The sequence below is a fragment of the Caballeronia eucalypticola genome, assembly GCF_047608185.1.
GTDB lineage: Bacteria > Pseudomonadota > Gammaproteobacteria > Burkholderiales > Burkholderiaceae > Caballeronia.
The window spans coordinates 1-57,671 of the sequence record NZ_JBLKRU010000039.1 but is presented as its reverse complement, the minus strand read 5'-3'; the positions used below and the strand labels follow the sequence as shown (position 1 = coordinate 57,671).

The 57,671-nt window shown below is 59.4% G+C and carries 51 protein-coding genes and 1 pseudogene; 44 read left to right on the top strand and 8 right to left on the bottom strand.

Annotation, left to right across the window (positions count from 1 at the left end; translation table 11 throughout):
• Positions 1-144 precede the first annotated feature (144 nt).
• A complete protein-coding gene (locus ACMX25_RS31435; RefSeq protein WP_414953814.1) occupies positions 145-882 on the top strand; it encodes a TSUP family transporter in 738 nt (245 codons plus the stop codon).
• Between the two features lie 56 nt (positions 883-938).
• Here the strand turns inward: ACMX25_RS31435 and ACMX25_RS31430 are convergent, their stop codons facing one another.
• Positions 939-1,385, bottom strand: coding sequence for an SRPBCC family protein (locus ACMX25_RS31430; protein WP_414953813.1), 447 nt, complete (start codon positions 1,383-1,385; stop codon positions 939-941).
• 365 nt (positions 1,386-1,750) lie between these two features.
• Between ACMX25_RS31430 and ACMX25_RS31425 the strand changes: the two genes are divergently transcribed.
• On the top strand, positions 1,751-2,224 hold the full coding sequence (locus ACMX25_RS31425) for a VOC family protein (RefSeq protein ID WP_414953812.1): 474 nt from the start codon (positions 1,751-1,753) through the stop codon (positions 2,222-2,224).
• A gap of 89 nt (positions 2,225-2,313) precedes the next feature.
• On the opposite strand, the gene ACMX25_RS31420 is transcribed toward ACMX25_RS31425, so the two are convergent.
• Positions 2,314-3,018: an SDR family NAD(P)-dependent oxidoreductase gene (locus ACMX25_RS31420; protein ID WP_414953811.1), complete on the bottom strand. Its 705-nt coding sequence runs from the start codon at positions 3,016-3,018 to the stop codon at positions 2,314-2,316.
• 130 nt (positions 3,019-3,148) lie between these two features.
• Here ACMX25_RS31420 and ACMX25_RS31415 point away from each other — a divergent pair, with 130 nt between their 5' ends.
• The 4 genes from ACMX25_RS31415 to ACMX25_RS31400 all read left to right on the top strand — a co-directional run bounded on the left by ACMX25_RS31415 (position 3,149) and on the right by ACMX25_RS31400 (position 8,162).
• Complete coding sequence (locus tag ACMX25_RS31415; RefSeq protein WP_414953810.1) at positions 3,149-4,066, top strand: LysR family transcriptional regulator; 918 nt, start codon at positions 3,149-3,151, stop codon at positions 4,064-4,066.
• 171 nt (positions 4,067-4,237) lie between these two features.
• A complete protein-coding gene (locus tag ACMX25_RS31410) occupies positions 4,238-5,641 on the top strand; it encodes an MFS transporter (protein ID WP_414953809.1) in 1,404 nt (467 codons plus the stop codon).
• Positions 5,642-5,725: 84 nt separating this feature from the next.
• Positions 5,726-6,721 (top strand): LysR family transcriptional regulator, encoded by a 996-nt coding sequence (locus ACMX25_RS31405; protein WP_414953808.1) that lies wholly within the window; start codon positions 5,726-5,728, stop codon positions 6,719-6,721.
• The gene (locus tag ACMX25_RS31400) at positions 6,714-8,162 is read left to right on the top strand and encodes an aspartate ammonia-lyase (protein ID WP_414953807.1); all 1,449 of its coding nucleotides are present in this window, start codon (positions 6,714-6,716) and stop codon (positions 8,160-8,162) included. Before ACMX25_RS31405 ends, ACMX25_RS31400 begins: the two co-directional genes overlap by 8 nt.
• 129 nt (positions 8,163-8,291) lie before the next feature.
• Here the strand turns inward: ACMX25_RS31400 and ACMX25_RS31395 are convergent, their stop codons facing one another.
• Positions 8,292-8,720, bottom strand: a complete 429-nt coding sequence (locus ACMX25_RS31395; protein WP_414953806.1) for a PRC-barrel domain-containing protein — start codon at positions 8,718-8,720, stop codon at positions 8,292-8,294.
• 404 nt (positions 8,721-9,124) lie between these two features.
• Between ACMX25_RS31395 and ACMX25_RS31390 the strand changes: the two genes are divergently transcribed.
• The 34 genes from ACMX25_RS31390 (at position 9,125) to ACMX25_RS31225 (ending at position 47,144) form a co-directional block, all read left to right on the top strand.
• A complete protein-coding gene (locus ACMX25_RS31390; protein ID WP_414953805.1) occupies positions 9,125-10,129 on the top strand; it encodes an AraC family transcriptional regulator in 1,005 nt (334 codons plus the stop codon).
• A gap of 157 nt (positions 10,130-10,286) precedes the next feature.
• A complete protein-coding gene (locus ACMX25_RS31385; protein ID WP_414953804.1) occupies positions 10,287-11,348 on the top strand; it encodes an ABC transporter substrate-binding protein in 1,062 nt (353 codons plus the stop codon).
• A 97-nt stretch (positions 11,349-11,445) separates the two neighbouring features.
• On the top strand, positions 11,446-12,249 hold the full coding sequence (locus ACMX25_RS31380; protein WP_414953803.1) for an ATP-binding cassette domain-containing protein: 804 nt from the start codon (positions 11,446-11,448) through the stop codon (positions 12,247-12,249).
• A gap of 15 nt (positions 12,250-12,264) precedes the next feature.
• Positions 12,265-13,548, top strand: a complete 1,284-nt coding sequence (locus ACMX25_RS31375; RefSeq protein ID WP_414953802.1) for a sugar ABC transporter permease — start codon at positions 12,265-12,267, stop codon at positions 13,546-13,548.
• Between the two features lie 25 nt (positions 13,549-13,573).
• The gene (locus ACMX25_RS31370) at positions 13,574-14,302 is read left to right on the top strand and encodes an SDR family oxidoreductase (protein ID WP_414953801.1); all 729 of its coding nucleotides are present in this window, start codon (positions 13,574-13,576) and stop codon (positions 14,300-14,302) included.
• Between the two features lie 105 nt (positions 14,303-14,407).
• Positions 14,408-16,051 (top strand): FGGY-family carbohydrate kinase, encoded by a 1,644-nt coding sequence (locus ACMX25_RS31365; RefSeq protein ID WP_414953800.1) that lies wholly within the window; start codon positions 14,408-14,410, stop codon positions 16,049-16,051.
• A 417-nt stretch (positions 16,052-16,468) separates the two neighbouring features.
• Complete coding sequence (locus ACMX25_RS31360) at positions 16,469-17,512, top strand: NAD(P)-dependent alcohol dehydrogenase (RefSeq protein ID WP_414953799.1); 1,044 nt, start codon at positions 16,469-16,471, stop codon at positions 17,510-17,512.
• A 36-nt stretch (positions 17,513-17,548) separates the two neighbouring features.
• Positions 17,549-17,866 carry a hypothetical protein gene (locus ACMX25_RS31355; protein WP_414953798.1) on the top strand — a complete coding sequence of 106 codons (318 nt, stop codon included), beginning with the start codon at positions 17,549-17,551 and terminating at the stop codon, positions 17,864-17,866.
• Positions 17,863-18,852 (top strand): CobW family GTP-binding protein, encoded by a 990-nt coding sequence (locus tag ACMX25_RS31350; protein WP_414953797.1) that lies wholly within the window; start codon positions 17,863-17,865, stop codon positions 18,850-18,852. The genes ACMX25_RS31355 and ACMX25_RS31350 overlap by 4 nt, the downstream gene beginning before the upstream one ends.
• Before the next feature lie 41 nt (positions 18,853-18,893).
• Positions 18,894-19,940, top strand: coding sequence for a WD40 repeat domain-containing protein (locus ACMX25_RS31345; RefSeq protein WP_414953796.1), 1,047 nt, complete (start codon positions 18,894-18,896; stop codon positions 19,938-19,940).
• A gap of 40 nt (positions 19,941-19,980) precedes the next feature.
• A complete protein-coding gene (locus tag ACMX25_RS31340; protein WP_414953795.1) occupies positions 19,981-20,193 on the top strand; it encodes a hypothetical protein in 213 nt (70 codons plus the stop codon).
• A gap of 571 nt (positions 20,194-20,764) precedes the next feature.
• Positions 20,765-22,435 (top strand): aromatic/alkene/methane monooxygenase hydroxylase/oxygenase subunit alpha, encoded by a 1,671-nt coding sequence (locus ACMX25_RS31335; protein WP_414953794.1) that lies wholly within the window; start codon positions 20,765-20,767, stop codon positions 22,433-22,435.
• A 71-nt stretch (positions 22,436-22,506) separates the two neighbouring features.
• A complete protein-coding gene (locus ACMX25_RS31330; protein WP_414953826.1) occupies positions 22,507-23,598 on the top strand; it encodes an NADH:ubiquinone reductase (Na(+)-transporting) subunit F in 1,092 nt (363 codons plus the stop codon).
• A gap of 62 nt (positions 23,599-23,660) precedes the next feature.
• Positions 23,661-24,746: a ferritin family protein gene (locus tag ACMX25_RS31325; RefSeq protein ID WP_414953793.1), complete on the top strand. Its 1,086-nt coding sequence runs from the start codon at positions 23,661-23,663 to the stop codon at positions 24,744-24,746.
• Between the two features lie 54 nt (positions 24,747-24,800).
• Complete coding sequence (locus ACMX25_RS31320) at positions 24,801-25,154, top strand: MmoB/DmpM family protein (RefSeq protein WP_414953792.1); 354 nt, start codon at positions 24,801-24,803, stop codon at positions 25,152-25,154.
• A 99-nt stretch (positions 25,155-25,253) separates the two neighbouring features.
• The gene (locus ACMX25_RS31315; RefSeq protein ID WP_414953791.1) at positions 25,254-26,273 is read left to right on the top strand and encodes an amidohydrolase family protein; all 1,020 of its coding nucleotides are present in this window, start codon (positions 25,254-25,256) and stop codon (positions 26,271-26,273) included.
• Positions 26,270-27,055, top strand: coding sequence for a metal-sulfur cluster assembly factor (locus tag ACMX25_RS31310; protein WP_414953790.1), 786 nt, complete (start codon positions 26,270-26,272; stop codon positions 27,053-27,055). Before ACMX25_RS31315 ends, ACMX25_RS31310 begins: the two co-directional genes overlap by 4 nt.
• Positions 27,056-27,100: 45 nt before the next feature.
• The gene (groEL, locus tag ACMX25_RS31305; RefSeq protein WP_414953789.1) at positions 27,101-28,738 is read left to right on the top strand and encodes a molecular chaperone GroEL; all 1,638 of its coding nucleotides are present in this window, start codon (positions 27,101-27,103) and stop codon (positions 28,736-28,738) included.
• Positions 28,739-29,222: 484 nt separating this feature from the next.
• A complete protein-coding gene (locus tag ACMX25_RS31300; RefSeq protein ID WP_414953788.1) occupies positions 29,223-31,298 on the top strand; it encodes a sigma-54-dependent Fis family transcriptional regulator in 2,076 nt (691 codons plus the stop codon).
• A 1,311-nt stretch (positions 31,299-32,609) separates the two neighbouring features.
• A complete protein-coding gene (locus ACMX25_RS31295) occupies positions 32,610-34,022 on the top strand; it encodes an MFS transporter (RefSeq protein ID WP_414953825.1) in 1,413 nt (470 codons plus the stop codon).
• A gap of 52 nt (positions 34,023-34,074) precedes the next feature.
• The gene (locus ACMX25_RS31290) at positions 34,075-34,884 is read left to right on the top strand and encodes an N-acyl homoserine lactonase family protein (RefSeq protein WP_414953787.1); all 810 of its coding nucleotides are present in this window, start codon (positions 34,075-34,077) and stop codon (positions 34,882-34,884) included.
• Between the two features lie 41 nt (positions 34,885-34,925).
• Positions 34,926-35,252 carry an NIPSNAP family protein gene (locus tag ACMX25_RS31285; protein WP_414953786.1) on the top strand — a complete coding sequence of 109 codons (327 nt, stop codon included), beginning with the start codon at positions 34,926-34,928 and terminating at the stop codon, positions 35,250-35,252.
• A gap of 124 nt (positions 35,253-35,376) precedes the next feature.
• Positions 35,377-36,261 (top strand): NAD(P)-dependent oxidoreductase, encoded by an 885-nt coding sequence (locus ACMX25_RS31280; RefSeq protein WP_414953785.1) that lies wholly within the window; start codon positions 35,377-35,379, stop codon positions 36,259-36,261.
• Between the two features lie 23 nt (positions 36,262-36,284).
• The gene (locus tag ACMX25_RS31275) at positions 36,285-37,715 is read left to right on the top strand and encodes an aldehyde dehydrogenase family protein (protein ID WP_414953784.1); all 1,431 of its coding nucleotides are present in this window, start codon (positions 36,285-36,287) and stop codon (positions 37,713-37,715) included.
• A 39-nt stretch (positions 37,716-37,754) separates the two neighbouring features.
• Positions 37,755-38,150 (top strand): carboxymuconolactone decarboxylase family protein, encoded by a 396-nt coding sequence (locus ACMX25_RS31270; RefSeq protein ID WP_414953783.1) that lies wholly within the window; start codon positions 37,755-37,757, stop codon positions 38,148-38,150.
• A 61-nt stretch (positions 38,151-38,211) separates the two neighbouring features.
• Positions 38,212-39,555, top strand: coding sequence for an MFS transporter (locus ACMX25_RS31265; RefSeq protein WP_414953782.1), 1,344 nt, complete (start codon positions 38,212-38,214; stop codon positions 39,553-39,555).
• Between the two features lie 17 nt (positions 39,556-39,572).
• Positions 39,573-40,490 (top strand): NAD(P)-dependent oxidoreductase, encoded by a 918-nt coding sequence (locus ACMX25_RS31260; RefSeq protein WP_414953781.1) that lies wholly within the window; start codon positions 39,573-39,575, stop codon positions 40,488-40,490.
• A complete protein-coding gene (locus tag ACMX25_RS31255; protein ID WP_414953780.1) occupies positions 40,490-40,879 on the top strand; it encodes a cupin domain-containing protein in 390 nt (129 codons plus the stop codon). The genes ACMX25_RS31260 and ACMX25_RS31255 overlap by 1 nt, the downstream gene beginning before the upstream one ends.
• 4 nt (positions 40,880-40,883) lie before the next feature.
• On the top strand, positions 40,884-41,657 hold the full coding sequence (locus tag ACMX25_RS31250) for a carboxymuconolactone decarboxylase family protein (RefSeq protein ID WP_414953779.1): 774 nt from the start codon (positions 40,884-40,886) through the stop codon (positions 41,655-41,657).
• 97 nt (positions 41,658-41,754) lie between these two features.
• On the top strand, positions 41,755-42,429 hold the full coding sequence (locus ACMX25_RS31245) for a GntR family transcriptional regulator (RefSeq protein ID WP_414953778.1): 675 nt from the start codon (positions 41,755-41,757) through the stop codon (positions 42,427-42,429).
• An 82-nt stretch (positions 42,430-42,511) separates the two neighbouring features.
• Positions 42,512-43,291 carry a 3-hydroxybutyrate dehydrogenase gene (locus ACMX25_RS31240; protein WP_414953777.1) on the top strand — a complete coding sequence of 260 codons (780 nt, stop codon included), beginning with the start codon at positions 42,512-42,514 and terminating at the stop codon, positions 43,289-43,291.
• Between the two features lie 57 nt (positions 43,292-43,348).
• Positions 43,349-44,692, top strand: coding sequence for an MmgE/PrpD family protein (locus ACMX25_RS31235; protein ID WP_414953776.1), 1,344 nt, complete (start codon positions 43,349-43,351; stop codon positions 44,690-44,692).
• 52 nt (positions 44,693-44,744) lie between these two features.
• Positions 44,745-45,644, top strand: a complete 900-nt coding sequence (locus ACMX25_RS31230) for an NAD(P)-dependent oxidoreductase (protein ID WP_414953775.1) — start codon at positions 44,745-44,747, stop codon at positions 45,642-45,644.
• A 111-nt stretch (positions 45,645-45,755) separates the two neighbouring features.
• The gene (locus ACMX25_RS31225; protein WP_414953774.1) at positions 45,756-47,144 is read left to right on the top strand and encodes an FAD-binding oxidoreductase; all 1,389 of its coding nucleotides are present in this window, start codon (positions 45,756-45,758) and stop codon (positions 47,142-47,144) included.
• Positions 47,145-47,177: 33 nt separating this feature from the next.
• Here the strand turns inward: ACMX25_RS31225 and ACMX25_RS31220 are convergent, their stop codons facing one another.
• On the bottom strand, positions 47,178-48,428 hold the full coding sequence (locus ACMX25_RS31220; protein ID WP_414953773.1) for a D-amino acid dehydrogenase: 1,251 nt from the start codon (positions 48,426-48,428) through the stop codon (positions 47,178-47,180).
• 118 nt (positions 48,429-48,546) lie between these two features.
• Entirely contained in the window at positions 48,547-49,464 is a 918-nt protein-coding gene (locus ACMX25_RS31215; protein ID WP_414953772.1) for a LysR family transcriptional regulator, read from the bottom strand.
• Between the two features lie 307 nt (positions 49,465-49,771).
• Between ACMX25_RS31215 and ACMX25_RS31210 the strand changes: the two genes are divergently transcribed.
• From ACMX25_RS31210 to ACMX25_RS31200, 3 genes are all read left to right on the top strand, one after another.
• Positions 49,772-51,001 (top strand): MFS transporter, encoded by a 1,230-nt coding sequence (locus ACMX25_RS31210; RefSeq protein ID WP_414953771.1) that lies wholly within the window; start codon positions 49,772-49,774, stop codon positions 50,999-51,001.
• An 876-nt stretch (positions 51,002-51,877) separates the two neighbouring features.
• The gene (locus tag ACMX25_RS31205; protein WP_414953770.1) at positions 51,878-53,353 is read left to right on the top strand and encodes a M81 family metallopeptidase; all 1,476 of its coding nucleotides are present in this window, start codon (positions 51,878-51,880) and stop codon (positions 53,351-53,353) included.
• A gap of 21 nt (positions 53,354-53,374) precedes the next feature.
• On the top strand, positions 53,375-54,850 hold the full coding sequence (locus tag ACMX25_RS31200; protein ID WP_414953769.1) for an N-acyl-D-amino-acid deacylase family protein: 1,476 nt from the start codon (positions 53,375-53,377) through the stop codon (positions 54,848-54,850).
• Positions 54,851-54,925: 75 nt separating this feature from the next.
• Here the strand turns inward: ACMX25_RS31200 and ACMX25_RS31195 are convergent, their stop codons facing one another.
• Positions 54,926-55,162, bottom strand: coding sequence for a tautomerase family protein (locus ACMX25_RS31195; RefSeq protein ID WP_414953768.1), 237 nt, complete (start codon positions 55,160-55,162; stop codon positions 54,926-54,928).
• Between the two features lie 74 nt (positions 55,163-55,236).
• Complete coding sequence (locus ACMX25_RS31190) at positions 55,237-55,947, bottom strand: SDR family NAD(P)-dependent oxidoreductase (RefSeq protein ID WP_414953767.1); 711 nt, start codon at positions 55,945-55,947, stop codon at positions 55,237-55,239.
• Between the two features lie 168 nt (positions 55,948-56,115).
• On the opposite strand from ACMX25_RS31190, the pseudogene ACMX25_RS31185 reads away from it, so the two are divergent.
• Positions 56,116-57,101, top strand: a pseudogene (locus tag ACMX25_RS31185) (LysR family transcriptional regulator).
• 124 nt (positions 57,102-57,225) lie between these two features.
• Here the strand turns inward: ACMX25_RS31185 and ACMX25_RS31180 are convergent.
• A partial coding sequence (locus ACMX25_RS31180) for a transposase (protein WP_414953766.1) occupies positions 57,226-57,671 on the bottom strand: 446 nt, incomplete at its 5' end.

Below are 57,671 nucleotides of genomic sequence, written 5' to 3'. Positions count from 1 at the left end.
GCTTCAAAACGCTAAGCCATAAAATGGGGTCGCTGCATATTGCAGGGCGGCTGCGGCACTTCTCACGCGACATCTTTCATTCACACGGCGGCTCAAATCAATTTCACTGACGGCGTTCTCGGCGCTAGCCTTCATGCGCTCACTATGCCCGAAGTGCTCGGGGTCGTTGTCGCACTCGTGCTTGGCGGCATGGTCAAAGGGATTGTCAGTATCGGCGTGCCGCTTGTCGCCATGCCCATATTGAGTCAGTTCTTGCCGATCAAGCAGGCAGTACTGCTTCTTTCAATGCCCATCATTCTCGGCAATATCCCGCAAGCACTGGAAGGCGGTGAAATGCTGCCGACGGTTCGCCGTATTGCGACTCCGCTGATTGGTACCGTCCTGGGAAATATCGTCGGCGTAACGGTCTTGATTTCACTCGCACCGCATCGCGCGCAAGCCGCGGCCGGTTGTTTGCTGATGCTTGCCGCGCTGTTGTTGCTCGCGGCGCCTAAGCTCACGCTATCGCCTCGCTCGGCCAAGCCCGCGGGCCTTGTGTTCGGATTTGGCGCGGCCGTGATGGAAAGCATTGCGTCGGTTCCCGGCCCTTTGCTTGCGATGTACCTGATCGCGACAGGCGCAACAGGCAGGGCATTTACGAAACAGATCGCAATCATCCTTGTTGTATCCATCCTCACCCTGATCCTTACGTTCAGCGGAGGCGCTCATACGAGTCTTAGCGATATTGCTATTTCGACGGCGGCAAGTGTTCCTGTGATTATCGGCATCCTGCTTGTGCGGCCGCTTCGCGACAAACTGCCGCCGGGCGCATTCCGCATGTTGGTGCTGCTTTTTGTACTTGCCGCGGCGTGTCAGATGATCTGGAAGTCGGGCATTTTGTAAGGTTGCAGAGGCTCATGGCGATGCAGGCGCCCAAGCGTCCTCAATCCGTCACTTTATCAATCCGGGATATCGGGCTCGACCAGCTTTGCCAGTTGGAGAAGCGACTCCTGCCAGCCGAGGTAGCACATCTCCACGGGAATGACTTCGGGTATGCCCTCCTGGACGATGTTGAGCTCGGTGCCGCAGGACACTTGCCGCAATGAAACAGTGACGTCGATCTGGCCGGGCAGGCTTGAGTTGTCGAATCGGTCCGAATAGCGGATCTTCTCGAACGGCACCAACTCAGCGTACTCGCCGCCGAACGAGTGGCTGTTGCCGGTGGTGAAGTTGCGGAAGGACATCTTGTGTGTGCCGCCTACGCGGGCATCCAGGTGGTGGACCTGACAGGTGAACCCGTAAGGAGGAAGCCACTTCTCTATTGCATCGACTTCGAGAAAGGCCCGATAGATGCGTTCGGGAGTCGCGCGCAAGACGCGGTGCAGACGGACGGTTCCAGTAGTCATGGTGTGAATGCCTTTCGGTGGAGAAGTGGAGTGAAGAAGTGGGGCATAACCCTACGACGATTCGGCGGCGTCCGTATCGACATGAATCAAGGTCGGTAAAAACCCCTGGGCATCGATAAATTCCATTCGCACCCGATGTGTCCTTCTAGTACGGTGAGCGCCACTTCGGCGTTCACGGATACGATCCGCGATATCCGGGGTGACACCGCATCGCTTCGCATCGCAACGCATCGGCCTGGTAAAAAAATGAATCTTTTTTCCCTGCCGTGTCGAATTGGACGGTCTTCGTTCGTCGCCTCGATAGCAGCATGCGATTTGCCTGCCCATTCATGCCCGTTCAATCAGACACTGACAGGAGCTTTGCCATGACGATTCAAAAGATCACGCCGTTTCTCTGGTATGCCGAGGAAGCTGAGGAGGCCTCTGCTTTCTATGCAGATATTTTCCCGGACTCGCGTGTCGTCCGGGTCACTGCGGTGACGAGTGCCGGTTCAACGAAGCTTGTCGAATTCGTGCTCTTCGGGCAGCCTTTTTTCGCCATGAGTTCTGGGGGAGGCGACGCGTTTAACCACTCGATGTCTCTAGTGGTCAACTGTGACGATCAGGAAGAACTCGACCGCTATTGGAACGCCCTTCTCAAGGGCGGCGGCTCGCCTGAGGCATGCGGCTGGCTGAAAGATCGCTTCGGGGTGTCGTGGCAGATCATTCCCTCCGATCTCATCCCGATGATGTCGGATCCTGATCCGGTAAGGGCCACGCGCGTTGCAGAAGCCATGATGAAAATGGTGAAGTTCGATGCCGCCACGCTGAGAGCCGCTTATGCCGGAACCGGCGATTAACGAGGGGATCTGAAATAGGGTGAGCGGAGCCGCTAGCATCCGAGCCTCAGCAACCAGAGGATGCCGTAACGTGTAATTTTCGGCCGCGCTCACCAGGGAACGACGCGTCCCAGGTAGTCCAGGTAATGCAGCCCGGAGCGCCCTTCGTAAGCCTCCATCGTGTTCAGCAAGTTCGGGATACTTTCCTCGATACTCAGACGCCCCTCAGGACCGCCCATGTCTGTTCGCACCCATCCAGGCGCCATCAGTAACAAGGTTCTCGCGCCGTCCGGGTGACGTGCAGCGAAGCTACGCATGAACATGTTGAGCGCAGCCTTACTGCCCCGGTAGACCTCATAGTTGCCGTTAGTATTGTTAGTCAGGCTGCCTTGCCCGGATGACATCAAGCCGATCGTTCCGGCCGGCTGCACGAGATCCTGAAACGCCTCTATCGCCCTCATCGGACTCAACGCGTTCGTCACCATCACGCGTACGAATTCCTCGGTCGAGACATCGGCGATCGTTTCACCATCATTGTTTTTGACGCCCGCGTTCACGAAGAGTAAATCCAGTCGTCGATCCTTAAGGCGGCTATGCAACGCGGTGACCTGCTCAGGAATCGTGATATCGACTGTTTCAACTTCCAGCGCACCCTGGCTGCTTGCCGAGAGTTGGCGCAGCTTGTCCATTGAACCCTCGCGGCCAGTGGCGATGACTTGCCAGCCGCGCTTCAGATATTCCTCGACCATCGCGAATCCGAGACCCCGGGATGCGCCAACGAGGAGGACAGTTTTCTTCGGAGATGTGTCTTGCATTGATCGTTCCTTAAGTCATGAGTCGAAACATCGAATATAGCGATCAGAGATACATGGCGGAAGGCGCAGCAGTTGCATTTATAACGTGCAGCAGACGCCATGTCTCAAGTTGATGATGCTACGATGAGGCATGACAGAACCCGATCTGAATCTACTCATCGCGCTCGATGCATTGCTCACCGATGGCAGCGTGGTCGGTGCCGCGCGTCGGCTGGGATTGAGTGCCTCGGCAATGAGCCGAACCTTGACCCGGCTTCGCGAGGTGACCGGTGACCCGTTATTAGTTCGAGCGGGGCGCGGCATGGTATTGACTCCCCATGCAGAGGCACTGCGTCAACGCACTCAGAATGCGGTTCATGAAGCACGTGCCGTACTTCGTCCCTCAACAACGGAACCGGATTTTTCAACGTTGCAGCGGACCTTCACCATTCGCGCGAGCGACGGTTTCGTGGAGGCTTTCGGTGCCGCCCTGATCGCGGCGGCGACCGCGGTTGCGCCGCTCGTGCGTTTGCGTTTTGCTCCCAAGCCCGAGAAGACAGCGGCATATTTGCGCGATGGCTCCGCTGATCTTGAGATCGGTGTATTGAGCGACATGGGGCCGGAAGTTCGTGTGCAAGCGTTATTCCGCGATCGGTTTATCGGCGTTGTCAGGCAGGGTCATCCGCTCGCGATGGAGCGTGAGGTGACAGTCGAACGGTACATCGCCTTCGGTCATGTCGTCGCTTCACGACGCGGTCGAACAACTGGACCGGTTGATGAAGCGCTAGCGGCTTTAGGGTTCGAGCGAATGATCGTCGCCGTGGTTCCGAGTTTTCCCGCCGCGCTCGCTGTAGCGCGAGCCTCCGACCTGATCGCGCTCGTGCCTGCGTCTCAGGTAAGCAAGCAGCCCGAACAGCAAAGGTTGCTCACGTCCGCCTTCGAGCTTCCCATTGCGACCGAAGAGATTACGGTATCGCAGATGTGGCATCCGCGGTTAGAGGTCGATCCTGTCCACCGATGGCTTCGACAACTGACGCTGGCTGTATGCCGTGAGCGTTTGCCTTTGTGATGCAATGGAGGGCATAAGGCAATGCGCGCGCTCGACTTCAGCCGCCGCGTGACAGAGTATTAGCTTTCTTGATACTGCCGCCAGACATGCTGTTTTCTTGAATTTGACTCCGTACACTTGTTTTCAAGGCGACGAACCGCGCCGCGATAACAAAGGTTTCAGGAGACAAAAGTGAGCAAACAGATATTGCTGGAGGATCTCCCTCTACGCCGCTTCCATCTGCGCGTTGCGTTCAGCGGCACCGGTGGCCAGTTCAGCGATGGCTTCGTGCTGGGGATCATCGGCATTGCGGTGAGCATGGCATCCGTGTCGCTTCATTTGACTCCGCTCTGGATGGGGTTGCTTGGCGCTGCGTCCCTCGCGGGCCTGTTTCTCGGGAGCATGTTCGCCGGTCCGATTGCGGACAAGTACGGCCGACGCACCATCTTCGCCTTCGACATGTTGTTGTTCGCCATCATCTCGGCAGCGCAATATTTCGTGACTTCGCCGGCCCAGCTGTTGGTCCTGCGCCTGCTGCTGGGTTTGATTCTTGGTGCGGACTACGTAGTAAGCAAATCGCTCGTGACCGAGTTTTCGCCACGCCGTTACCGCGGCCGCTTGCTTAGCGTACTTGCCGCCGCATGGGCTGCGGGCTACGTCGGCGCCTACCTTATCGGCTTTGTCATCCGTGACATTGGCCCCGACGCATGGCGAATCATGCTGGCCGCAAGCGGGATCCCGGCACTCCTCATTCTTCCGTTCCGCCTGGGTGTGCCCGAGTCGCCTATGTGGTTGATGAAACGCGGGCGGCGCGACGAGGCGCTTGCAATCATTCGTCGCAAATTCGGGCCTGAAGTCATCTTTCCTGACTCGTCACGCGTGTCTTCGTCAGCAGCGTCTCAGCAACGACGCGGCGCGTGGTCGCAATTGTTCTCACCGCGCTGGCGCAAGAACACGCTGGTTGGTTGTGTGTTCTACACCTGTCAGGTCGTGCCGTATTTCGCGCTGGGCACGTTCTCCCCAAAGGTGCTCCAGGCCTTGCAGGTCAAGGACAACTTCGTAGGAGGGCTGATTTATAACGTCTTGCTCTTCGCGGGAGCGATCGTCGGTCTTCTGATCGTCGACAAGCTGTCGCGTCGCGCCTTCCTCATTGGCACGTTCTACCTCGCAGCGGTCGCCCTGGCGATCCTTGCTTACGCGGGATTCGGGCCGATAGGAACCATGATCGCGTTTGGTCTCTTCGCCTGCATTCTTTCAGCCGCCGCGAATCTTGAGTTCGTGTATCCGCCCGAACTCTTTCCGACTGACCTGCGCGCATCAGGGGTTGGGCTAGCGGTTGCTTCCAGCCGGTTTGGTTCGGCCATCAGCACGTTCCTTCTTCCGTTAGCGATGCAGCACGTGGGCATTCATTCGGCACTCGGTGTATGCGTCGGCGTATTAGTGTTCGGGGGTGTCTTTTGCCACATATTTGCGCCCGAAACGGGCACCGAAAATCTGTCGGACATGAGGTCCGGGCAAGGCAATGAAAGAGAATCTGCAATGGGCGACGAGCAGGGCGCCGCGCTTGCGGCTTTTTCAGACGGCAACAGGAAGTGACTACCCTTGATGCTCCGAAGAAGCGACGCGCCAGATGACTTATCCTGCGGTGTCATGCAAGGACAACATTTAACCGGGCCCATCATGTCGCTGAACAAGCCAATCGATATGCACGCGGTACAAGTCTTCGTTGCCGTCGCGGAAGAGGGCAGCATGTCCGGGGCGGCGGCGCGGATGGGCATTTCTCAATCGGGTGTCTCCCAGATCATCCGGCAACTCGAGGAAGAACTCGGCGTCGTGCTCGTCAATCGAACCACTCGCCCGCTGGCGCTGACGCCCTTCGGCATCGCGCTGCGAAACCGCGGTGCGATATTGAGTGAGGAAATCGCGAACCTGAAGGCACAGGTCGTTGAAGCAGGGCAAGGGATCAAGCCGGACCTGCGTATTGGGCTGGTCGACTCGTTTGCGGCGACATGCGGGTCGGTCTTCACCAAGCGCCTGCTGGGGAAGGTTTCAAGGCTGTCCATACTCACTGGATTGAGTCCGCAACAGGGCGAGGCATTGTTACGCCGGGATCTGGATCTTGTCGTCACGAGCGACGCGCTGATGGATGCCAACGACGTAGTGCGATACCGGCTCTTTTCAGAGCGATATCTTGTCATCACGCCAAGGGACGCGCACATGTCCGTGCGGACCGTCGACGATGTTCGGGCGCTGGCAAACTCGCTGCCGATCGTACGTTTCAACCGGACCTCGCAGGTTGGCATGCAGATCGAGCGATACCTGCGCCGGATCGAACTGCGCATGCCGATCCGTCTGGAACTCGATAACGCCGATGCGCTGACGTCGATGGTCGCTGAAGGGATCGGATGGGCAGTGACCTCGCCAATGTGCCTGCTGCAGGGCGCAGCGCATGCGAGTCAGGTGGTAACTCATGTGGTGGACAACCTGGGACTCGAGCGGTCGCTTTACCTGGTCGCGCGTCGTGACGAATACAGCGCGTTTTTCGAGGACGCGTGCGAGACGGCACGCGAGGTGATCGAAACGTTTTTCCTGCCCAGGCTGAAAGCGTTGGGCAGCGGGATTGAAGAACTGATTGTTGTTGGTGAAAGCAATGTTGAAAGGAACTCACATGAATAAGCTTGTCTATAACGAATCACAAACCGAATCACAAACCGAATCACGAAACGATTCACGGACCGAACGCGACTACGTTGGCGAAGTCACCATACCCGGCGACAAGCTGTATGGCGTCAACACGGTAAGGGGCGTTGAAAATCTCAGCGTCTCGCCGCTCGGCATCGCGCACTATCCACAGTTCCGGGACGCGTTTGCACAATGCAAGTGGGCCGCCGCGTTGGCGAATCGTGACAATGACGTGCTGACTACCCAGCAGTGCGAAGCGATCATGCTCGCGTGTCGGGACGTCATAGCGGGGCAGTTCGATGATTCGCTTATCGTTGATCTGCTGGAAGGGTCCGGCGGTACGTCGACGAATATGAATTTCAACGAGGTCATCGCCAATCGGGCGCAGCAGCATCTGGGACAACCGTCCGGGTCATACGATGTTATCCACCCCAATGACCACGTCAATCGTTCGCAATCGACAAATGACGTTTATCCGGCGGCGCTGAAGATAGCAACGCACGCGATGCTTGAGCCGCTCATCGCGGAGATAGTGCAGCTTGCTGCGCACTTCGACACCAAGGCAACGGAATTTGCCGACATCCTCCATCTCGGCCGAACCTGTCTGCAAGATGCGCAGCCGATGCGGCTGGGACAAGTCTTCGGCGGCTACGCATCGCTTACGCGGCGTCTGGCGGAAGAACTCGCGGCCGTACGCGACAAACTCCGCACGCTTCCGCTTGGCGGTACTGCGATCGGCACGGGGTTTGGCGCACCGGCAGGATATCGATCGGCTGTCTATCGGCATCTGTCCAGCATCACTGGCGTGGACTATACGGCGCCGTTGAATCCCTTCGACGCGATGCAGAATATGGACGTGTTTTCTCGCGTTTCAGCCGAACTGCGCACCTGCGCCGCGTCTCTCGCGAAGGTCGCGTCGGATCTGACCGTGCTGTCATCCGGCCCGGTAGGGGGCCTTGGGGAACTGCATCTTCCTGAGGCTCAAGCGGGCTCGTCCATCATGCCGGGCAAGGTCAATCCGGTCTTGCCAATGGCCATGATCCAGTTGAGTTTCGCTGTTATCGGGAATGACGTTGCGGTCGCTCAGGCGGTTCAGTATGGGCAACTCGAGATCAATCACTTCGAGCCCGTCGTGGCGTCTCGCGTGTTCGACAGCATCATGCTGCTGACCAACGGCATCCAACGATTCGCGCAGAAGTGCGTAGCGGGTATTACAGCCGATGTCGCGCGAAACGAGCAGCACCTGATGGATTCGATGGCCATGGCAACCGCGCTCGTGCCCAAGCTTGGATACGCTCGCGTGAGCAAACTGGCTCGCCAGTCCGTCGCGGAAGGTCGCCCGCTGCGCAGCATACTGGACGAGTCCGGGCTGCTGGCCAAAGACGATACGCTGGCGGCCATTCATGAGGCCTCGTATCCGGTCTTTGGCGCGTAAGCAAACTTTGCTGGTAATGGTCGTCGCTACGCCCAAGAAAAAAACCGCGCTAGTTGCTAAGCGCGGTTTTTTTATCCAAGGCTGGCGGGGGGCTCGCAATAAGACTAAGTGCACCCTTTGTCGCCAGCTTTACTGAGCCTGAATTTTCCGTGGCTTCGGCGGCGTTTGTACCTTGCTGTACTGGAACTCCGGTGTGTCCTTCAGTGCTTCCTTCGTTGCGCCTGCCAGATAGAAGTTGCCATTGCGGATGTCGAGCGACGCAATGGGAACGGCGACGTCATGCGTGGCGACACCCAGGAAGCCGCCAGTTCCGATGACGGCTGCCGAGACTGTCGTATCCGGCGAAATGACCAGGTCGATGATGGAGCCGATCTTCTCGTTCTTATCGTTGTAGACCGATTTCCCAAGAATGCTCTTCTTGGCGCTCCAGCCCTGCAGCAATGCTTGCGACTGTTGAACCGTCACGGACAGCGGCTGGGTGCCGGCCACTTGTGCTTGCGCACCCATGCTTGCCGCGCCAATCAGGGTTGCAACCGTCAGGCTTTGCCAAATTTTCATATCGAGTTCTCATATCATTAGGGTCAGCGGTATGTGCAATTTCTGGGCCTGCCTGGAACGTTTCTTCCTTTGGCGCTGTTAACCCCATTGCTAACCGGTCCGACGCTTGCCGACCTTGCGCTCCTTTGCGCTCGGATGCCTTATTCAGCGCGGCAATGAGCGCCTGTTGCAGGCATCCAAGCGCACCTTCAGCAGAGATCGCTTGATCCGCCCCTAAAGCTGCTGCGTTGCACAAAAGTTGACTCTTGAGCCACTACGGACTTACCCGAATGCAAATTAGTATCAGTTTTCGGTTTCAATTTCAGTGGTGAAATAGTCGTGACAGGGCTAACTTGCACACATGGCGTGGCGCAATGTGGTCTATGCGAACCGCCCCAAAAAATAGCGGGTCAGGAGGAAGACAGATGGACACCATTGCGAGTGCTGCGGCGTGTCAATGCGGAACGTGCGGTGATTGCCGCGCCGCTCGTACGGACGCCCGGCGCGCCAACATTGTCCAGCCGGATCTGGAACTGGTCGCCGTGCCGCGCGACGAGTCGTTCAAGGTCTGGTCGCACGGTTATCCGTATCGAACGGTGCGCTGGCACTTTCATCCCGAATACGAAATCCAGGTCGTTACATCGACGACGGGAAAATACTTTGTAGGCGATTACATCGGCAACTTCGCGCCCGGCAATCTGGTCATGACAGGCACGAATCTGCCGCACAACTGGGTCAGCAATGTGTCGCCGGGCGAGCGCGTGGATGAGCGCTGTCTCATCCTCCAATTCGACGCCGAGGTCGTCGCTAACGCCATCAAGGTGTTTCCGGAACTCAAGTGCGTGGAGTCCTTACTCGATGCATCGCGCTGGGGTGTGCTGTTCACACCGAAAACAGGCGCGGCCGCCGAACCCATCATGCGCGAGATGCTGGGCGCGCAAGGCATGCGGCGCATCACGCTGTTCATCGAGTTGCTTGACTTGCTCGTGCACAGCGCAGAACAAACCAAGCTCGCCAGTGCCGCGTATCGTGCGGACCCGGCGCGCTATGCCGAGACGCGCATCAATCACGTGCTTTCCTACATTGGCAAGAACCTGTCGCAAGAGTTGCGCGAGACCGAACTGGCCGAACTCGCGGGACAAAGCGCCAGCGCTTTTTCGCGATATTTCCGCCGCCATACCGGCGTGCCGTTCGTGCAATACGTGAACCGGTTGCGCATCAACCTTGCATGCCAGTTGTTGATGTCGGGTGAACTGACTATTACCGATATCTGTTATCAGGTCGGCTTTAATAATCTCTCGAATTTTAACCGTCAGTTCCTGTTGCTGAAGGACATGTCGCCGTCGAAATGGCGCGCGTATCAGCAGCTTAACGCGGCGAGCGCGACTGAATCATCGGACGCGGCGGAGGCTCTGGAAGAGCTTGGTTAGCGCATGTTTTTGCGGGTGAGGGTGTTGGCAAAAACAAAGAGAAACTAATTTGTACTACGGAGTAACTGAATTCCCCAGCAAGACCGCAGCAACACCGCAGCAAGTTCCAGGCACGGCAGCATCTGCGCCGTCATTTTTAAAAAAACGGAGACATTCGATGACCAGACTTTCGAACCAACTGATCGGCGCCGGCGTGCTGAGCCTTGGCCTCAGCTTTATAGGCACCGCCGCGTTGGCCGCGCCCAGTGGCACGGTCGCCTTCCTGATGCCCGACCAGGCATCGACACGCTACGAACAGCATGACTTCCCCGGTTTCAAGGCCGAGATGGCGAAGCTCTGTCCCGACTGCAAGGTGCTCTACCAGAACGCCAATGCCGACGTCGCGACGCAGCAGCAGCAATTCAACTCGGTGATCGCGCAAGGCGCGAAGGTAATTGTCCTTGACCCGGTGGATTCCACGGCTGCCGCATCGTTGGTTCATATGGCACAGGGTCAGGGGATCAAGGTTATTGCCTATGACCGGCCTGTGCCATCGACGCCGGCCAACTACTACGTATCCTTCGACAATGAAGGCATTGGCAAGTCGATCGCCGAGTCGCTCGTCCAGCACCTGAAAGACACGGGCGTACCGACATCTAAAGGCGGCGTGCTCGAGGTCAATGGTTCGCCGACCGACGCGGCGGCGGGACTGATCAAGAAGGGCATCCATGCCGGCCTGGCGGGCAGCGGTTACAAGACGCTGGCTGAATACGACACGCCGGACTGGGCGCCGCCCAAGGCCCAGCAGTGGGTTAGCGGCCAGATCACCCGCTTCGGCTCGCAGATCGTGGGTGTTGTCGCTGCGAACGATGGCACGGGAGGCGGCGCCGTCGCGGCTTTCAAGGCAGCAGGCGTGAATCCGGTGCCGCCGGTGACTGGTAACGACGCGACGCTTGCTGGACTGCAACTGATCATTGCAGGCGATGAGTACAACACCATTCTGAAGCCGAGCGAGATCGTGGCGGCTGCGGCGGCGAAGGTGGCTGTCGGCTTCCTGTCCGGCCAAACCCCGAAGGGCGAAACCACGCTCTTTAACACGCCGTCCCAGCTCTTCAAGCCCGCGGTCATCACGTCGAAAAACATCAAGGCGGAGGTCGTCGACAAGGGCTTCGCGAGCGCCAAGGACCTGTGCACCGACCGTTATGCCGACGGCTGCAAGAAGCTTGGCATCACGAACTGAGCTGTCTTGAACTGAACTGCGCAAACTGATCCGGCGCGACGCCGGGCGGGATCCGGCTCGTGCCGGGTCCCTCTACTCTTAATGAGGTATCCGTCCCATGACTGACGACTCCACAACACGATCCAGGCGCGGTGAGCTGGTGCTCAGTCTGCGCAGCGTCTCGAAGCACTTCGGAGCGGTCTCGGCCCTGACGGACATCGAGCTCGACGTGCATGCGGGCGAGGTGGTCGCCCTCGTAGGCGACAACGGCGCCGGGAAATCGACACTCGTCAAGGTGCTTGCCGGTGTACATCAACCGAGCGCCGGTACGATCACGTTCGGCGGCAAGGAGGTCACGCTGTCCAATCCGGGCGCGGCGCTCGATCTCGGCATTGCCACGGTGTTTCAGGACCTCGCGCTCTGCGAGAACCTCGATGTCGTCGCGAATATTTACCTCGGACGCGAACTGAACCCGATGCGTCTCGACGAGGTCGCCATGGAGGTGAAGGCGTGGACGCTGCTGAACGAGTTATCGGCCCGCATTCCGAGCGTGCGCGACGTGGTTGCGTCGCTATCGGGCGGGCAGCGTCAGACGGTGGCGATCGCACGTTCGCTGTTGCTCGATCCAAAGCTGATCATGCTCGACGAGCCAACGGCAGCGCTTGGCGTAGCCCAGACCGCCGAGGTGCTGAACCTGATTGAGCGGGTGCGTGACCGCGGCCACGCCGTCATCATGATCAGTCACAACATGGAAGACGTGCGCGCCGTGGCCGACCGGATCGTGGTGCTGCGGCTTGGCCGTAATAACGGCGTTTTCTATCCCGACTCCTCGAACCAAGAGCTGGTGGCCGCGATTACCGGCGCCACCGAGAACGCCGTGTCGCGCCGCGCCGGCCGTCGTCAAGCCGAACAGAGCGTCTAGACCCAAGGAACGATCATGAGCAACGAAATGCAAGGCACTCCGCCGCGTGAAACGCAAGACGCGCCTAAGCCGGCCACGCTCCTCGACCGCAGCGATGTCCGCGTCAAACACGCGACCGGGGTCGGCGGCGCCGTTTCCGCCTTCGTCGAACGGGTGCGCTCGGGCGATCTGGGGTCGCTGCCCGTCATCGCGGGCCTCGTCATTATCTGGACCGTGTTCACGAGCCTGAACCCGGTATTTCTCTCCGCTAACAACCTCGTGAATTTGCTGTTCGACTGCTCGACAGTCGGCGTGATTTCACTGGGTATTGTCTGCGTGTTGATGGTGGGGCAGATCGACCTCTCGGTGGGTTCGATGAGCGGTTTCGCTTCGGCGCTCGTAGGCATGCTCTGGGTCAATCATGGCTGGCCCGTGCTGTTGGCCATTGTCGCGGCCATCGCGGTGGGCGCGTTCGTTGGCGCTATCTACGCGGTGCTGCTGAACCGGCTCGGCATGCCGAGTTTCGTCGCAACGCTGGCAGGGCTGCTCGCGATCCTCGGCATGCAGTTATACGTGCTGGGCGCCACCGGATCGATCAACCTGCCCTACGACTCCGCGCTGGTGAATCTCGGGCAACTCATCATCATCCCCGCCGCCATTTCGTACCTTCTCGCGCTGGCGCCTGGCGTCGTGATGATGCTGCTTGGATTACGTACCCGTGAGCGCCGCCGCGCGTCCAACCTCTCTGCACCCTCGGTGGGCAGCCTGCTCGTGCGCAGCGTGGCGCTTACCGTTTTGCTTGAGGCTGTGGTCGTGTACCTTAACCAGGGACGAGGCGTGCCGCTTATGTTTGGCGTCTTCCTCGGCCTCGCGGTGGCGATGGACTACGCGCTCAAGAGGACACGATGGGGCCGGTCGATGAACGCAGTCGGCGGCAATCACGAGGCCGCGAGGCGGGCCGGCATCAATGTCAGCGGCATCTATATGAGCGCCTTCGTGCTGTGTGCCAGTTTCGCCGCGCTTGGCGGCGTGCTGACCGCGGCACGGCTCGCCTCGGCCAGCCAGCAGGCCGGCAGTGGCGACGTGAACCTCAACGCCATTGCAGCAGCGGTGATTGGCGGTACGAGTCTTTTCGGCGGCCGCGGCAGCGCCTATTCAGCAGTGCTGGGCATTATCGTGATCCAGTCGATCGCAAGCGGCCTGACGCTGCTTAATCTGTCGTCCTCGCTGCGCTTCATGATCACCGGCGCGGTGCTGGCGATTGCGGTGATCGTCGACTCGCTTGCCCGGCAGTCTCGCGTCTCGCATGGCCGTGCGTAAAATCCGCAAACTTGGAGAGCAGTAAATGACTGACATGATGAAGGGAAAGGTTGCCGCCATCACGGGAGCGGCGTCGGGTATCGGACTGGAGTGCGCGCGCACGCTGATCGCGGAAGGGGCGAAGGTGGTGCTGGTCGACCGCGCCGGAGACAGGCTCGCGCAACTGTGCGCGGAACTGGGGCCGAACGCGTTCCCGCTGGTCGTGGATCTGCTGCAGCCGTCGGAGGTTTCCGGAATGCTGCCGAAGATCCTCGATCTTGCCGGCGGCCTCGATGTCTTCCATGCCAACGCCGGCGCGTACGTTGGTGGTGAAGTGATCGACGGAAATCCGGACGAGTGGGATCGCATGTTGAACCTCAATATCAACGCTGCGTTCCGATCGGTCCACGCCGTGCTGCCGCACATGGTCGCGCAGAAATCGGGCGACATCATCTTCACAAGCTCTATCGCCGGGATTGTCCCGGTTGTGTGGGAGCCGATCTACACCGCCTCCAAATTCGCGGTGCAGGCATTTGTCCATACGATTCGGCGTCAGCTTTCCAAGCATGGTGTGCGGGTAGGCGCGGTGGCTCCCGGCCCGGTTGTCACGGCGCTGCTCGACGATTGGCCGAAGGCGAAGATGGACGAGGCGCTTGCCTCGGGCAGCCTGATGCAGCCCAAGGAGGTCGCCGACGCGGTACTCTTCATGTTGACGCGGCCGCGCAACGTGACTATCCGCGATCTCGTGATCCTTCCAAACAGCGTTGATCTCTGAAACGCGTTGAAGGACGCGCAAAAGAGGCGAGCCCGGTTTGTGTGCGATGCGGCTCGCCATCCACCTTGGACGCCCCCATAACAAGCATCTAGCAGGCAGTGAGCCATGACAGCAGAAAACCCGACCGCCAAAGCGACAGACAGCACGCGCGATGCGAAATATGTCGTTGGCGTGGACGTCGGCACCGGCAGCGCCCGGGCCGGAATCTTCGACCTTGCCGGCCACATGATGGCCACGGCCAAGCGTGACATCACCCTGTATCAGGCGAGTGGTTCCATCGTCGAGCAATCGAGCGGCGAGATCTGGAATGCCGTCTGCGATGCCGTGAAGGATGCGCTGTCGCAAGCCGCGGTGTCAGCGGATCAAGTCGCCGGCATCGGCTTCGACGCCACCTGTTCGCTCGTCGTGCTGGGCGAGGGCGGCCAGCCCCTGGCCGTGGGTCCCTCCGAGCAAGCTGAGCGCGACATCGTCGTGTGGATGGATCACAGGGCCGTGGCGCAGGCAGAGCGCATCAACGCGACAGGACATGAGGTGCTGAAATTTGTTGGCGGCAAGATATCGCCGGAAATGGAGACACCCAAGCTGCTGTGGCTCCTTGAGAACAGGCCGAGCGTCTTTGCTGCGGCATGGCAATTTTTCGACCTGACCGACTTCCTGACGTGGCGCGCGACCGGGGACCTGTCCCGATCCACCTGCACGGTGACCTGCAAATGGACCTACCTCGCGCACGAACGGCGCTGGGACGAAAGTTACTTCCGTAGCGTTGGCCTGGGCGTGCTGGCGGACGAAGCCTTTGCTCGCATCGGCCAGAGTGTTGTCGATCCGGGAACGCCGTTGGGAGGCGGGCTAACCGCGAATGCCGCCGCGGAACTCGGCCTCCGAGTCGGAACGCCGGTTGCAACAGGCGTGATCGATGCCCACGCCGGCGGGATCGGCACAGTGGGCGCTGACGGTAAGTCCGAAGCCAACCTTGGCTATGTCTTCGGCACCTCTTCGTGCACGATGACCACGACTCGCAGCCCGGTCTTCGTACCCGGCGTATGGGGTCCCTATTTCTCGGCGATGGTGCCGGATGCATGGCTTAACGAAGGCGGTCAATCGGTGGCGGGCGCCGCGATCGAACATCTTCTTTCGATGCACCCCGCGACGCCCGATGCCCGGCAACAAGCTGAGCAGGCGGGTCAGTCCTTGCCGGTGATGCTCGCTACGCTCGCGGAGCAGGCTGCCGATAGTTTGTCGGAAGCCGTGTTGCTGGCGAAGGGCTTGCATGTCGTCCCGGAGTTCCTGGGAAACCGTGCGCCGTTCGCCGACCCTCACGCACGCGCCGTGATCGCGGGCCTTGGGATGGAGAGCGACCTGGACAGTCTGGTCGCGTTTTATATCGCCGGCATTTGCAGTATTGGATACGGCCTTCGTCAGATCATCGAAGCGCAGACCGTAGCGGGCGCTCCGATCGAGCGAGTGGTCATCAGCGGCGGCGCAGGACGGCTCGATCTCGTCCGGCAATTGCTCGCGGACGCGACCGGAAAGCCCGTGCTGGCCACGCAAGCGGAAGAGCCGGTTTTGCTAGGCGCCGCGATGCTAGGCGGCGTGGCTGGCGGCTTGTTCGATAACGTGCGCTCGGCGATGACCCGGATGTCGCATATCAGCAAGACCTACGAGCCGGCTATAGGCGATATTGCGGCACTGCACGAAGCACGGTATCAAGCGTTCAAGCAGTTGCAGAGCATTGCCAGAGAGATCCGCTAAAAGCGGCGCGAAGGTTAGCAGTCGACACAAACTGCCTACTGACGCAGCGTTCTAATCCATCACACTTAAGCCCTCGCGAGAATGCCAACGGTAAGACGCTGGCATCCTCGCTCAGCGCATCTGTCTCATTTCGCGACAGGTTCTTTAGCCGCCGCCAGACCAAGCGTCCGATTCTGCGACAGTGGTCGAATTCCTCACGCTCACCACGCTGGCTGTCCACGCAGCAGATTCCTTTTGCCTGTAGGCGCCAAGCCTCTGTTTATGGGAAGTCCGTGTCATCGGCATGGAGATTGCATAACGGTCAGCGATAACGTAAGCGATAAAAAAACGCGTAGGAAGAACCGGCAAGCCTGCCTGCAGCGTCCAGGGCCGGCAAGTTCCCATGCAAGCGGTCAAGCCTTTAAAAGGAGACGAAACGTGAAAGCTGCAGTGCTGCATGAATACGATGAATCATTGAGCCGTGACGAGTTCGTGCGTTACGAGGATGTTGCTGATCCGAAGATCGGAAAGGCCACTGACGTGATCGTGCGGATTGGCGGCGCGGGTGTTTGCCGTACCGACCTGCACGTGGTCGAAGGCATTTGGCGCAGCAAGGTTGACGTGGCGTTGCCCTACATCATGGGCCACGAAAACGCGGGCTGGGTCGAAGCGGTGGGCTCCGCCGTGGAGAGCGTCAAGGTGGGCGACGCGGTGATCTGCCATCCGCTCGTGACTAGCGGTCACTGCCTGGCATGCCGGCGCGGCGACGACATGCATGCAACCGACAGTAGTTTCCCGGGCATCAACGCCAATGGCGGATACGCCGAATATCTCCTGACGGGTGAGCGTTCTCTGATCAAGCTGCCGAAGTCGCTGGCGCCCAAGGACGTCGCGCCTTATACCGATGCCGGATTGACCGCGTACCGCGCTGCCAAGAAGGCCTCTCGCCATTTGCTGCCCGGCCAGTTTGCGGTCGTGATCGGCGCCGGCGGCTTGGGACACATCGGCATCCAGGTGCTGAAGGCCTTGTGCGCTGCGGAAATCATCGTGGTCGACCGCTCGGACACCGCGCTGAGTCTGGCGAAGGAATGCGGCGCGGACCATACGGTCAAGGGCGGTGGCGACGAAGTGGAGAGCGTGCTCGCGATGACCGGCGGCAACGGCGCGGAGGCGGTCATCGATTTCGTCGGTGAAGGTGACGCGATCGCCAAGGGGCTCGCCATGACGCGTAACGGCGGGTTCTATTACATCGTCGGATATGGCGGGAAGATCGAATTGCCGACCATCGACATGATCACCAGCGAGAAAACAATCGTCGGCAACCTGGTCGGCACTTATCCGGAGCTGGTCGAGTTGATGGCGCTGGCTGATCGCGGACTGGTGCATCTGGCGACGAAGGAATATCGCTTGAGCGATGCGAACCAGGCGCTCAAGGACTTGCATCACGGCAAGATCAGGGGCCGCGCGGTGCTGATTCCCTAGTGAGCGACGTAATTTAACCGGACTAGGGAGGGCGCCGTGACGCCGCAGCAAAATTCATTGCCGATTCCTGAACGCGTTCGCCTGGTCATTGCATTGACCGAGGTGAATTCCCGGTATTTGCGGGGCGAAAATCGCTGTGCCGGCGCGGAGATCGAGTTGGCATGTGCGCTGGCGTGCGAGAAGCGCGAAGGCGTAACGCCCGACCGGACGCGGGACATCGTGCAACTGCGAGCGCGGCTGGACGCATCACAAAACGAATTGCTGGCCATTGAAGCCGAGCGCGACTGGCTTGAAAACGAGCTCGCGAATTTCGACACGGCAGAGCCCAACAAGAAACCCGGGGAGTGGCAATGAATCGAATTCCGGTCACTGTGCTTACCGGGTTTCTCGGCGCAGGCAAAACCACGCTGCTCAATCGCATCCTGAGTGAGCAGCATGGCCGGCGCTATGCGGTGATCGTCAATGAATACGGCGAGCTCGGCATCGACGGTGCGCTGGTGGTGAGCGCCGAAGATGAGGTGATCGAGTTAAATAACGGCTGCGTATGCTGTAAAGTGCGCGGCGACCTGATCCGCGTAGTGTCCGGACTGATCAAGCGCAAGGGCGGTTTCGACGGCATCCTGATCGAGATGTCAGGGCTGGCGGACCCGGCGCCCGTGGTCCAGACATTCTTTATTGACGATGCCATTCGCCAGCGCACGCGGCTCGACAGCGTGATTTGCGTAACCGACGCGCTGCACCTCCAGGCATGTCTGGCCGACAGCCGTGAGGCCGCGGAGCAACTGGCACAGGCAGACATCGTACTCCTGAACAAAACTGATCTCGTCGATGCGAACGGCCTGGTTTCGGTAGAGACGGCTATCCGAGGCATCAACCCCACTGCGGAGTTGCTGCACAGCGTCCGCTGCGCGGTGCCGCTGGCTTCGCTGCTTGATCGGGGCGCGTTCGATCTCAAGCGCCTGCATCTTTCAAACTCTTACGACGATGCAGACGAGCGGCCCTTCCGCCATATATCCGTTGGTCCCGGCCGGCATAGTCATGGCATAGATTGCGTGTCGCTGCGTGTTGAGAAACCGCTGGAACGCAGCCGTTTTCTTTCGTGGTTGCAGCAACTGGTGGTCGAGCAAGGGCAGGATCTGCTACGGGCCAAAGGGATTGTCGACCTGTCGGGATCGGAGCGTCGTTTCGTGTTCCAGGGCGTGCATATGACCATGGATACGGACTTCGACCGGCCGTGGCGGCGGGATGAAGTACGCGATAGCAGGCTGGTGTTTATCGGCCGCAATCTTGACCGGCTTGGCTTGCGGGAAAGTATCGGCCATTGCCAGACCGACTCATGAATGCGCCGCCGCCTCTGATCGAGTTGCTCGGAGCCTATTGGATGACGGAGGCCCCCGTTGTCGCGCTAGCGTGGGACTTTCCCGGTCGCAATGTGGGATTTGCGCTGGGTGACGGCACGGTGGCGCTCGCGGCCGGGGAATGGCCCGGCGGTCCGGCGCTCAAGCCCCGCGAGGGCGGTGGCGTCGAGTTCGTGCAGCCGCGCGAACCGCCGGCGCCGGTCGCCCGCTTCAGCGTGCATGACGGCACTTGCCTCGCGCTTGCCGCGGATCCTGAAGGCGGTTTTCTCAGCGGCGGAGATGACGGGCGTCTCGTCCATCTGAAGGCGGATGGTACGAGCAATGTGCTCGTCGATGCCGCTGGTGAGTGGATCGATCTCGTGGCAACAAGCAGGACCGGCCGTGCCTATACGACTGGCCGCCGGGTGCACTGGCTGGGCGCGAAACCCGCTAGTCTGGCGTTAATGGGTTCGGCAACCGCACTCGGCTTTAATGCCTCCGGCGACCAGTTGGCGATCGCCCATCACGGCGGCGTCACGCTATGGCCCGTCGACACCCATGTTCCCCGCTTGCTCGCATGGCCCGGCTATCACCGCAGCGTGGCATGGAGTCGCGACGGCCGTTATATCGTGAGCGGCATGGAAGAGAATGCCCTGCACGGGTGGCGCCTGCCGGACGGCGGCGACATCGAGATGGGCGGTTATCCCGGGCAACCCAGGTCGTTATCGTTTTCGGCAGATGGCCGGGTGCTGGTCACGAGCGGCGGTCCGCGCGCGGTGTGCTGGCGATTCGATCCTCCCGGCGGGGATTCTCAACCCAAGGAATGTGGCATTACGGGCAAGACGCCGGTCACTGAGGTTGCTTGTCATCCCACGCATCCACTGATTGCCGTTGGTTATCACAATGGCGCGGTACTGCTGTGCCAGTCGGGCGGCAGTGATTCGCTGTTCGTCAAGGGCGCTGATGGCAGCCCTGTGAGTGCCATCGCCTGGTCGCCCGACGGCGGAAGGCTCGCGATGGGCACTGAAGCCGGCGCGATTGGCCTCGTATCGTTGCCCGAGGCGCTGTTTCATTTCGCAAGCCCGCGATGACGGGACAGACAACATCCACTACATAAAGAAGGAGACAACCATGAGCAATGAACAGCTTACGAAGGACCAGTTCTTCGAGCGCCTGGGAGCGATTGGCGACGAAATGACCGCGGCTTACGGCAAGGACTTCGCGATGGGCGCTCTGGTGCTCGCCGCACGTTTTATCGCCGAGAAGAAACCGAATGGCGACGTTGATGCCTCTCCCCAGAGCGTGATCTATACGGGCGAGAAACGTGGAGGCGTGGGGCTGTAAGCGGTTTGTGCTGAGTTGATCAGAAGGGGATGCTGCAAGGCCGGAGTCCGGATTAAATATTTTGGCATCCTGATTGAGCGGACGATTTCAAGTTGCCGCCGGGTGGCCTCCAACGTCCTCTGAATTGCAACGCACGGTAACCATGATCGTCCCAATATCGGACAGATCCGCTGAAAGCGAATGTCGCATAACAAAACAGAATGAGCTGCCCGCGTCCCGCTCACACAACGCCAAATATCGCACAGCCTTATGAGGCGGCCTTAGAGCCTCGTTGGCATGCTAATCGCTCTAGAAGTACAGATCGAGACCCACGTGTCGATGATCCGAAGTACACAAAAACCGAAGTACACAAAAACGACAGGAGGCATGGATCGTGAAGACTGGACCGGGAACGCCGTCTGTTCAGCACTCCCGAACCAATGATTTGTTCGCGACCGTGACCGCCGGCCTGTGTTGTTGATTGTTGACTCTGGCCGTGGCATCAACCGGCCCTGCCCGTAGCGCCGCCGTACAACGGTGAAATAAACCGCTGAATACGACGGTGAATCGTGAAATGGAAAAGGAGAGCTCAATGTCTGACGGATTAACCCTCAACAAGATCACGTCCCAGCGCGGGATCAGTATCGGTGAAGCGGCACGCCGCGTTGCCGACCTCGGCTGGACGCCCAGTTACGTTCAGGAGGCGATGACCTTCCCGACCGACTACAAGATCAGCAAGGCGCCGCGCGACCCGATGAAACAGGTGCTGCGCTCCTATTTTCCGATGCAGGAGGAAAAGGATAACCGCGTCTACGGCGCACTTGATGCCGCGTTGCGCGGTGACATGTTCCGCAACGTGCAGCCGCGCTGGGTCGAGTGGATGAAGCTGTTCCTGGCGATCATCCCCTTCCCGGAAATTTCGGCGGCGCGTTCAATGGCGATGCTCGGCAGACTCGCGCCCGGAGAAGAGCTACGCACGGGTTTCACCATGCAGATGGTCGACGAGTTCCGGCACTCGACTATCCAGATGAACCTCAAGAAATGGTACATGGAGAACTATATCGATCCGGCCGGGTTCGATATCACCGAGGCGGCATTCGGCAAGTGCTATGCAACCACGATCGGCCGTCAGTTTGCCGAAGGGTTCCTGACGGGTGACGCAGTCACGGCGGCGAACGTGTTCCTGCAAGTGGTCGCAGAAACGGCGTTCACCAACACGCTGTTTGTCGCCATGCCTTCGGAGGCTGCGCGTAACGGCGACTATGCATTGCCGACGGTGTTCCTCTCCGTGCAGTCCGACGAAAGCCGCCACATTGGCAATGGCCATTCGCTGGTGATGTCGGTCATCAACGATCCGGACAATCACCTGTTGCTCGAGCGCGATCTTCGTTACGCCTTCTGGCAGAACCATGCCATTGTGGATGCGGCCATCGGCACGTTCATCGAGTACGGCACCACGGATCGGGATAAAAACAAGGAGTCGTATGCGGAGTTGTGGCACCGGTGGATCTATGAGGATTACTACCGTACCTACATGCTGCCGCTCGAAAAATACGGCATCAAGATTCACCACGATGACGTTGGGGCGGCGTGGGATCGGCTGGTCAAGAAGAATTACGTCCACAAGGTCGCCCAGTTCTTCTCGGTAGGCTGGCCGGTCAACTTCTGGCGTATTGAAGCGCAGACAGAAAAGGACTTCGAGTGGTTCGAGCATAAGTACCCGGGCTGGTACGCCGAATTCGGCGACTACTGGAAGTGGTACGCGAAGAAGAGCATTCCCGGCGAGACGAACATGCTGTTCGACCAGGAAAACGGCTATGTGTACCCGCACCGTTGCTGGAGCTGCCTCGTGCCGTGCCTGATCCGCGAAGACTTTGTCGTCGATGAAGTCGATGGTCAGTTGTTCACATATTGCTCGGAGTTGTGCCACTGGACCCACAAGGTAGCGTTCGCCTCGGAATACGAAGGGCGGCCGACGCCGGCCATGGGACGCTTCAGCGGACGTCGCGAATGGGAAGAGTGCTACCACGGATGGGATCTTGCCGATTGCATCAAGGATCTCGGTTTTGTACGCAGCGACGGCAAGACCCTGGTGCCGCAACCACATCTCCAGTTCGACGACAGGAACATGTGGACCCTCGACCATGTTCGCGGGCACGTCATCCAGAGCCCGATCGTCCTCCTGCGGGGGATGACGCCGGAGCAGCGCGAGAAGCACATCGCTGAATATCGAGCCGGTTTCAAGATCAATCCGGTGAACTGACGAAGCGATGCCGTCCGGGAGTGGCTGGTAACGACCGCTTCCGGACGGATCAGGGGGAAACGATGAGCAGCATGACCGATGTGCAATGGAAGAGGGAAGCCATGCCGGAGACAGTCGACTACCAGACCGTTCATATAGTGCGATTCGAGCCTGTTGGCGTCGAGATGGAGGTCGCCGAGGGCGAGACCGTGCTCGATGCCGCGTTTCGTCAAGGCATCTCGGTGATGCACGGATGCAAGGAAGGACAATGCAGCAGTTGCAAGTCCCTGCTGATCGAAGGCGACGTCGAGTTGAAGAAGTACTCAACCTTCGCGCTGCCTGACTATGAACGTGAGACGAATCACATCTTGTTGTGCAGGACGCTCGCGTTCAGTGACCTGACGGTGGAACTGCTGAACTACGACGAAGACCTGATGCGCCGCTCAATCGCGGTGAAGGAATTCGGGGCGACGCTGACAAAGATCAGCGCGCTGACGCACGACATCAGGCTGCTCGAGGTGGAACTGGACCAGCCGCTGCGGTTCTGGGCCGGTCAGTACGTTGACCTGACTATTCCGGGGCTGGACATCACGCGGTCTTTCTCCATGGCAAGCGTACCCAGCGAGCCAGGCGGTCAGACAAGTCTCGCGTTCATCATCAAGAAGTACCCCAATGGCGCGTTCTCTTCCCAGCTCGATGACGGCCTCAAGCCGGGCGACCGGCTGGTGGCGAAAGGACCGTACGGCACCTGCTTCCGGCGGGAAGAACAGCCGGGGCCCATGGTGCTGGTGGGCGGTGGTTCCGGCATGTCTCCCCTGTGGTCGATCCTCAACGATCTGGTCCAGAGCGGCGAGCAAAGGCCGGTGCGATTCTTCTACGGTGCCCGTACCCGTCGCGACTTGTTCTATATCGACGACTTCGCCGCGCTCACGGAGAAGCTATCCGACTTTCGCTTTATCCCCGCGCTTTCGCATGCTGAAGCAGGCGATGACTGGACCGGCGAGACCGGCTTCATTCACGAGGTGCTCGCACGGACCTTGCGCGAGGAAGGGCTTGCGGGCGAGATCGATGCCTATACGTGTGGCCCGACGCCGATGATCGACGCGGTCATGCCTGTGCTGCAAATGGCCGGTGTTTCGCCCGAGCGGCTTTATTTCGACAAGTTCACCCAGGCCGTCCGCTAACCGGCGCCCCAGCCGGTTGCAGACCCGAAGTTCCGATAAATGAAGGACGAAGGAGGAGCGACATGAGCACCACGATAGAGCAACCGGCACCGCTGGCATCAGGCGCGGCCGGCGCGGCCCAGTTCGCTGGCTGGGACAGCCGCAAGTACAACTACTTCGAGCCGAAGGGCCGCAAGGCGTCCCACTACGAGGACATGACGGTCGACGTCCAGCCGGATCCGAAGCGCTACCTGCTGCAGGACTGGATCATCTCGTTCGCCGATGGCACGCCGACCTATTCGGAAACGTGGACCGCGGCCAAGTGTACGGACTGGCACAAGTTCCGCGCAGTCGATGAGGAGTGGGAGCGTACCCACTATCAGCGCCAGTCCACCATCATCGGCATGATCAGCAGCGCGATTGGCAATGCCCGGCGCTCGGGCGCGGTGAAACGCTTCGACAAGACCTGGCTCAAGTTGCTTGAGCAACATCTTGGCGCTTACAAGCATGCAGAGTTCGGCCTGGGTACGGCGACCATGCACGCGCAGCGTTATGGCGTGACGCAGATGATCAACAGCGCCATCCTCACCAACGCATCGTACAAGCTGCGCTTCGCACAAGACCTGACGCTATACCTGGGTGAGATCGCACTGGACGCGCCGAATCTCGACCTCGACGCCGGCAAGGCTCACTGGCTGACGGACCCGATCTGGCAAGACACGCGCCGGGCCATAGAGGCTATTGGCGGGGCGACCGACTTCCTTGAAAAGTATTTCGCGGTGAACGTGGTCTTCGAGCCGCTGGTGGCCGACTTGTTCCGCAGCGGTTTCATCATGCAGATGGCCGCATCGCAGAACGACTTCCTGACGCCTACGGTGGTTTCCGCGGCCGAGGGCGACTATGAGCGCAACCTCGCCAATGCAGTGGAGCTGTTCCACATGCTGGCGAACGACCCGAAGCATGGGGACGCCAACCGCAAGTTGTTCGGCGAATGGCTCGAAAAGCACGGCGCCCTCGCGTCTGAGGCAGCGAAGCGGCTGCAGCCGATCTGGTCGATCCCGCATGTCAAGGTGGTGCAGTTCAACGACTCTTTGAACAGTTCGATCGAGCGAGCCGAAATGATTGCCCGGGAGATCGGCATTCATTTCCCGCTGACAATCCGGGCCTGAACCATCCCTTGGCAATTTCTTTCAATTTGAGCTAACCGGGAAGAGGAGTACACGATGTCAGTGCATACCGACAACATCTTCAAGTCGATGAAGGACGTTCGTTTCGAGCAGACCATTTCCCATCAGTGCGGCGTCACCATGAACGATAGTGTCGAGGCACGCGCTATTGCAGAGTTGATGGCGCATAAACCCGGCATCACGGTCACCTACCTGCCCGCGATGATTCGTATAGACGGGCAGGGAAAGATCGAGTTCAAGATGAGTGAGATCAGCGAGTCGCTGGGCCGCGAGATGACGCCGCATCTGTTCGAGATCTCCACTTCGACCCACTACGGGCGAATGGTGATGATTGACGACGACACCGTCGCGCTGTTCGGCAATATGGACGACGCCATGGCTTACGAGTGACCCCAGGCCCCAACCGTACTGCAACTCGCGACCGGCTTTGCAAGACCTTTGCGGGACATGTTGACCGGTCGCTTTTCGCATAACCATGGAGACAATGTCATGTATCGAACCACGGACGGTGAAGAGATCTTCATCATTGACGGGCACGTCCATCTTTGGGACGGCAGCAAGGCCAACTTGAAGAACGTGCATGGCCAGCAGTTCATTGATTGCTTCTATGCTTACCATTCGAACCTGAGCCCCAAGGAGTATTTGTGGCCCAAGGAGAAGTTCGACAAGTACGGTGAAGAAGCCATGTACGAGGACTTGTTCGTCAAAGGCTACGACGACATGGCGATCTGCCAGCCGACATACTTGACGGACTTCTACAAAAACGGCTTCAACACGACCGAAGCAAATTATGTGTTGAAGGGGAAATATCCGCATCGGTTTATTGTCAACGGCGCGTTCGATCCGCGTGACGGCGAGGCCGGGCTCGATCGCCTTGACGAGTTGTCGGAGAAGTACAAGATCCAGGGCGTCAAGCTCTATACCGCCGAATGGCGCGGTGACAGCAAGGGTTACAAGCTCTCGGACCCCGGCGTGCAGAGGTACTTCGAGCGCTGCGAAAAGCTGGGCATCAAGAACGTCCACGTCCACAAAGGCCCGACAATCCTGCCGCTGAACCGCGACGCCTTCGACGTGGCCGACGTCGACGACGCAGCGACCAGCTTCCAGAACCTGAATTTCATTGTCGAGCATTGCGGCTTGCCGCGTCTGGACGATTTCTGCTGGATCGCGACGCAGGAAACCAACGTGTATGGCGGTCTTGCGGTGGTGCTGCCGTTCATTCACACGCGCCCCGAGTATTTCGCTCATGTGATTTCGGAACTGCTCTTCTGGATTGGTGAAGACAAGATCCTGTACGGCAGTGACTACGGCATTTGGTCGCCGAAGTGGTTGATCGAGAAGTTCATGGCGTTTGAACTCCCGGAATCAGTCAGCAAGGAAACGGGCGTTCAACTGACGATGACCGCCAAGAAGAAAATTCTTGGGCTCAATGCTGCACGCCTGTATGGCATCGATATAGATGCGCAAAAGAAGTTGCTGGCCGAGACGCAGCAGACTGCCACGGTATGACCATCATGGCTGCCATTGCTGCGGTGGACCGGACCGCGGAGGTGTGGGCGCGGCTAGAGTCCGTCATCGATCCCGAACTCGATGAGTCGGTGACGGAACTGGGTTTCGTCACCGGTGTCGAGGTCGACGCCGGCGGCGACGTGAAGGTCGATTTCCGGTTGCCGACCTACTGGTGCGCCGCCAATTTCGCTTTCTTGATGGCCGACGACATGCGTATTGCCGTCGCAGCCTTGCCGTGGGTGGGGAGGGTCACGGTGGGGCTCGGCGAGCACATGTATGCCGACAAGATCAATCACGGCGTCGCGGCGGGGCATTCGTTCCAGGCTACGTTTGGAGATGAAGCCAATGGTGAGGAACTGGAGGAAGTTCGCCGGATCTTCATGGTCAAGGCTTTCCAGCGACGGCAGGAAGCGCTCCTGACTTATCTGCTCGATCACGGGCATGAACCGGCGGTGTTGCTGCAGCTAACGGTGGTCGAACTTGCCGCGCTGCCGAGCGATTCCGATGGTCGCCGCTTGATTGCTCGCTATCTGGAGCGGCGCCCGGTCATTGGGTCGGATGCGGACGAGACGGCCTTCGTCGACCAGGATGGTGCCTTGCTCAATGCCGCGCAGATCCACGCTTATCTTCGCGCCTTGCGGCGGGTTGGCGTCAACGCCGAATTCAACAGTGCGCTGTGTCGCGGGCTACTGGCCACGCGATACGGCACGGAATGCGCACCCCAAGTGGAGGTCAAGCCGGTACATTTCGTTCGCTCTATCAGCACAGCCAGATCAAACTAAATTGATTTGTTATCCGAATCAATCATAAAAGGGAGACGCACAACCATGCCGAATATCATGTTGCACGACGACGAGGCCCGCTCCGCTCTGGGCCGCGGCGTGGCCAAGCTCGCCAAGGCGGTACGTGGCACGCTGGGTCCCCGTGGGATGAATGCAATCATCGACCGGCCGATCGGAACGCCGATCATCTCGCGCGATGGCGTGAGCATTGCCAACGAGATCGAACTGGAAGACGTGTTCGAAAACATCGGTGCGCAGGTTGTCAGGGAGGTATCGAAGCAAACCAACGAAGTGGCTGGCGACGGCACTACGACAGCGACTGTCCTGGCTGATGCACTGGTTCAGGACGGCCTTGCCTGTCTCGCCGAAGGAGCCAACCCGGTTGAGCTGGTGCAGGGCCTCGAAGCCGCTGTGACCGAGGTTATCGCCGCGCTCAAACGTTCGGCGACGCCGCTGCAAGGAAGCGACGAGGTGCGTGCCGTTGCTATCGTGGCGGCTAACGACGAGATTACGGGCGCAATGGTCGCTGAAGCACTGGAGCGGGTTGGTCCCGACGGCATCGTCGACGTCGAATTTGGAACGACGGTTGAAACACGTCTGGAAGTGGTCGACGGCATGGCCTTCGATCGTGGTTACCTGTCGCATCATATGGTCACGGACCTCGAGAGAATGCAGGTGGTACTCGATAACCCGTTCATCCTGATGACCGATCAGCGGTTGCAGTCAATGGAAGAGGTGGCGGCAATCCAGGCGCTCATAGCGCAAAGCAAACGCCCGCTGCTGATCATTGCGGAAGAGGTGGCACCTGCGTGTGTGGTCGGTCTGCTCGCGTGGCGAGACAACGGCGGAGTTCCGGTGGCGGCCATCCATCCGCCCGAATACGGGCACTGGCGCAAGGCGATGCTCGAGGATATTGCGATTGTCACGGGGGGCCGTGTGATCGCGCGTGACCTGGGTGGAAAACTGGAAACCACGGAACTGCGCGATCTGGGGAGCGCCCGGCAAGTGCGCATCTCGGCCAACCAGACCATCATTACTGCCGGGGGCGGCGATCAGGTCGGCATTGCCGCGCGTCGCCAGCAGGTTGCTCGCCAGTACGAAATGGCGCCGGAAAATGTTGAGCGGGACAAGTTCCAGGTGCGCCTCGCCAAGTTGTCCGGGGGCACTGCAATGATCCTGGCGGGCGGCGCTACACCCGTCGAACAGAAGCGCCGGGTTCACTTGATCGAGGACGCGATCAACGCGGCGCGTGCGGCTATTGCCGAGGGTGTCGTTCCCGGAGGAGGGATGGCTTTACTGCGAGTGTCCTCCGAACTCGAAGGGATCGTTTCAAGGACCCAGGGGAGTGTCCAGCAGGGCGCGAGACTGCTGCAACGGGCGCTGATGAAACCGCTCTTTCACATCGCGACAAATTGCGGGCTGAACGGCGAGGCGATTGTGGCCGAGGCGGTGCGTTCGAAACCGGGCATGGGACTCGATGCGCGCACAGGTGCATTCGTGAACCTGGTGGAGGCGGGGATCATCGATCCGGTGAAGGTCAGTTATAGCGCGGTGCGAAATGCCGCGTCGGTGGCAGGTTTGATCCTGACAACCCAAACGCTGATTGCGAAGAAGCCGGAGACGATCGATCCTACGGCCGGACCTGCGCTTGGCGGTGGCGCCGAATTGTTCGGCCGGAAATAATCGGGCTGTGACCGGCGTCCATGCGGAGGCCGGTCGGGGAAATTTCAGTAATTCGGTATCCGAAACAGATCGTAGCGTTTCTTTTTTAAGGGAAGCCGGCAGAGGTACTTGGCCGGCTTCCCTCGTTTTTTTGATTCCCAGCTTACAACGCTTCAAGCGTATTTCACGTGAACGCGTGGCTTGTCTAACTGTGCCTTGTAATAGCGGGCTATTACATCGATAAGCCGTGAGTCGTTTTCTCCGAAAATATGCTGCCAGGGACGGGACTATGTCGGCAATGTGTCTTGCAAAAGAATAGTTGGGCAGGCCGTGTTTTCCCGAGCGGACCTGGTCAAAAGCTAGGCATATACTAGTCCGTGGTGTTGCTGCCAGCTTACAGAATTGCATAACGAAAAAAGCGCCAGCTGCAACACCAGAAAAGCGAGTCACGACGAAGCCTGCCTTAAAGGGGTTTCGCGTTGGCCAATCGCATTGGAGGAGACTTGTGGCGAGACACCAAATTGAGAGTGCATCGGTTCCTGGCCATCAGGCCGTGATGCATGAGCTAATGTCGCAGGCGCAGCGCGCCGACATCCTCCACTCTGACCGCGACACCATGCGCGCATGGGAGCGTTTCCTGGCGGGCGAGTCCTCTGTGGCGGTTCCTTCGGCCCTCATTGCATCGTGGCAACGTAGTCTGGAGTCCGGCGTTAATCCATCTGCGAGTCTCGCGCCGTTTGCGGTACATGGCGATGCTGTCGAGGCTTTGCGGTGGCGTCATCGGGAGTTGCTGGCGGCGTCGGACCGGTTGTTTGCCGCAACGGCGGATCTCTTCGCGGATTCCGGCTCCATGCTGCTCCTGACTAATCAGGATGGTGTGATTCTTAAAGCGGCCGGGGACCTTCGCACGTTGACGGCCGGCGAGAAGATCCATTTGACCACCGGCGGCGACTGGCGCGAAGCAATGGCGGGCACTAACGGCATTGGGACCGCGCTCGCGACCGGCGAGCCGACGTACATTCATGGTTCAGAGCATTTCTGCGAAGGCATCAAGTCATGGAGTTGCGCGGCGGCGCCGATTTATGAACCCGGTACCGGCTCGATCATAGGTGTCCTCGATATTTCCGGACCGCCATCGACTTATCAGATCAATAACCTGACGTTGGCGATAACGGCGGCGCGCCAGATAGAAATGGTGCTGGCCGAGCAGTCCGCGCGCCAGCATATGCGTCTATTGGCGTTTTGCCTGCAGCAGCTTTCATCCTGCGATGCTGCGGGGATGATCGCTATCGACCGGCGCGGCCGGCTCGTTCACACGACAGGCAGGGTGCCGCTTCCCGTCGCCATAGGAGAGCGGTTCCCCGGGATGGATGAGAGTTCTGCCGTGGAGGACTGGGCCCGGCATTTACCCCAGGGTTTGCGTGCTGAATGGTTCAGCCCGGTTGTGGTGGAAGGCAGCACGATCGGCGCAATGCTGGTTGTTCCCGCGATCCGGTCGCGATCCACGCACAAGCGGACGGCAGAGCGTATCAACGCGTTTGGGAGCGCGGCGGGACATCAGGATGGAGGCCAGGGTGGAAGCGAACCCGGCAGCGAGGCTGACCCGCAGCGGAACTGTTTCGCCCAGATACTCGGGCAGAGCGCGCCGATGCTTGCCGCGGTCAATCGAGGTCGCCAGCTTGCGCGCAGGCGCGTGCCTGTGTTGATCGAGGGTGAGACCGGAGTCGGCAAAGAGTTGTTCGCGCGGGCAATACATGGCGAGGAACGTGGGGGCGGAGCTTTTGTCGCTTATAACTGCGGGGCGGCGTCGAAGGAACTGATTGGCAGCGAGTTGTTTGGGCATGTGCATGGCGCATTTACCGGGGCGACTGCGGAAGGCCGGCCGGGCCGGTTTGAACTGGCGCACGGCGGAACCTTGTGTCTCGATGAAATTGGCGAGTTGCCGCTCGAATTGCAACCTGTGCTGTTGCGAGCGCTTGAGGAGGGGGTGGTTTATCGATTAGGGGACACGCAGCCACGTCGCGTTGATGTCCGTTTGCTGGCGATGACTAATCGTAATTTGCATGACGAAGTAAAGTCAGGGCGGTTCCGTGGCGATCTTTATTACCGCATTAGTGTTACTCGCATACGGATCCCGCCGCTGCGCGAGCGGGACATCGACATTGATCTTTTGGTCGAGCATTTCAACCGTCGGTTGGCGCTTCGGCATGCGGTTCCTGTGAGACGGCTGAACCCCGACGTCATGGCGGTGCTGCGCGCGTATTCCTGGCCGGGCAATGTCAGGGAGATGCGCAATATCATTGAGAACTTGCTGTTGACTTCGCGGGAGGAGGAGATCGGGCTCGACGAATTGCCTGCGGAGTTGCTTGCCGAGACGGAGACTGTTGGTGTGGCGGAGCCGGTGTTGCTTCAGTCAACGAGTCTGGAAGACACGGAGCGCGCGGCTATTGCTCGCGCGGTGTATGGCGCTCATGGGAATCTTGCGCAGGCGGCGCGTTCGCTTGGGGTTTCTCGGAGTACGTTGTACAGGAAGATCGAGGTTTATCAACTCGAGGGGATTGTTAAACCGGTTGGTGAGTGAATGGTGCGAGAGGGGGCAGTTCTTGCGGTCCGGGTTGGTGCCAGGTGGCTAGGTTCTTGCGGTAGCGGTCGGGGTCAGTGCTGGGTTGCACGGGTTCTGCGTTAGCGGTCGGAGTCAATGCCGGGTTGCTGCTTTTTAGGTTTTTGCGGGTTATGTGTTGGCTGATCTCTTTATCACTATTAGCCACTGCGCGTGGCGGCGCGTCATTTCTTTGTCCAAAGCGACAAAGAAACGAAGCAAAGAAAACGCTTTTAACAGCTCTACCCTAAGTGTCCACAGCGTGCAGTTTCTATTCATGGGTGCCCCAAAAGCACGGTGCTCGCCAGAGCCACGGATGTGTGAACCCCTCTTTCTCCGAACACGGATACCCCACGCTTCGCCACCAGTGTTTGAACCTGCCCAAGGGACACCCCGCGCTATCCGCGGAAAACACCCCATCAAATAGGTTCGCATACCGAATCATATAGGAAACCAGACAAGAAGCTGGGTTATTGAAACGGGTGGGACTGTACGCGACGAAAATGTTGCATTGGCTAGGAAACGCCTACCAAAAATGAAGCGGTCAATTTGCCTACAGCCTCAAGGTACTTCACGGAAGTAGTACACGGCATTGCTGGGCAGGCCACGCAACTAACCCGTATGAACTCAAGAACTGAACCGTTTTCATGAGCACGGCTTTGCAAACTGCGGCTAACTGATCAAACGAAACGGAACTGCAAATAGGTGTGGGGCCGAGCGGGTTTGCTTGGCAATAGTGCTTGCCCGAGAGCGTACGGGGCGAAGCGTTTTACTGTCAGGATTCGCGAGAAGGAGGGTTTCAAACATCCGTAGCTCTGGCGAGCACCGTGCTTTTGGGGCACCCATGAAATGAAACTGCACGCTGTGGACACTTAGGGTAGAGCGGTGAAAGCGTTTTCTTTGCTTCGTTTCTTTGTCGCTTTGGACAAAGAAATGACGCGCCGCCACGCGCAGTGGCTAATAGTGATAAAGAAATCAGCTAACACTAAATGCGCGAAGACCTGGAAAGCAGCAACCCGGCAATGAATCAGACCGCTAACGCAGAACCCGTGCAACCCCGCACTGACCCAGACCGCTACCGCAAGAACCTAGCCACCCGGCACCAACCCTGACCACAAACCCCAGAACCCCGACCTCAACCCCGACCATATCCGGCGCCTGATTCGCCAAAATCATCTTCTTGACGGATTGTATGATAGACATATAATAAGTTAAAAAACCCGCACCGAAAAAAACGGGCAGCCGGCATCGATCCGGCAAAAAAACCAGCTACAAACCAGGAGACAAATGTCGATGCTAGCCGAAGCAAGTATTGGATATCGCCTTGACCGGTTGCCGCTCTCGCGTTTTCACTGGCGACTACTCGGCCTCGTCGCCGCAGGCATGTTCTTTGATTCATTCGACATTTACATCGCCGGTGCCGTACTAGCGACCCTCATCCACAGCGGCGAATCAACACTTCAACTCAACGCGGGTTTCGTCTCCGCAACCTTCATCGGCATGATGGCCGGCGCCTGGCTGTCAGGCCTGCTCGGTGACCGCTTCGGCCGACGCTTCTCCTATCAGTTCAACCTCGGCGTGTACGGATTCGCATCGATTGCCGCCGCTTTGTCCCCGAATATCTACTGGCTGATTTTCTTCCGCCTGGTAATGGGCCTTGGCATGGGCGCCGAGATCGTGGTCGGCTACGGCACGCTCAGTGAATTCATACCAGCATCGTGGCGCGGACGCTTCGGCACCATCCTGAACCTGATCATCAACACGTCGCTGTTCTTTTCCACCTTCATCGGATGGCTCATCATTCCCCATTACGGCTGGCGCTGGATGTTCGCCATCGCAGGCGTCGGCGCACTGATCGTCTGGTTCCTGCGCAAGTCGATGATGGAGTCGCCGCGCTGGCTGGCATCGCGAGGGCGCACCACGGAAGCCGAGGAAATCGTGACGCGGATCGAGACGGCTTGCGGAGTGACCCCAGGCTCACCGGACTATCCGCACGTGACCGTGGACCTGCTGTCGCGTGACACCGCTCCCGAAACACCCGCGCGGTTGGCTGACCTGTTTTCGCGTCGGCTCATCAAACGCACGATCACCGGTATCACGGTCCTGATCGGACTGTTCACGGTCAATTACGCATTCGTCAGCTGGATCCCGACCTTCCTGGTCAAGCAGGGACACAGCGTCTCCAACTCGCTAGGCCTGACGACCTTGATGTTCGCAGGCGGCCCGCTGGGCTCGTTGATCGCCTTCGGACTCGCCGAACGCCTGGGCAGGAAGTGGGGCATTGTCGCGTTCTCCCTAATCGGAATTGTTTTCGCCGTTGCATATCCGTTCGCGCAATCGCAGGTCATGATTACGGCTTGCGGTTTCGCGATTACCGCGTGCATCTACGTGCTCTCATCGTTCAGCGTGGCGAGTTACGTCCCCGAACTTTTCCCAACAGAAGTCCGCTTGCGCGGCTCGGGTCTGTGCAACACGATCGGCCGCGGCTTCAACATCCTGGTGCCGTATCTCGTCGCCATGGCGTTTGCATCGTTCGGCATCGTTGGCGTGGTCTCGATGATCGCCGGCACCCTGCTGCTGCAAGCGCTAATCGTGGCGGCCATTGGACCGGAAACCAAGAACCGGTCGCTCGAAGAGATCGCCGGGGCAGCAACAGTCGAAACGCCGTCCGATGCGGACACGACTCCGGCCACTGCACTCAAATAGCTTTCATTCGAAAGCCAACTCAAAGCAACTTGCATCGCAAGGAATTCCTGTCATGCCAACGCTTGAAAACTATCGCATCTTCGCAGTGAAGTACGCGCACCACGCGCGCCGTTCCACCGAGAACTTCATAGGCGGTGATTCGCACGATGTCCCCATGCCACTCGATTATTTCGTGTGGGCGGTCGTCGGCGAGTCGCGCACGTTCATCGTGGATACGGGGTTCGACACCAGCATGGCGCAGCTACGCGGCCGCACCATTACCAATCCGGTCGAAGAAGGCCTGAAGCGGATCGGCATCCGGCCGGAGTCGGTGGACGATGTCATCCTCACGCACATGCACTACGACCACGCAGGCAATCGCTCGCTCTTTCCGAAGGCGCGGTACCACTTGCAGGACAAGGAGATGGCCTATTGCACGGGTCGCTGCATGTGTCATCACGCACTGAGTCATCCATTCGAACCACAAGACGTCACCGCGATGGTCGGCCGGGTGTTCGAGGGACGCGTGGAGTTTCACGATGGCGATTCGCAACTCACGCCCGGCCTGAGCGTGCATTGGGTCGGCGGTCATTCGAACGGCCTGCAGGTCGTGCGCGTTCACACGGAACGTGGCTGGGTCGTGCTTGCCTCCGACGCCTCCCACTTCTACGCGAACATACGCGAGAACCGGCCGTACCCGATCGTCTACAACGTCGGCGACATGCTGGAAGGCTTCAAGACTGTCATGCATCTGGCGGACTCGCCCGATCATGTCGTGCCGGGGCATGACCCCGAAGTACTCAAGGTCTACGCGCCGCATGACCGCGAAACCGAAGGCTGGATCGCACGCCTGGATGTGGCGCCGGGCGTGGGGTCACGTTAGTCGCCCCTGATTTCTATTCTTACCCGACGGAGAGCAGCACCATGATTGTAGAAATGCGCGTTTACCACTGCTTGCCGGGCCGTTTACCCGCCCTTCAGGAACGTTTCAGCACCACGACACTAGGCTTTTTCGAAAAATATGGCATCGAACAAATCGGCTTCTGGACCACGCTGATCGGGCCCAGCAATCACACGCTCACCTATCTGCTGAAGTGGCAAAGCCTCGCCGAACGCGAGACCAAGTGGAATGCGTTCCAGGCCGATCAGGAATGGATCGCCAAGCGCGCGGCGAGCGAGGCCGAGAAGATGATCGTCGAGCGAATCGAGAATGTCTTTCTCACACCGACAGCTTTCTCCGCATTGAAATAAGGCAGGGAAAACCCGAATCAATTGTCTATCGACTGATTGTCATACAATCGGATAGACTTATTGCATGGACGCGGCGACACATCGCCGCCTGTCAACTTTGAGTTCTATCGGAAAGGCAAGGCAGATGACGCGACCGCAACGGATTGGTTTTATCGGGCTGGGAATGATGGGCGCGCCCATGGTGCACTGCTTGGCGAAAGCGGGCTTTGAACTCTTTCTCGCCGATGCCGACACGGCTCGTTCGGATGCGCTCGCGAAGGAAACTGGCGCGGTGCAACTGGATGCGAACAACGCCGCATCGCTTGATGTCCTGATCACCATGTTGCCGAATTCGGCAATCGTGGAAAGCGTGCTGCTCGATGGCGATTCCAAGGCCTGGGCGCGTCTTTTGCCCAAGGGCGCGGTTGTGATCGACATGAGTTCATCGGAGCCGGAGCGTTCGCGCAAGCTGGGCGCTACGCTCGAGGAGATGGGGCTCGACTATCTCGATGCACCTGTTTCCGGCGGTGTGAAGAAGGCGAAGGAGGGCACGCTCGCCATCCTCGCCGGCGGTGACGCAGCGGTCCTTGCGACCTGCAAGTCCGTACTCGAAGCAATGGGCGAGAGTGTCCTGCATATCGGCACGGCGGGCTCCGGGCACGCAGCGAAGGCGCTGAACAATTACGTCTCGGCAGCAGGCCTGATGGCGACGGTAGAAGCGCTGCACATTGCAGAGCGTTTCGGAATCAACCCGGCTGCGATGACAGATGTGCTGAATGCATCGACGGGGCGCAGCAATACCTCGGAGAACAAGGTCAAGCAATTCATGCTCTCGGGTTCGTATGCATCCGGCTTTGCCTTGCAGTTGATGAACAAGGATTTGAAGATCGCGCGCGCATTGTCCGAAGCAGTGGGATATCCCATGAAGCTCGGCATGACGTGCACGACAGTCTGGGACGAGGTGTCTCGACGCTCGACGCCCGCAACGGATCACACCGAGATGTACCGGCTGCTGGCAAGCGACGATTAAACCCGCAAACGGAGAGGACGAACATGTCTCGTGCGGCACAGTTTTATATCGATGGACAATGGACCGATCCGGTCTCGCCGGCCTGGTTCGACCTGATCGATCCGGCAACGGAAAGCGAGATCGATCGGCTGGCGTTGGGCAATGCAGCCGATGTCGATCGCGCGGTAGTTGCCGCCCGAAAAGCATTGACTGCTTACTCGGCGACTTCGGTTCAAGAGCGCATCGACTTGCTCCGGCGCATCCTTCTGATCTACGAGCGGCGCTATGACGAATTTGCCGAAGCAATGCGGATCGAGATGGGCGCGCCAATCGCATTTGCACGCAAGGGACAAGCAGCGCGAGGCCCTGCGCACCTCAATGCATTGATCAATGTTCTCGAAAATTTCGAGTTCGAGGAACAGCGTGGCACAACGCGCGTGCGTCTGGAACCCATCGGCGTTTGCGGACTCATCACGCCCTGGAACTGGCCGATCAACCAGATTGTGGTGAAGATCGCACCCGCATTGGCCGCGGGTTGCACGATGGTGCTCAAGCCGAGCGAATATTCGGCGTTAAGCGCGCTGTTGTTCGCCGAGGTCGCGCATGAAGCAGGGGTGCCGCCGGGTGTGCTGAACGTGGTAAATGGCGACGGACCGGGCGTGGGCGCAGCGATTGCATCGCATCCGGATATCGACATGGTGTCGTTCACCGGTTCGACGCGCGCGGGCATCCTGGTCGCCAAGATGGCGGCGGAAACGGTCAAGCGCGTGGCGCAGGAACTCGGCGGCAAGTCCGCGAATATTCTGCTCGACGACGTGAACCTGGACGATGCCGTCACGCGCGGCGTGGCCGCGTGCTTCACTAATTCCGGACAATCCTGTTCGATCCCCACCCGCATGCTCGTGCCGCGCCACATGATGAACGACGCAGCGCAGATCGCGAAAACGGCGGCATCGACCTACAGCGTGGGTGCAACAGACAGTGAGGCCACGCAGCTCGGACCGCTCGTCAACCGCAATCAGTTCGAGCGCGTGCAGGTGCTGATTCAGAAAGGAATCGACGAAGGAGCGCGACTGGTTGCCGGAGGAACGGGGCGGCCGGACGGGTTTTCGAAGGGCTACTACGTCAAGCCGACCATCTTCGCGGACGTCACGCCCGACATGACCATTGCGCGTGAAGAGATCTTCGGGCCAGTGCTGTCGATCATGGGCTACGACACTGAAGATGAAGCGATCAGGATCGCTAACGGAACAGATTACGGTTTGGCGGCATACGTGCAGTCCGGCGATATTGAGCGCGCCCGGACAATTGGCCGCCAGCTTCGCGCGGGTGGTGTCCACCTGAACTATCCCGTGGCCGATTTCAAAGCCCCCTTCGGCGGTTACAAACATTCGGGAAATGGCCGCGAATGGGGCGAAGCGGGCCTGCGCGAATACCTCGAAACCAAGGCAATAGTCGGCTACGGTAACGACTGAAGCAACCGCTCATTTCGCAACGCAAGAGGACATTAAGCAATGGACGACAACGCACGTTTTGACAAGGGCTTCGAGAACCGCAAGGAAGTGCTCGGCGCACCGCATGTCGAGAAGTCCTGGGCGAACGCCGACGACTTCAACCGGCCGATGCAGAAGCTCGTCACGGAGTACGCATGGGGCGAGATCTGGGGTGATCCGACCTTGACGTTCAAGACCCGCAGCATGCTCAACATCGGCATGCTGACCGCCATGAGCCAGCATCACGAGTTGTCGGTGCATGTGAAGGGCGCGCTCAAGAACGGGGTCACGAAGGAGGAGATTCGCGCGGTGCTGATGCAGGCCGCCGTGTATTGCGGCGCCCCGCTGGCGCTCGCGGCCTTCCGGGTCGCGACCGATGCAATCAAGGCCTACGAAGCCGACACCGTCAAGGGCTGAAGTCCTGCCCCTTTTAATAAGCATCCGCGAGCGATGCAACACGACATTATTGGAGACGAGCATGGAAGCAATCACGACAGACGGCGCCGCAAGAGCGGCGACCGCGCAGTCCGTCGATGAGAAGCGCCGCAACGCGATCAAGGGCGCGTTCTTCTCTGAATTCATCGACATGTTCGATATCTATCTGCCGGTTGTCGTACTCGCTCCGGTGCTGTTCTTCTTCCAGCCGCCGCACCTCGCACCCGGCATGGAAGCAATCCTCGCTTCGCTCGTTTTCATCACTACGTTGCTGGGCCGGCCGATCGGCGCGCTGCTATTCGGCATGGTCGCGGACCGGGTGGGACGTCGTCGGGCGTCGATCCTTTCGGTCTCCGGATTTGGTGTCGTCACGCTAGCGATCGCACTGCTTCCCGGCTACGAAACGCTGGGTATCGGCTCATACTGGCTGCTCGTGATCCTGCGTTTCATCGACGGTATTTTTCTCGGCGGCGGCTATACAGGTGCAATGCCGCTGGCCATCGAATATTCGAAGAAGGAGCAACGTGGTTTTGTCGGCGGACTGATCATTGCCGGATTCCCGGCGGCTTACGTAACGATCAACCTGGTTGCCATGCTGATGTTCGCCGTGTTCCCGCTGAACGGCCTGCATTCACCCTATGTGCAATGGGGCTGGCGTATTCCGTTCGTCATCGGCGCGGTATTGGCGGGCATTCTTGCGATGTACTACGTTCATAAAGTCTCCGAATCGGAGATATGGGAGAGCGAGACCGGCGAAAAGAAGCCGGAGAAACTGCCGCTTTCCGATCTGCTTCGCGGCAAGAGCGGACGCAACCTGCTGCAGGTCCTGCTGATGATGTCGGGCTTCTGGCTCACGCAAAATATCATCACGATATTCATGCCGACGGGCCTGCTCGTGCGCACGCTGCACCTGACCGGTTTCCAGATGTCGCTTACCTTGCTGCTCTCCTATTTCGTGCTGTTTTTCAGCTATATCGGTTCGGGAATGCTCGGGCAGAAAATCGGCCGCCGGACATTTTTCGTGATCGTCGGTCCATTGATCGCAACGGTGGGCGCCGTCATTCTCTATGTGCTTTCCAACAATGACGGCTTGTCCTTGCCGGTCATCATGCTGCTGGTCATGCTGCTCTCGGTGCTGGTCACTTCACCCTGGGGCGTGATCGTGACTTACATCAACGAGCGCTTCGTCACCGATGTGCGCGCTACCGGGTTTGGCGTGGGCTTCAGCCTCTCGGTGATCATCCCGTCGTTCTACGCGTTTTATATGAACTGGCTGGGCGCGTTCATGCCGTTGCGGCTCACGCCGGTAGTCCTGCTGTGCATCGGCGGCGTGATAGGTACGGTCGGCGCGCTGATGGGTCCGGAAACGAAGCACGTCGACTTTTGAACTTACGGTAGAGACTTATGAATACGCAACGCATTGGCTTCATTGGTTTGGGCAACATGGGCGGCCGCATGACGCGCCGTCTGGTCGACGCGGGCATAGAAGTGCTCGGCTTCGACGCCGCGCCGGACCGCGCGGCGGCAGTGGGCGCGCGGGCGGGAACATCGATCGCGGAAGTAACGCGGTTCGCCGATGTCGTGCTGCTGTCGTTGCCGGACAGCAAGGTGGTTGAAGCGGTGGTCGAAGGGGCAGACGGCATTCTTGCCTCGTGCCGCAAAGGACAGACCGTGATCGACCTGAGCACGGCCGCCGCGAGTTCAACCATGCGGCTTAGCACGCTGTTCAAGGAGCGCGGCGTGCATTACATCGACGCCGGTATTTCCGGCGGGGCCGCAGCAGCGGAAAAGGGCACGCTCACGCTGATGGTCGGTGGCGACGCTGCCGCTATTGAAGCCATCCAGTGGGTCTTCAAGCCGATCGCCACGAAGGCCATCACCATGGGTGCGAGCGGCGCGGGTCATACGACCAAGCTGCTCAACAACTTCCTGAACGCCGTGAGTCTGTCGGCGACCGCCGAGGTAATGGTCGCGGGCAAGAAGGCGGGGCTCGATCTCCACCGGTTGCTCGACGTGCTCAACAGCAGCAGCGGGGTTAACTTCGCCACGCTGAACCGCTTTCCGAAGATTGTCGATGGCGATTACCTGGAAGGCGGTTTGACCAGCAAGCTGATGACGAAGGACGTCGTGCTGTATATCGACCGCGTACGCGAGCTGGGCGTTTCCTCGCTGAATTCATCAGGACCCCTAGCCAGTTTCGGGCTGGCCACCGCGCTGGGTTATGGCGACGTGATCAGTAACCGCGTGGTGGACGCGATCGGCGACGTGTCGGGCGGTGTGCGTCTCAAGGACGCCAAGCATTCTTCAACGGGAGAGCAGTAATGAAAGTGTTTCGTGGCAGGGCCGAAGGTGCAGTGTCGGAGCAACGCTCGGCTACATTCAGCGGTGTCGTGTGGGCAGACTCGATCATGCCGACCACAGACAAGATAACCATCGCGAACGTGTTTTTCTCGCCGGGCGCGCGTACCTTCTGGCACACGCATGAGCAGGGGCAGATCCTGCAAGTGACGTCGGGCAGCGGATTCGTGTGTGTGGACGGCGGCGAGCCGCAACTGATCCGCACCGGCGACGTGGTCTGGATTCCCGCTAACGAGCGTCACTGGCACGGCGCGGGGCGCAACAGCTACATGGTTCATACCGCCACGTCGCTCGGCAAGACGATGTGGGAAGAAGAGGTTGCAGAAGCGGTGTACCAGAGCGCGGTGGGCTGACGTCATGACGGCTCCCCTGACGAAGCGGCAGCAGCAGGCGAAGGACGCGTTCACGCATGTGCACGGTACGTGGAGTGACGGCTGGGATAGCCTGTTACGCCTCGACGCCAGTTTCTTCGAGGCATACGTGGCCTTCTCGGGGGTGCCGTCGAAGAAGAATCATCTCGACAACAAGGTGAAAGCGTTCGTTGCGATTACTGCTTGCGCGGCCGCGACCCACCTTTACGCGCCGGGTGTGGCGCAGCACATTGCCGCAGCACTTCGCGCGGGCGCCACGTGTGCGGAATTGGTCGAAGTGATCCAGCTTGCAAGCACCGTCGGCATTCATGCGGCGAACGTCGGCGTGCCCGTGCTTCTCGAAGTGCTTGAAGAAGAAGGCATGCGTCACGGCCCGGCGCCGCTTGACGCGCATCGTGCGGCACTGAAGGAAAGCTTCATTCAGAACCGCGGGTATTGGCATTCGTCGTGGGAAGGTTTCCTCGAACTCGATCCAGAACTGTTTGAAACCTACGTGGCATTTTCTTCCGTGCCGTGGCGCGAGGGCGTGCTGGAACCCAAGGTCAAGGAGTTCATGTATTGCGCCTTCGACGCAGCAGCAACGCACCTCTATGTGCCGGGCCTGAAATTGCATATGCGCAATGCACTTCGTTACGGCGCGACTGCAGACGAGATCATGGAATTGCTGGAGATCGTGAGCACCATCGGTATACATGGCGCCCTGCTGGCCGCGCCGATCCTGCAAGCTGCCCTGAATGAGTTCGAAACCAACCACGCGTAGGCAAACTCCGGCCGTGCCATGGGTTGCAGAACGCCGGCTTCGGCCAGAAGTTCGAGTATGATGGCTCACTGATAAATCGTCAGACGGGAATACAATCATGGCAGCCGAAATGGATTTGATACGACCGGAAACGTTGCGACATCAGGTCGAGACTGTCCTTCGCCAGGCCATCATGTCCGGGCGTTTTGCACCGGGCGCGCGCCTGGTAGAACGTGAGTTGTGCGAGACACTCGGCGTGAGCCGGACATCGATCCGGGAAGCGTTGCGCCGGCTCGAAGCCGAAAAGCTGGTGTGCAGCGTGCCGCACAAAGGACCCATGGTCGCGGTCATGTCGAAGAGCGAGGCGTCCGAGCTATACGCCATACGCGGACTGCTCGAGGGGTTTGCAGCAGGTGAGTTTGCGCGGATCGCAAGCGACGCCGCGATCGCACAGTTTGGTGAAGCCGCGAAGACGCTGAAGGCGAAGGCCATGACGGGTGACCAGGCCGGCGTATTGGCCGCGAAGACGGATCTGTACGACGTATTGCTCGACAACTGCGGCAACCGGTTGGTGAAAGAGATCCTGACCAGTCTCTACTCGCGCGTGAACCTGCTTCGTGCGACCTCGTTGATGCACCCCGACCGCTTGCCGTCGAGTCTCAAGGAAATCGACAAATTGTTTAAAGCGCTGAAGGCACGAGACGCGTCGGCGGCCGAAGCTGCCGCGCGCTTGCACGTGACGAATGCTGAGAAAGCGGCCATGCGGATGCTGGACGAAACGGCTAGCGACTAGGAATTTGCCCGGGCGCTTGCGCCCTGGCTTTCATCGTAAGTAGCTGGCCGCAAAAATGCTCATTTGATTAGGATTACTGGTAATGAAAGGAAAGTCTGCGCTAATCACGGGATCGTCGGATGGACTCGGATTCGCCATGGCCGAGGGCCTCGCCCGTGCGGGTTGCAACGTCGTGCTGCATGGACTCGAAGCGCCGGACAACGTGCATGATTCGCTGATCCGGATCGAACAGGATTACGGCGTCCAGGCCACCTATATTCAAGCGGACCTGACCGACCCCAATGCGGTCGAAACACTGTTGAACACAGCGCGCGAACGCACGGGTGGTATCGATATCCTGATCAACAATGCAGTCGTACGGCACTTCGCGTCGATCGAGGACTTCCCTGCGGACCGATGGAACCAGGCGCTGGCGGTCAACCTGACAGCCGCGTTTCTGGCCATCCAGCGGGTCTTGCCTGATATGCGTGCGCGTGGCTGGGGCCGCATTTTCAACATGACATCGGTGTATGGATCGCGCGCCACGCCGAACCGTGTGGACTATGTGACGACCAAGACGGCGCTGCTCGGATTGACGCGCGCGGTGGCGGTCGAGACGGTTCACCAGGGCATTACCTGCAATGCAATTTGCCCGGGTACGGTGAAGACGCCGAATATCGAAAGCCGGATTGAGCAGTTGATGGAGGAGAGAGGCCTTGACCAGGGTAGTGCCGTCAAGCAGTTCCTCACCGGCAAGCAACCCACCGGCGAATTCGTCAGCGCGTCGCATGTCGCGGAACTGGTCGTGTTCCTGTGCTCCGATGCGGGCAGTCAGATAACAGGGGCCATGATGCCGATGGAAGGTGGCTGGCTGGCAGGCTAAACACATCGGTTGGTCATCGGGTTGATCATCTGGCTGATACGAAGGGAGAAGAGGTTGATGAAAGACATCACGCGTACGCTGGCATCGTTTGTCGCACAGGCGCAGTGGGAAGACATCCCGCCAAAGGTGCGTCATGAAGCGAAGCGCGCGCTGGTGAATTACTTCGCAGTGGCGCTTGCGGGATGTTCGGACCCGGGCATCGGTAAAGCCGTGAACGTGTATGGCCGCTTCAGTTCGGGGCGTGAAGCGGGTCTCGTCGGACGCGGGGAAAGGACCGATATCCTGACCGCCGCCGCGCTAAACGCGATGAGCGCGAACGTCTACGATTTCGACGATACCCACCTGCCCACCATCATTCATCCGACCGCGCCCGTCGCCGCGCCGTTGTTCGCGCTGGCGCAGCAGTCGCCGTTGAGCGGCAAGCAGTGGCTGCTGGCGTTTGTACTTGGCGTGGAAATCGAGTGCCGCTTGGGGAATGCGATATCGCCTGGGCACTATCAGCGAGGCTGGCACATCACCTCTACGTGCGGCGTGTTCGGCGCAGCGGCGGCGGTTGGGAAGGCTATAGATTTAGACAATACTCAAATTGGTTGGGCACTCGGCAATGCGTCGGCGCAATCTTCCGGGCTGGTTGAAACGCTGGGCAGCATGTCGAAGAGCATCAGCGTGGGCAATGCGGCCCGCAATGGCCTGCTCTCGGCGTTGCTGGCGCAGGAAGGGTTCGCAGGACCCGAGCGGCCCCTCGAAGGCGAGCGAGGCTTCCTGCGCGTGATGAGCGACGCCACTGGGGCGCAGGTCGATGCAGCTTTCGCGACGCTCGGCAGCGAATGGGCGCTTCTATCGAATGCCTACAAGCCTTACCCGTGCGGTGTCGTGCTTAATCCTGTCATCGAGGCGTGCCTGGAGTTATCCGCAACTCCGGGTTTCTCGTTCACCAATGTTGAACGCGTCACGCTTAAAGGGCACCCTTTACTGCGCGCACGAACGGACCGTCCGAACATTACGCTTGGACGCGAAGCGCAGGTTAGCGCTCAACACAGTGTCGCGGTTGCGCTTGCCAGAGGCCGTGCGGGCCTTGCTGAATTTACCGATGCAGCAGTGGCTGATCCACTGCTGCGGGCGTTTGCCAGCCGGCTTGAATTCGTCGATGACTCGTCGTATTCCGTCGAAGCGGCACAGGTGACCGTCACGTTGCGTTCGGGCGAGACAATGTCGCGCCGTATCGATGCAGCGCATGGCAGCCTGCAAGCGCCGCTTGCGGACACCGACCTTGAAAACAAGCTCAGGGAGCTGGCCGGGTACGGCGGCTCGGGTTGTAACCCCAACCCGTTGATCGACTCTCTATGGACGCTTGAAAGCGCGCCTGATTCGTCCTTGCCCATGTATCTCGCTTGTTTGTAATTCGATAAGCGTATGCGGAGGGCACACCATTCATCACTGTCGAGGAAGCATCATGTCGGAGAATAAGAAGTTAGGTTTTGTGGGTGTCGGCGTCATGGGGCGTCCCATGGCCCGTCGCCTGATCGAGCACGGTCATTCTCTCGTGATCTACGATCGCAACGAAGAGGCGCTCGCGGAGTTATCGGCGCTCGGCGCGCAAGTGGCGGGCAGCGCACGGGAAGTGGCCGACAGCGCGCACATTGTCTTCACGAGTCTTCCCACGCCGGCCATCTTCAAGGACGTCGCATTGGGTGCAGACGGGCTGATCGCCGGCAAGGTGATCAAGGTTCTGGTCGACCTGTCCACAGTCGGTTCGCGAACGGAACAGGAAGTGGCGGCCGGACTGCTTGAAAAAGGCATTGAAACAGTCGATGCCCCCATTAGCGGCGGCGCGGCCGGCGCGCAAAAAGGCACGCTCGCCGTCATGGTCGCAGGGAAACCGGAAGCGATTGCTCAGGTGCGCGAGCTATTCGATGTCTTCGGCAAGGTGTTCATCGTAGGGGAGAAGCCAGGTCAGGCGCAATTGATCAAGCTGCTGAACAACATGCTTTCGTCCACGGCGTTTGCGATTACATCGGAAGCTTTCGTGGCTGGCGTGAAGGGCGGGCTCGATCCCGAAGTAATGATGTCGGTGTTCAATGCGGGTAGCGGCAAGAACGGCGCGACGCTCGATAAATTCCCGAAGCAGGTCTTGCCGGGCACATTCGATTTCGGCTTCCCGATCGGGAGCGTTTGCAAGGACATTGGACTTGCGGTGGAAGAATGCCAGGCGCTCGGCGTGCCAATGTGGGTCGGCAGCACCGCACGTCAAGTATGGAACTACGCGGGCATGCAGGACGGCAAAGCACGCGACATGACTGAACTCGTCAAGTATGTAGAGAGCTGGTCGGATGGCAAGGGCCTCGCTGGTTAAACGTGGTTAAAGACGCCCGAAACGTGCTGCAGGTCTCTTGCTGTGCGTGGAAAGCGCCGTGTGTTACTTTTGCAGTGACTACGGGGAAGCCGTGCATCGAGGAGACCAGGCATGGAAGTGAATCAAGCAGTCGGCGCGTTGCGGGATGCGCTTGGCGCACAGGTCGTGGCGTTGCCGGATGAGTTTGGCGACCGTCGTGTGAAGGACTGGAGCGGACTGCCGAGCGCGGTGCCGCTTGCACTTATCAGGCCACGGGACACGCGCGAGGTCGCGGCAGCGCTCGAAATCTGTGCTCGCTACGTTCAACCAGTCGTTACGCAAGGTGGCCTGACGGGACTCGTGGGCGGCGCTAATGTAAGGGGTGGCGAGGTCGCGCTGAGCCTCGATCGCATGAACCAGATTGTGGAGATCGACGCTGTGTCGGGCACCATGACGGTTCAGGCCGGCACGCCTCTGCAAGTGGTGCAGGAAGCGGCCAGCGCGGCCGGCTTCTATTTTCCGTTGGATCTCGGCGCGCGCGGCAGTTGTTCTATCGGCGGAAATCTCGCCACCAATGCGGGTGGGAATCGGGTCATCAAGTACGGCATGATGCGCGACCAGGTGCTGGGCATCGAGGCCGTGCTGGCGAGCGGAGCGATTGTCGGCGGCCTCAACAAGATGATCAAGGACAACAGCGGCTACGATCTTCGCAACTTGCTGATCGGCAGCGAAGGCACGCTCGCGGTCATCACCCGGGCGGTGTTGCGCCTGCGGCCAAAGCCTACGGCAACGGCTACCGCATGGTGTGGCCTGCCCAGCTTCGACGCCGTCACCACGCTGCTCCGACGCGCTCAGGCAGGCCTGGCTCCAGGCGTGTCGGCGTTCGAGGTCATGTGGGCGGGTTACTACGATACCGTGCTTGCCAACCTGGACAGTTTGCGTGCTCCGCTCGATTCGCCGCATCCGTTCTATGTATTGCTGGAAAGCGTGGGGACCGATCCTGTTCGTCATGGCGAAGCGTTCGAAGAATTTCTGGCTGCGATGCTGGAGGAGGGCATCGTCACCAACGCAGCGCTGGCTTCGAACGAGGCGCATGCGAAGGCGTTCTGGGCGATCCGCGATGCTCCCGGCGAATATCAACGCTTCATTCCGGATAATGCCGCTTACGATGTGAGCTTTTCCATCGCGCAAGTGGGCGAGGCGGCATCGCGCTGCGAGGCGGAACTACGTGCACGATGGCCCGACGCCACGATCATGATCTACGGCCATCTCGGCGATGGGAATATCCATATCGTGGTGGATGTGCCCGACATGCCGAAGTCGGGTCACGATGCCATCGATCAGGTCATTTACGACGTGACGCGGGACTTCCGGGGATCCATTTCCGCGGAGCACGGGATCGGCATCAAGAAGAAGCACTTCCTGCATTTGACGCGTTCGGAGGCTGACGTAGCGTCGATGCGCGCGATCAAACAGGCACTGGACCCTGCGCGCATTTTGAACCCCGGCAAGATTTTCTAGCTTAGAGCACCGCACCCTCGGCGTGGTTTTCGCTTACAACGTAAAACCGTCGAGCGGCACTGCCGGATGCCGCTTTGCAATCAGATCGGCGATCGAGCGGCCGCTTGCAAGCGCAAGCGTAAAACCAAGCGCGCCTTGTCCGAGGTTAAGCCAGAGGTTCTCGTATTGCGTTGAATCGATGATCGGCGTGCTGTGCGGCGTGGCTGGCCGAAGGCCGCACCAGACCGTCGCTTCGTCGAAATTACCGGCATGGGGAAACGCTGCAGCCGATTCGGCGCGCAGCGTGGCGACGCGAGACGGATCAATATCGGCACTGCGGCCGGTGACGTCGGCCATGCCGGCGATCCTTAGCCGGTCGCCGAGCCGAGCATAAACAATCTTTCGTTCGAAGTCGGTGATGCTGATATGCGGCGCGCGGCCGTCTGAGGCGACCTGAGTGGTCAGGCTATAGCCCTTCAGCGGATAAAGCGGGACTCGCACGCCTAGCGGCTTGAGCAGCGCCGCGCTGGGGGCGCCCGCTGCCAACACGATCTGATCGGCTTCGATAACCTTGTTGCCGGCCAACACTTCGACGCGCCTTGAGCCGCCCCTCGTGCGGCGCAAGGCGGTGACTTTCGTTCCGAGAAGAAACTCAACACCGCGCGCTCTTAGCAGGCGGGTCATCGCGACACAAAACTGGTAGCAGTCGCCGCTGTCTTCGCCAGGCGTGAAGATGCCGCCTTCCAATTGACCTGCAAGATGCGCCAATGCGGGCTCTTTCTGCACACATTCGCGCGTGTCGAGGGCTTGCTGTTCGCAACCGAGCGAACGTTGGTAATCGAGTAGTCGCAACGCTGCATTGAATGAAGCGCGCTTGCGGTGTACGACGAGTTTGCCGGCATTCGAGTGGCTGAATTGCAAGCCTGGTTCGCTGATCTGCAGTTGCCGCATCAAGTCACGGCTCAGGAAGGAGAGCGCTAACAAGCGCCGGGTGGACAGCTCGCTTTTGTGCTGTGTACACGCGCGGACAAACTGCGCGAGCCAGCGCCATTGGTCTGGATCAAGGCGCGGCCGGAAGCGGATAGGCGAGTCGCCGCGCAGCAACCAGGAAGGTAGTTTTGACAGGACGCCTGGACCGGCGAGCGGGGCGACATAGCTATAGGAAAGCTGGCCGCCGTTAGCAAAGCTGGATTCGAGTGCAACGTCCTCATTGCGTTCTACGACGGTGACGGTGTGGCCGTCTTCCCGCAGATACCAGGCTGTGGCCAGACCGGTGACTCCTGCTCCGAGTACGAGCACATGCATGGGATGGGTCGATGGTTGATTGAGCTGGAGGACATTGTTCTGCAGCGCGCAAACGGCGTCCAATATCGACCAGCGCTCGCGCTATAGCCATCGGTTATAGAGGGCCTGCGCGGTCATATCAACTCCGTGACGACTCACCGGCCGATAGCCCGGGCGCGTCGTCGCGCAGAAACTGGATGAGCCGCTCCGCCGATTGCGGCGGCGGTCGCGAGTGTTCCGTCACCGCATAAACCTGCAGGGTCTCGTCGATTGCGAGCGGCCGGATCTGGATGTCCGGATGATGCGCGGGATAATTCGCCGTGAACGAATCGACTATCGCGATGCCAATGCGCTGCTGCACCAGCGACTTCCCAAGCGGATAAGTTTGCACCGAGAGATTGCTGACGGGCGGCTCGGCAGCGTCCGCAAGCCATGCGGAAAGGATGGACCCAAGGTAGTCGTCTGGATCGATAGTGATTAGCGGTTGCCCCGCCAGATCGTCCGCTGTCAGCGGCTGGTCGAGCAGTTTGTTTTTCCACCAGCCAGCCGGCGCAATGGCGCACAGCGTGCTTTCGCATACCGGCGTGGCGACCAGGTTGGGATGGGAGACGGGCCGCATGGTCAGCCCTAGATCAATCTCATCGAGCAGCAGCGCATGTTCGATCTCGCGGGTGTGCGCGACGCTCAGTTCGCACTTCGACTGCGGGAACGTGCGGCACCATCGCGCCATGACCTGCGGCAACGCGTGGTGGGCAAGGGCGGGTGTAGCGGCGATCCGCAACGGCCGGTCAGCGCCGTGTGCAAGACTTGCGACAAGGCGCCGGATCCGTTTCAGTTGTTCATCGAACGGGCCGAGTTCTTCGCGTAGCCGCAGCGCTTCGGGGGTTGGCACCAGCTTGCCCTTGCTGCGCAGGAACAAGGCGAATCCGGCGGACTGCTCGGCATGCTGCAGCATCTTGCTGACAGCGGGCTGCGAGATGTGCAGGAGCTTGGCCGCCCCGTTGGTCGACCCGGTCAGCATGATCGCGCTGAAAATTTCGATATGTCGCAAACGCACCTGAGTCTCCCTGGATTGACATCGCCCAAGCAGCTTACGGCACGGCTCGATTGTTTGGAACACGGCTTTGACCTGGCCTGCTTACGGATCCTGTAAGCCTTCTTTATAGCTCGCCTGTCAGTTGCCTATCGGCTGCCTATAACGCAGGGTTATATTTTGGAATTTTATTTTCATTAGACGTGGTCTGCGCGCGCCCTCATATTTGGCCTGCTGACCGGTCCCGCGCCCCGGATGGCCGTAGGAGTTATCGCGTGAGATTGTCGGGTACCTGGTCGAGTATGTAGCGCTAACGTGGTGTGGAGGGTTTATGGAGTCTGCGGGGTATGTGTTTTCCCGGACGCAAAAAATGGTGTGTTTATCGGGTCTGTTCCTCGCGTGGGCTGTCGGCTACGCGGACCGGATCCTGATGAGCACCGCGATCATTCCTATAAGCCATGAATTTGCTCTCGATACCCGGCAAGCCGGCATGTTGCTCAGCGCGTTCTACGTGAGTTATGCATTTATGCAGCTTGCTGGCGGCTGGTTGTCGGACCGCTTTGGCTCACGGATTATCGTGGTGTTATGTATTGTCATGTGGTCGGTTTTCACCGGCGCGACGAGTCTTGCGTGGTCGTTTGGTTCGTTGCTTGCAATCCGCTTTATGTTCGGCATGGGCGAGGGCAGCTTCTCGCCGGCCAGCTCGGTGACGGTCGCCGAGGTATTTCCTAAGCCCGAGCGGGCGCGCGCCAAGTCGTTCCTGATATCGACTACCTTTCTTGGCAATGCGGCCGGGTCTGGCTTGATCGCGCTGACTGTCGTGCATCTTGGGTGGCGTGGGGCGTTTCATATTCTTGCCGGTGCGGGCGTACTTGTCGCGATGATCCTTTGGCTTTCGTTGCGTGGTGGGGTTGCTCAGCAAAGGGCGCGGGTTGCGAACCGGCCCAAGCATTTGTGGCGCTCGTTGCTGCGCATCCGGATGGCCTGGAAGCTGACTGCCATTTGGTTCTTCACGAGTATGTTGTACGTTGGTGTGCAGTCGTGGATGCCGTCGTATTTGATGAAGACTTACCATATCGATTTGCTTCATATTAGTTTGGCGGTGACGGTGCCGAACCTGATCGCGTTTGCGGGTACTAACGTGGTGGGCGCGTTGCTGGATAAATACGGCAAGAGCCGTGAGCGTTTGTTTCTGATGATGGGCGCGTTGATGAGCGCAGTGTTTCTTGCGTTGATGATCACGACGACCATGATCTCGCTATTATTGGTCTATTGGACGCTGTTTTCGCTGGCGTTCAACTTTGTCTATGCGACGGTTTTTTCTGCTCCGCTGAGGCATTTTCCGGAACATTTGATTGGCAGCGCTACAGGGTTGATGAACTTTGGTGGGCAGATTGCAGGGTCGATCGCGCCGGTTGCGATGGGTGCGCTCATCGCCGCGTTTGGGGGCTCGTTTTTTGCTGCGTTCTGGTTGTTGCTGGTCGCGGCGATTCTAGCAGTGCTCGTGGCTTCGACGTGGAGTCCGGCAAGGGACCTGGCGGTGCTCAGTTTGCAGACATGAACAGTGGTTTTTCGTTCGCACTCGGGGGGGGGCGGGCGGTCGGGGTCGGTGCTGGGGTGTTAGGTTTTTGCGTTAGTGGTCGGGGTCTATGCCGGGTTGCTGCTTTCGGTGTTAGTGGTCTGCGCGCGTTAGATGTTTTCTTTATCACTATTAGCCACTGCGCGTGGCGGCGCGTCATTTCTTTGTCCAAAGCGACAAAGAAACGAAGCAAAGAAAACGCTTTCACCTCTCTAAAAATTAAGTGTCTACAGCGTGCAGTTTTGATTCATGGGTACCCCAAAAGCACGGTGCTCGCAAGAGCGGAGGATGTTTGAACCCCTCCTTCTCGCGAATCCTGACAGTAAAACGCTTCGCCCCGCACGCTCTCGGGCAAGCACCCGTGTTCCACGAACCGGCACGGCCTCACGCGTTTCGGTGACCTCGTTTCAAGGAGGGTTGGCGACGTGGTTTGAAGTGCGTACAAATTCGGTGGCTGGTTCTAGGCGGATAGCGCGGGGTGCTCTTCGGGCAGGTTCACTCACTGGTGGCGAAGCGTGGGGTATCCGTGTTCGGAGAAAGAGGGTTTCACACATCCTAAGCTCTTGCGAGCACCGTGCTTTTGGGGCACCCATGAATAAAAACTGCACGCTGTGGACACTTAGGGTAGAGCTGTTAGAAGCGTTTTCTTTGCTTCGTTTCTTTGTCGCTTTGGACAAAGAAATGACGCGCCGCCACGCGCAGTGGCTAACAGTGATAAAGAAATCAGCCAAGATATAACGCGCAAAGACCTGGAAAGCAGCAACCCGGCAATGAACCAGATCGCTAACGCAGAACCCGTGCAACCCGACACTAACCCCGACCAGCAACCCCAAAGTGCGAACGAAAGGACCTCTCTAAATGCGCGTGTTCACCGGCAGCCTCGCAACTGAAACCAACACCTTCGCACCCATCCCAACGGGCCTCGGTGCGTTCCACGATCGTGGCTACTTCCCAGCCGGGCAGCACCCCGAAGAAATGACCTTCTTCGGAGGTCCCCTATGGGCGGCACGCCAACGCGCAACGTCCTACGGCTGGACCGTCATCGAAGGCCTGGTTGCATCGGCGAATCCTGGTGGCGTCGTCACGCGCTTAGCGTATGAAACCCTGCGCGACGAGTTGCTGTCCGACCTGCGCGCGGCCTTACCCATCGACATTGTGTTGCTCGGCCTCCACGGCGCCATGGTGGCCGACGGCTACGACGATTGCGAAGGCGACCTGCTAGCCGAAGTCCGGGAACTAGTCGGCCCCGACGCCATCATCGGCGCAGAACTCGACCCGCACGCGCACTTGAGCGAAGCAATGGTCAACCATGCCAACATACTCATCATGTTCAAGGAGTACCCGCATACCGACGTGCTCGAGCGGGCGTTTGAATTGGCCGATCTCTGCCAGCGCACCGCGCTCGGCGAAATCAACCCGGTTGCGGCGGTCGTCGACTGCGGCATGGTCGTGCCAATTCATACCACGCGCGAACCCGGCCGCTCGCTGACAGATCGTGCCCAGGCCCTAGAAGGGTGCGACGGCATATTGTCGATCTCAATCGTGCAGGGCTTCGCAACGGGCGATGTCAAGGACATGGGCACCAAGGTCCTGGTCTATTCAGACGACGATGCCCCCACGGCGCAAGCCATTGCAAGGCGCTTCGCCGATGAAGTCATCACGCTACGCGACGCGTTGCTCGTGCGTTACCTCGATATCGACGCCGCGCTCGACCGCGCCCTGGCCTCCGATAGCGCGCCAGTCGTCCTGGCAGATCGCTCAGATAATCCGGGCAGCGGCGCCGCGGGCGACTCGACCTTCATCCTGCAGCGCATGCTGGCGCGCGGTATTGGCGACGCAGCGCTCGGGCCGTTGTGGGATCCGGTTGCGGTCAGCATCGCGCTGGATGCCGGCGTTGGCGCAACGCTGGATCTGCGGATCGGCGGCAAGATCGGGCCGCAGTCGGGTACGCCGGTCGATGGGCGATGCCTGGTGCGCGCGGTGTTCCCCGACATGACGATGACCGGTCAGGCGGGCACGCCATCTCCGCTCGGCGACTGTGCGCTGGTCGAATTGCAAGGCATCGAGATTGTGCTGTCCACACGCCGCGCGCAGGCGCTGAACATTGACCTGTTCACGCAGCTCGGGTGCGACCCGGCGAGTAAGAAAATCGTCGTGGTCAAATCGGCGCAGCACTTTCACGCGTCGTTCGCAACCATTGCTCACGAGATCATCTACGTTGGCGCACCCGGTTCCGCGAGCCCCGACTGGTCAGCATTACCGTATAAAAAGATCAAGCTGCCGAAGTGGCCCATTCAGAACCGGCCTGTTCAACACCGGCCGGGCACAAAATAATCAAGTAACGGAGACTCTCTTATGTCTAATCAGGAATCCGATATATTCGACCTGATCATCCGCGGCGGTACGGTGATCGACGGCACGCGCCGGCCACGCTTTGACGCCGACGTGGGCATTCGCCACGGACGCATTGCAGAGATCGGGGACCTGCGCGCGCATACAGCGGCGAAGATCATCGATGCGACGGGAAGAATTGTTGCCCCGGGTTTCATCGATTCACATACTCACGACGATGCCGCCATCCTCTTCGATCCGCAGATGATCTGCAAGATCTCGCAGGGCGTTACCACGGTCATAACCGGCAACTGCGGCATCAGCCTTGCGCCGCTGAGTCCGGATTCGCCGCACCCCATGCCGTTGAGTTTGTTGACTGGCGACGAACACGCGTCACACGCTACTTTTTCGCGTTTCGCCGACTATCTCGACGCGGTTCGCGGTTCTCCATCGTCGGTCAATGTGGCCGCCATGGTGGGCCATACCACCCTGCGCGTGATGACAATGGATTCGCTCGATCGGGAGGCCAACAGCGACGAGATCCAAGCGATGCAGGGCTTGCTAAGCGAAGCACTGGAAGCCGGTGCAATCGGTGTTTCGACGGGTACATACTACCCGCCAGCCTCCGCTGCGCCCATGGAGGAAGTGATCAGCGTCTGCCGCCCGTTGACCGGCACCGGCGCGGTCTATGTGACGCACATGCGCAACGAAGCCGATGGTTGTATCGACTCACTTAACGAGACGTTCGAGATCGGCCGTGCGCTCGACGTGCCGGTCGTGATTTCACATCACAAGCTGCAGCGTGAGGTAAATTTCGGCAAATCGACGCTTACGTTGCCGCTGATACGCGCCGCCATGCAGTGCCAGTGCGTCGCACTCGATTGTTATCCCTATGACGCCAGCTCGACCATGCTTCATACCGATGAAACGAAATTGCAGGGACGCGTGCGCATCGCAACGAGTGAAGCGCATCCCGAACTGGCGGGACGCGATCTGGGTGAGATTGCAGAAGAGTGGGGCGTAAGCCGCGTCGAGGCGTCCAGGCGCTTGCAACCGGCAAGCGCGATCTACTTCAGCATGGACGAGAACGATGTTCGCCGTATCCTCGCATTCGAAGAAACGATGATCGGGTCAGACGGACTGTCGTTAGGCGAGAAGCCGCATCCGCGCCTGTGGGGTACGTTTCCGCGTGTGCTCGGACACTACAGCCGCGACGTCGGCCTGTTTCCGCTGGAAACTGCAGTGTGGAAAATGAGCGGCCTCACGGCCAGGAACTTTGGCTTGACGGGACGCGGCACGCTTGAAACGGGTAACCACGCCGATGTCGTCATATTCGATGCCGCCACGATCAAGGACCGGGCAACCTACGATACGCCGGCCGTCGCTGCAGACGGCGTTGAAGCGGTCATCGTGAACGGCGAGTTGACGTGGTGGCGAGGCGAACACTGCGGCGCGCGGGCGGGGGAAGTGCTTGTCCGATCCCGCTTGAATCAAGCTTAAAGGAAGGGTTGAGCGCTTTGCGTGGCACAACATGGCGCTCGTTCGGCCTGACGTAAAACTCGCTAACCAAAACGTTCACGACGATTTCGCCGCTCGCAGCTTACGGTACTCATTAACCGGTAATCCGCCCCAACCCCAGTTCTCGGTAGCCACCTCTTCTATCACGACAAAGGTCGCTTCGAGCGGCTTGTTCAGTACGTCGAGCAGTACATGGCTTACGCCCTTGATAAGCTGCGCTTTCTCTTCCGCGGTGACTGAGTCCTGTCCGGGTTTGCTACCCTCGCGGGTAACTTGAATGGTGACAATGGGCATGCCGCTATCTCCTATAGTGACTCACGAAAGAGGCGCCGACTGCCGGCGCCCGGAATTGACTGAGTGACGACCGCTTAGTGACCGGCGCTCTGGCCGCCGTCGACATGCAGGATTTCGCCTGTCACGAACGGAGCCGAGTCCAGATACAAAATGGCGTTCACGACATCGCTCATCTCGCCCATATGACCCATGGGATGAAGTGCGCCGAGCGCCGCATGCGTTTCGGGCGCGTGCATCGGCGATTTGATGATGCCCGGCGCGACGGCGTTCGCGCGAATACCGCTCTTTGCATACTCGATCGCGAGGGATCGAGTGGCCGCGTTCAGGCCGCCCTTCGTCAACGATGCCAGTACCGACGGCACGCCGCTAATCGCGCTATCTGCCAGGGTGGTCGAGACGCTGACCACGTGGCCGCTCGAATTTTTCTCCATCTCAGCAATCGCGAGCTGCGTGATGTAGAAGAAACCAGAGAGATTGACGCTAGTAATTGCCGCGTAGTCTTCCGCGGTGTATTGAGTAAAAGGCTTAGCGATAAAAATGCCGGCATTGTTGACCAGCGTATCAATGCGGCCGAAGCGTGCCACGCCTTCGCTAATGACGCGACGAGCCGTTGCAGGGTCGCCAATATCACCCGCCACCGTGACAATGTTAGCGTCGTCCGACGGCTTGATGCTTCGCGCTGTTGCGACAACGCGGTAGTCGCGTTCCTGGAAAGCCTTGACCAGTTCTGCGCCAATGCCTTGCGACGCGCCAGTGATGACTACAACCTTTTGTGATGCGCTCATGGTAAGCCTCTAATCAAGTAAATTCAGCTGTCTTGACCGTCCCGACTGACGGTATCCGGAAGTGCTGAACGCAGTCTAGGCGCGCGAACGTCGAGTTCGAATACCCGTCATGGACAAACAGTCTTGCGTGACAAGAACAAATCAGGCGAACCGATAGGGCATGCAGGAATGCTCGAATTAGGGCACCATTTCGCGATCATTCGGGCCACGGCTAACGGCCGGAATCCATCTCATCGAGAGACTATGCAGCGTCAATTTGAAGGCCTTCTTCTGGGCAGTATCGAGCTGTTTTGCCTCGCGGCTGAACTGGAAAGTTTCACCGCTGCTGCGGCGGCTGCGAGCGTGAATCCTGCTGCGGTCAGCCGGTCTGTAGCGGGTCTTGAGAAACGCCTCGGCGTGCAGTTGTTCGTCCGGACAACACGACAGATTCGGCTAACGGACGCGGGAAAGCGCTACTTGGAACAATGCCGGCTGGCGCTTGGACATCTTGTCGATGCAGAGCGGGAAGCAACAGGGGAACAGACCACGCCTGCCGGCGTCTTGCGGATCAGCATGCCTACGCCGTACGCGCACTATCGTGTCCTTCCTCTGCTGGCGGAATTCCGTGAGCGATATCCCGGCGTCACAGTGGAAACGCACCTTAGTAACCGCAATATCGATTTCGCCGACGAGGGCTTTGACCTCGCGATCCGCGGACGTGCCCCCCGGATTCAGGCCTCAGTGCACGAAAACTCGAGGATTCGGAACTGGTGGTCGTGGCGTCCCCTGCGTATTTGCGCCGAGCCCACAAACTGAAAACCCCGGACGATTTGATTAACCACGAGTGCATCCAGTTCGAGTTGCCAAGCAGCGGCCGCAACATACCGTGGGCGTTCAATAGAGACGGCAGCTTTGAAGAAATCGTGACGCGGGGCGGTTATGGATCATCAGGCGATGTGCTCGCCGGCGTGACCTTGGCGCGTCATGGCGCGGGGTTATTTCAGACGTATCGGTTCGTCGTGGAGAAGGACGTCGCGGACGGAACACTCAAGGAATTGCTCCCTCAATATGGCGGTTGTTCGCGACCGTTCATCCTGCTCTATCCGCATGGCCGGCATTTGACTTCGCGCGTGCGCAGTTTTGTCGACTTCCTGGTGGAGAGGCTCGGCGCGTGAGCGCCGCCGGTGTTATACGAAGCTAGTTCCTTGCGGAATCCGCTTGGCGGGTGTCCACAATACTTGACCACTACAAACCGGCGGGGCGCTGTGAAAATCCCCCTCTAGCCAGAATGGCACTTACTTAAGCCCGTGGCGCGTGCCCATATTGTCGGACGCGCTCGCGTGCGATGTGACGAGGCTCTTTCAGCCATGGGTAAGACTTCGGTCTTCGTTTGCGCATTCGTGGTTCGATGCGACCGGGACGATTCCCAACGCAAGACTGCGCGATCAGGTTGAACAGCAGACTCTGGTCGTGGGTTGCTGCCAGACCTCGGGCCAGCCATTCAGTCCATAACTGCACGGTGTGTTTGAAACTCAGTGTTCTCGGATCGGTGGCATAGTGGCTCGCGGCCTGAGCCATCAACAACCGAATCACGTTATAGGCCAGCAGATGGACCCAGATCTCCTTCTCGTTCATGTGGGCAGTCTGGCAATGCAGTACGTCCATACCCATCGTCGTCTTGATGTTACGTAGATCCAGTTCCACGTTCCAACGCCTGGCGTACAACTGCGAGAGCTCCTGTTTGC

Bases quoted from the DNA above. Each gene is read 5' to 3' on its own strand.
- ACMX25_RS31435 (WP_414953814.1), top strand. From the start codon at position 145: ATGCCCGAAGTGCTCGGGGTCGTTGTCGCACTCGTGCTTGGCGGCATG.
- ACMX25_RS31430 (WP_414953813.1), bottom strand. From the start codon at position 1,385: ATGACTACTGGAACCGTCCGTCTGCACCGCGTCTTGCGCGCGACTCCC.
- ACMX25_RS31425 (WP_414953812.1), top strand. From the start codon at position 1,751: ATGACGATTCAAAAGATCACGCCGTTTCTCTGGTATGCCGAGGAAGCT.
- ACMX25_RS31420 (WP_414953811.1), bottom strand. From the start codon at position 3,018: ATGCAAGACACATCTCCGAAGAAAACTGTCCTCCTCGTTGGCGCATCC.
- ACMX25_RS31415 (WP_414953810.1), top strand. From the start codon at position 3,149: ATGACAGAACCCGATCTGAATCTACTCATCGCGCTCGATGCATTGCTC.
- ACMX25_RS31405 (WP_414953808.1), top strand. From the start codon at position 5,726: ATGTCGCTGAACAAGCCAATCGATATGCACGCGGTACAAGTCTTCGTT.
- ACMX25_RS31400 (WP_414953807.1), top strand. From the start codon at position 6,714: ATGAATAAGCTTGTCTATAACGAATCACAAACCGAATCACAAACCGAA.
- ACMX25_RS31395 (WP_414953806.1), bottom strand. From the start codon at position 8,720: ATGAAAATTTGGCAAAGCCTGACGGTTGCAACCCTGATTGGCGCGGCA.
- ACMX25_RS31390 (WP_414953805.1), top strand. From the start codon at position 9,125: ATGGACACCATTGCGAGTGCTGCGGCGTGTCAATGCGGAACGTGCGGT.
- ACMX25_RS31385 (WP_414953804.1), top strand. From the start codon at position 10,287: ATGACCAGACTTTCGAACCAACTGATCGGCGCCGGCGTGCTGAGCCTT.
- ACMX25_RS31380 (WP_414953803.1), top strand. From the start codon at position 11,446: ATGACTGACGACTCCACAACACGATCCAGGCGCGGTGAGCTGGTGCTC.
- ACMX25_RS31375 (WP_414953802.1), top strand. From the start codon at position 12,265: ATGAGCAACGAAATGCAAGGCACTCCGCCGCGTGAAACGCAAGACGCG.
- ACMX25_RS31370 (WP_414953801.1), top strand. From the start codon at position 13,574: ATGACTGACATGATGAAGGGAAAGGTTGCCGCCATCACGGGAGCGGCG.
- ACMX25_RS31365 (WP_414953800.1), top strand. From the start codon at position 14,408: ATGACAGCAGAAAACCCGACCGCCAAAGCGACAGACAGCACGCGCGAT.
- ACMX25_RS31350 (WP_414953797.1), top strand. From the start codon at position 17,863: ATGAATCGAATTCCGGTCACTGTGCTTACCGGGTTTCTCGGCGCAGGC.
- ACMX25_RS31345 (WP_414953796.1), top strand. From the start codon at position 18,894: ATGACGGAGGCCCCCGTTGTCGCGCTAGCGTGGGACTTTCCCGGTCGC.
- ACMX25_RS31340 (WP_414953795.1), top strand. From the start codon at position 19,981: ATGAGCAATGAACAGCTTACGAAGGACCAGTTCTTCGAGCGCCTGGGA.
- ACMX25_RS31335 (WP_414953794.1), top strand. From the start codon at position 20,765: ATGTCTGACGGATTAACCCTCAACAAGATCACGTCCCAGCGCGGGATC.
- ACMX25_RS31330 (WP_414953826.1), top strand. From the start codon at position 22,507: ATGACCGATGTGCAATGGAAGAGGGAAGCCATGCCGGAGACAGTCGAC.
- ACMX25_RS31325 (WP_414953793.1), top strand. From the start codon at position 23,661: ATGAGCACCACGATAGAGCAACCGGCACCGCTGGCATCAGGCGCGGCC.
- ACMX25_RS31320 (WP_414953792.1), top strand. From the start codon at position 24,801: ATGTCAGTGCATACCGACAACATCTTCAAGTCGATGAAGGACGTTCGT.
- ACMX25_RS31315 (WP_414953791.1), top strand. From the start codon at position 25,254: ATGTATCGAACCACGGACGGTGAAGAGATCTTCATCATTGACGGGCAC.
- ACMX25_RS31310 (WP_414953790.1), top strand. From the start codon at position 26,270: ATGACCATCATGGCTGCCATTGCTGCGGTGGACCGGACCGCGGAGGTG.
- groEL (WP_414953789.1), top strand. From the start codon at position 27,101: ATGCCGAATATCATGTTGCACGACGACGAGGCCCGCTCCGCTCTGGGC.
- ACMX25_RS31295 (WP_414953825.1), top strand. From the start codon at position 32,610: ATGCTAGCCGAAGCAAGTATTGGATATCGCCTTGACCGGTTGCCGCTC.
- ACMX25_RS31290 (WP_414953787.1), top strand. From the start codon at position 34,075: ATGCCAACGCTTGAAAACTATCGCATCTTCGCAGTGAAGTACGCGCAC.
- ACMX25_RS31285 (WP_414953786.1), top strand. From the start codon at position 34,926: ATGATTGTAGAAATGCGCGTTTACCACTGCTTGCCGGGCCGTTTACCC.
- ACMX25_RS31280 (WP_414953785.1), top strand. From the start codon at position 35,377: ATGACGCGACCGCAACGGATTGGTTTTATCGGGCTGGGAATGATGGGC.
- ACMX25_RS31275 (WP_414953784.1), top strand. From the start codon at position 36,285: ATGTCTCGTGCGGCACAGTTTTATATCGATGGACAATGGACCGATCCG.
- ACMX25_RS31270 (WP_414953783.1), top strand. From the start codon at position 37,755: ATGGACGACAACGCACGTTTTGACAAGGGCTTCGAGAACCGCAAGGAA.
- ACMX25_RS31265 (WP_414953782.1), top strand. From the start codon at position 38,212: ATGGAAGCAATCACGACAGACGGCGCCGCAAGAGCGGCGACCGCGCAG.
- ACMX25_RS31260 (WP_414953781.1), top strand. From the start codon at position 39,573: ATGAATACGCAACGCATTGGCTTCATTGGTTTGGGCAACATGGGCGGC.
- ACMX25_RS31255 (WP_414953780.1), top strand. From the start codon at position 40,490: ATGAAAGTGTTTCGTGGCAGGGCCGAAGGTGCAGTGTCGGAGCAACGC.
- ACMX25_RS31250 (WP_414953779.1), top strand. From the start codon at position 40,884: ATGACGGCTCCCCTGACGAAGCGGCAGCAGCAGGCGAAGGACGCGTTC.
- ACMX25_RS31245 (WP_414953778.1), top strand. From the start codon at position 41,755: ATGGCAGCCGAAATGGATTTGATACGACCGGAAACGTTGCGACATCAG.
- ACMX25_RS31240 (WP_414953777.1), top strand. From the start codon at position 42,512: ATGAAAGGAAAGTCTGCGCTAATCACGGGATCGTCGGATGGACTCGGA.
- ACMX25_RS31235 (WP_414953776.1), top strand. From the start codon at position 43,349: ATGAAAGACATCACGCGTACGCTGGCATCGTTTGTCGCACAGGCGCAG.
- ACMX25_RS31230 (WP_414953775.1), top strand. From the start codon at position 44,745: ATGTCGGAGAATAAGAAGTTAGGTTTTGTGGGTGTCGGCGTCATGGGG.
- ACMX25_RS31225 (WP_414953774.1), top strand. From the start codon at position 45,756: ATGGAAGTGAATCAAGCAGTCGGCGCGTTGCGGGATGCGCTTGGCGCA.
- ACMX25_RS31220 (WP_414953773.1), bottom strand. From the start codon at position 48,428: ATGCATGTGCTCGTACTCGGAGCAGGAGTCACCGGTCTGGCCACAGCC.
- ACMX25_RS31210 (WP_414953771.1), top strand. From the start codon at position 49,772: ATGGAGTCTGCGGGGTATGTGTTTTCCCGGACGCAAAAAATGGTGTGT.
- ACMX25_RS31205 (WP_414953770.1), top strand. From the start codon at position 51,878: ATGCGCGTGTTCACCGGCAGCCTCGCAACTGAAACCAACACCTTCGCA.
- ACMX25_RS31200 (WP_414953769.1), top strand. From the start codon at position 53,375: ATGTCTAATCAGGAATCCGATATATTCGACCTGATCATCCGCGGCGGT.
- ACMX25_RS31195 (WP_414953768.1), bottom strand. From the start codon at position 55,162: ATGCCCATTGTCACCATTCAAGTTACCCGCGAGGGTAGCAAACCCGGA.
- ACMX25_RS31190 (WP_414953767.1), bottom strand. From the start codon at position 55,947: ATGAGCGCATCACAAAAGGTTGTAGTCATCACTGGCGCGTCGCAAGGC.